The sequence below is a fragment of the Maricaulis virginensis genome (assembly GCF_027922185.1).
Classification (GTDB): Bacteria; Pseudomonadota; Alphaproteobacteria; order Caulobacterales; family Maricaulaceae; genus Maricaulis; species Maricaulis virginensis.
The window spans coordinates 1-56,172 of sequence record NZ_BSFE01000015.1 but is presented as its reverse complement, the minus strand read 5'-3'; the positions used below and the strand labels follow the sequence as shown (position 1 = coordinate 56,172).

General features: G+C 65.2%; 51 protein-coding genes (1 of these 51 only partly in view). 22 read left to right on the top strand and 29 right to left on the bottom strand.

Annotated features, from left to right (window positions below; genetic code table 11):
* From aat to aroQ, 4 genes are all read right to left on the bottom strand, one after another.
* Positions 1 to 252, bottom strand: partial view of a leucyl/phenylalanyl-tRNA--protein transferase gene (aat, locus tag PKE71_RS17170; RefSeq protein ID WP_271188242.1) — the start only. Its footprint begins 399 nt before the window's first position; only the first 252 of its 651 coding nucleotides appear in the window; the start codon lies at positions 250 to 252; the stop codon falls past the left edge of the window.
* Positions 253 to 336: 84 nt separating this feature from the next.
* Entirely contained in the window at positions 337 to 1,683 is a 1,347-nt protein-coding gene (gene accC / locus PKE71_RS17165; protein WP_271188241.1) for an acetyl-CoA carboxylase biotin carboxylase subunit, read from the bottom strand.
* A gap of 25 nt (positions 1,684 to 1,708) precedes the next feature.
* A complete protein-coding gene (gene accB, locus PKE71_RS17160) occupies positions 1,709 to 2,191 on the bottom strand; it encodes an acetyl-CoA carboxylase biotin carboxyl carrier protein (protein WP_271188240.1) in 483 nt (160 codons plus the stop codon).
* 23 nt (positions 2,192 to 2,214) lie between these two features.
* On the bottom strand, positions 2,215 to 2,658 hold the full coding sequence (gene aroQ, locus PKE71_RS17155; protein WP_271188239.1) for a type II 3-dehydroquinate dehydratase: 444 nt from the start codon (positions 2,656 to 2,658) through the stop codon (positions 2,215 to 2,217).
* Between the two features lie 76 nt (positions 2,659 to 2,734).
* Between aroQ and thiS the strand changes: the two genes are divergently transcribed.
* The 3 genes from thiS to PKE71_RS17140 all read left to right on the top strand — a co-directional run bounded on the left by thiS (position 2,735) and on the right by PKE71_RS17140 (position 4,218).
* Positions 2,735 to 2,935, top strand: a complete 201-nt coding sequence (gene thiS, locus PKE71_RS17150; protein ID WP_348515803.1) for a sulfur carrier protein ThiS — start codon at positions 2,735 to 2,737, stop codon at positions 2,933 to 2,935.
* Position 2,936: 1 nt separating this feature from the next.
* On the top strand, positions 2,937 to 3,737 hold the full coding sequence (locus PKE71_RS17145; protein ID WP_271188237.1) for a thiazole synthase: 801 nt from the start codon (positions 2,937 to 2,939) through the stop codon (positions 3,735 to 3,737).
* A 64-nt stretch (positions 3,738 to 3,801) separates the two neighbouring features.
* Positions 3,802 to 4,218, top strand: coding sequence for a VOC family protein (locus tag PKE71_RS17140; protein ID WP_271188236.1), 417 nt, complete (start codon positions 3,802 to 3,804; stop codon positions 4,216 to 4,218).
* A gap of 66 nt (positions 4,219 to 4,284) precedes the next feature.
* On the opposite strand, the gene PKE71_RS17135 is transcribed toward PKE71_RS17140, so the two are convergent.
* Both PKE71_RS17135 and PKE71_RS17130 read right to left on the bottom strand, forming a co-directional pair.
* On the bottom strand, positions 4,285 to 4,770 hold the full coding sequence (locus tag PKE71_RS17135; protein ID WP_271188235.1) for a hypothetical protein: 486 nt from the start codon (positions 4,768 to 4,770) through the stop codon (positions 4,285 to 4,287).
* A gap of 93 nt (positions 4,771 to 4,863) precedes the next feature.
* Positions 4,864 to 5,607, bottom strand: a complete 744-nt coding sequence (locus PKE71_RS17130) for a DsbA family protein (protein WP_271188234.1) — start codon at positions 5,605 to 5,607, stop codon at positions 4,864 to 4,866.
* A gap of 144 nt (positions 5,608 to 5,751) precedes the next feature.
* Here PKE71_RS17130 and PKE71_RS17125 point away from each other — a divergent pair, with 144 nt between their 5' ends.
* A complete protein-coding gene (locus PKE71_RS17125; RefSeq protein WP_271188233.1) occupies positions 5,752 to 6,327 on the top strand; it encodes a manganese efflux pump MntP in 576 nt (191 codons plus the stop codon).
* Here the strand turns inward: PKE71_RS17125 and PKE71_RS17120 are convergent.
* Together PKE71_RS17120 and PKE71_RS17115 are read right to left on the bottom strand one after the other, a co-directional pair.
* On the bottom strand, positions 6,324 to 6,635 hold the full coding sequence (locus tag PKE71_RS17120) for a cupin domain-containing protein (RefSeq protein ID WP_271188232.1): 312 nt from the start codon (positions 6,633 to 6,635) through the stop codon (positions 6,324 to 6,326). The genes PKE71_RS17125 and PKE71_RS17120 overlap by 4 nt on opposite strands.
* Positions 6,635 to 7,096 carry a RidA family protein gene (locus tag PKE71_RS17115; protein ID WP_271188231.1) on the bottom strand — a complete coding sequence of 154 codons (462 nt, stop codon included), beginning with the start codon at positions 7,094 to 7,096 and terminating at the stop codon, positions 6,635 to 6,637. The genes PKE71_RS17120 and PKE71_RS17115 overlap by 1 nt, the downstream gene beginning before the upstream one ends.
* A gap of 102 nt (positions 7,097 to 7,198) precedes the next feature.
* On the opposite strand from PKE71_RS17115, the gene PKE71_RS17110 reads away from it, so the two are divergent.
* On the top strand, positions 7,199 to 8,065 hold the full coding sequence (locus tag PKE71_RS17110) for an alpha/beta hydrolase family protein (RefSeq protein ID WP_271188230.1): 867 nt from the start codon (positions 7,199 to 7,201) through the stop codon (positions 8,063 to 8,065).
* Between the two features lie 6 nt (positions 8,066 to 8,071).
* Here PKE71_RS17110 and PKE71_RS17105 read toward each other — a convergent pair whose 3' ends face one another.
* Both PKE71_RS17105 and PKE71_RS17100 read right to left on the bottom strand, forming a co-directional pair.
* A complete protein-coding gene (locus PKE71_RS17105) occupies positions 8,072 to 9,355 on the bottom strand; it encodes a DNA polymerase IV (protein ID WP_271188229.1) in 1,284 nt (427 codons plus the stop codon).
* The gene (locus PKE71_RS17100) at positions 9,352 to 10,245 is read right to left on the bottom strand and encodes an ROK family protein (protein WP_271188228.1); all 894 of its coding nucleotides are present in this window, start codon (positions 10,243 to 10,245) and stop codon (positions 9,352 to 9,354) included. The genes PKE71_RS17105 and PKE71_RS17100 overlap by 4 nt, the downstream gene beginning before the upstream one ends.
* A gap of 181 nt (positions 10,246 to 10,426) precedes the next feature.
* Here PKE71_RS17100 and PKE71_RS17095 point away from each other — a divergent pair, with 181 nt between their 5' ends.
* Positions 10,427 to 10,804, top strand: coding sequence for a response regulator (locus tag PKE71_RS17095; RefSeq protein ID WP_373878830.1), 378 nt, complete (start codon positions 10,427 to 10,429; stop codon positions 10,802 to 10,804).
* A 31-nt stretch (positions 10,805 to 10,835) separates the two neighbouring features.
* Positions 10,836 to 12,194 (top strand): PleD family two-component system response regulator, encoded by a 1,359-nt coding sequence (locus PKE71_RS17090; protein ID WP_271188227.1) that lies wholly within the window; start codon positions 10,836 to 10,838, stop codon positions 12,192 to 12,194.
* A gap of 117 nt (positions 12,195 to 12,311) precedes the next feature.
* On the opposite strand, the gene rpmG is transcribed toward PKE71_RS17090, so the two are convergent.
* Together rpmG and PKE71_RS17080 are read right to left on the bottom strand one after the other, a co-directional pair.
* Positions 12,312 to 12,479: a 50S ribosomal protein L33 gene (gene rpmG / locus PKE71_RS17085; protein ID WP_271188226.1), complete on the bottom strand. Its 168-nt coding sequence runs from the start codon at positions 12,477 to 12,479 to the stop codon at positions 12,312 to 12,314.
* Positions 12,480 to 12,589: 110 nt separating this feature from the next.
* Entirely contained in the window at positions 12,590 to 13,771 is a 1,182-nt protein-coding gene (locus PKE71_RS17080) for an MFS transporter (RefSeq protein ID WP_271188225.1), read from the bottom strand.
* A gap of 102 nt (positions 13,772 to 13,873) precedes the next feature.
* Between PKE71_RS17080 and PKE71_RS17075 the strand changes: the two genes are divergently transcribed.
* Positions 13,874 to 15,034 (top strand): hypothetical protein, encoded by a 1,161-nt coding sequence (locus PKE71_RS17075; RefSeq protein ID WP_271188224.1) that lies wholly within the window; start codon positions 13,874 to 13,876, stop codon positions 15,032 to 15,034.
* A 203-nt stretch (positions 15,035 to 15,237) separates the two neighbouring features.
* Here the strand turns inward: PKE71_RS17075 and PKE71_RS17070 are convergent, their stop codons facing one another.
* From PKE71_RS17070 to PKE71_RS17055, 4 genes are all read right to left on the bottom strand, one after another.
* Complete coding sequence (locus tag PKE71_RS17070; protein WP_271188223.1) at positions 15,238 to 15,918, bottom strand: NUDIX hydrolase; 681 nt, start codon at positions 15,916 to 15,918, stop codon at positions 15,238 to 15,240.
* Positions 15,915 to 18,185 (bottom strand): ribonuclease R, encoded by a 2,271-nt coding sequence (gene rnr / locus PKE71_RS17065; RefSeq protein ID WP_271188222.1) that lies wholly within the window; start codon positions 18,183 to 18,185, stop codon positions 15,915 to 15,917. The genes PKE71_RS17070 and rnr overlap by 4 nt, the downstream gene beginning before the upstream one ends.
* A 5-nt stretch (positions 18,186 to 18,190) precedes the next feature.
* Positions 18,191 to 20,815 (bottom strand): type I DNA topoisomerase, encoded by a 2,625-nt coding sequence (gene topA, locus PKE71_RS17060; protein ID WP_271188221.1) that lies wholly within the window; start codon positions 20,813 to 20,815, stop codon positions 18,191 to 18,193.
* Positions 20,816 to 20,953: 138 nt separating this feature from the next.
* Entirely contained in the window at positions 20,954 to 22,255 is a 1,302-nt protein-coding gene (locus tag PKE71_RS17055; RefSeq protein WP_271188220.1) for a D-alanyl-D-alanine carboxypeptidase, read from the bottom strand.
* 159 nt (positions 22,256 to 22,414) lie between these two features.
* Here PKE71_RS17055 and PKE71_RS17050 point away from each other — a divergent pair, with 159 nt between their 5' ends.
* The 3 genes from PKE71_RS17050 (at position 22,415) to clpA (ending at position 26,133) form a co-directional block, all read left to right on the top strand.
* Positions 22,415 to 23,083 (top strand): phasin family protein, encoded by a 669-nt coding sequence (locus PKE71_RS17050; RefSeq protein ID WP_271188219.1) that lies wholly within the window; start codon positions 22,415 to 22,417, stop codon positions 23,081 to 23,083.
* A gap of 409 nt (positions 23,084 to 23,492) precedes the next feature.
* A complete protein-coding gene (gene clpS / locus PKE71_RS17045; RefSeq protein ID WP_271188218.1) occupies positions 23,493 to 23,822 on the top strand; it encodes an ATP-dependent Clp protease adapter ClpS in 330 nt (109 codons plus the stop codon).
* Positions 23,823 to 23,826: 4 nt separating this feature from the next.
* Complete coding sequence (gene clpA, locus PKE71_RS17040) at positions 23,827 to 26,133, top strand: ATP-dependent Clp protease ATP-binding subunit ClpA (protein ID WP_271188217.1); 2,307 nt, start codon at positions 23,827 to 23,829, stop codon at positions 26,131 to 26,133.
* A gap of 60 nt (positions 26,134 to 26,193) precedes the next feature.
* On the opposite strand, the gene PKE71_RS17035 is transcribed toward clpA, so the two are convergent.
* The gene (locus PKE71_RS17035) at positions 26,194 to 27,273 is read right to left on the bottom strand and encodes a helix-turn-helix domain-containing protein (RefSeq protein ID WP_271188216.1); all 1,080 of its coding nucleotides are present in this window, start codon (positions 27,271 to 27,273) and stop codon (positions 26,194 to 26,196) included.
* A gap of 182 nt (positions 27,274 to 27,455) precedes the next feature.
* On the opposite strand from PKE71_RS17035, the gene PKE71_RS17030 reads away from it, so the two are divergent.
* The 5 genes from PKE71_RS17030 to PKE71_RS17010 all read left to right on the top strand — a co-directional run bounded on the left by PKE71_RS17030 (position 27,456) and on the right by PKE71_RS17010 (position 32,301).
* Positions 27,456 to 28,280 (top strand): DUF2306 domain-containing protein, encoded by an 825-nt coding sequence (locus PKE71_RS17030; RefSeq protein ID WP_271188215.1) that lies wholly within the window; start codon positions 27,456 to 27,458, stop codon positions 28,278 to 28,280.
* A 100-nt stretch (positions 28,281 to 28,380) separates the two neighbouring features.
* Positions 28,381 to 29,619 carry a PDZ domain-containing protein gene (locus PKE71_RS17025; protein ID WP_271188214.1) on the top strand — a complete coding sequence of 413 codons (1,239 nt, stop codon included), beginning with the start codon at positions 28,381 to 28,383 and terminating at the stop codon, positions 29,617 to 29,619.
* A gap of 45 nt (positions 29,620 to 29,664) precedes the next feature.
* The gene (recQ, locus tag PKE71_RS17020; protein WP_271188213.1) at positions 29,665 to 31,461 is read left to right on the top strand and encodes a DNA helicase RecQ; all 1,797 of its coding nucleotides are present in this window, start codon (positions 29,665 to 29,667) and stop codon (positions 31,459 to 31,461) included.
* 97 nt (positions 31,462 to 31,558) lie between these two features.
* On the top strand, positions 31,559 to 31,972 hold the full coding sequence (locus PKE71_RS17015; protein ID WP_271188212.1) for a hypothetical protein: 414 nt from the start codon (positions 31,559 to 31,561) through the stop codon (positions 31,970 to 31,972).
* Positions 31,973 to 32,079: 107 nt separating this feature from the next.
* Entirely contained in the window at positions 32,080 to 32,301 is a 222-nt protein-coding gene (locus PKE71_RS17010) for a hypothetical protein (RefSeq protein WP_271188211.1), read from the top strand.
* Here the strand turns inward: PKE71_RS17010 and PKE71_RS17005 are convergent.
* From PKE71_RS17005 to PKE71_RS16990, 4 genes are all read right to left on the bottom strand, one after another.
* Positions 32,298 to 32,735: an HIT family protein gene (locus PKE71_RS17005; protein ID WP_271188210.1), complete on the bottom strand. Its 438-nt coding sequence runs from the start codon at positions 32,733 to 32,735 to the stop codon at positions 32,298 to 32,300. The two genes, PKE71_RS17010 and PKE71_RS17005, sit on opposite strands and share 4 nt — an antisense overlap.
* A 123-nt stretch (positions 32,736 to 32,858) precedes the next feature.
* Positions 32,859 to 34,037, bottom strand: coding sequence for a GNAT family N-acetyltransferase (locus PKE71_RS17000; protein ID WP_271188209.1), 1,179 nt, complete (start codon positions 34,035 to 34,037; stop codon positions 32,859 to 32,861).
* A gap of 14 nt (positions 34,038 to 34,051) precedes the next feature.
* Positions 34,052 to 35,422 carry a M48 family metalloprotease gene (locus PKE71_RS16995; RefSeq protein ID WP_271188208.1) on the bottom strand — a complete coding sequence of 457 codons (1,371 nt, stop codon included), beginning with the start codon at positions 35,420 to 35,422 and terminating at the stop codon, positions 34,052 to 34,054.
* A 180-nt stretch (positions 35,423 to 35,602) separates the two neighbouring features.
* Complete coding sequence (locus PKE71_RS16990; protein ID WP_271188207.1) at positions 35,603 to 38,254, bottom strand: Rne/Rng family ribonuclease; 2,652 nt, start codon at positions 38,252 to 38,254, stop codon at positions 35,603 to 35,605.
* Between the two features lie 488 nt (positions 38,255 to 38,742).
* On the opposite strand from PKE71_RS16990, the gene PKE71_RS16985 reads away from it, so the two are divergent.
* From PKE71_RS16985 to PKE71_RS16970, 4 genes are all read left to right on the top strand, one after another.
* On the top strand, positions 38,743 to 39,957 hold the full coding sequence (locus tag PKE71_RS16985) for an N-acetylmuramoyl-L-alanine amidase (RefSeq protein WP_271188206.1): 1,215 nt from the start codon (positions 38,743 to 38,745) through the stop codon (positions 39,955 to 39,957).
* 107 nt (positions 39,958 to 40,064) lie between these two features.
* Positions 40,065 to 42,572, top strand: coding sequence for a penicillin-binding protein 1A (locus PKE71_RS16980; RefSeq protein WP_271188205.1), 2,508 nt, complete (start codon positions 40,065 to 40,067; stop codon positions 42,570 to 42,572).
* A gap of 74 nt (positions 42,573 to 42,646) precedes the next feature.
* Positions 42,647 to 43,778, top strand: a protein-coding gene (gene prfB, locus PKE71_RS16975; protein ID WP_271188204.1) for a peptide chain release factor 2 whose coding sequence is annotated in 2 segments (ribosomal slippage) — positions 42,647 to 42,715 and positions 42,717 to 43,778 — 1,131 coding nt in all. Because the reading frame shifts where the segments join, the coding sequence is not laid out codon by codon here.
* Positions 43,779 to 43,801: 23 nt separating this feature from the next.
* Positions 43,802 to 44,206 carry a SirB2 family protein gene (locus PKE71_RS16970; RefSeq protein ID WP_271188203.1) on the top strand — a complete coding sequence of 135 codons (405 nt, stop codon included), beginning with the start codon at positions 43,802 to 43,804 and terminating at the stop codon, positions 44,204 to 44,206.
* Here the strand turns inward: PKE71_RS16970 and PKE71_RS16965 are convergent.
* From PKE71_RS16965 to bcp, 7 genes are all read right to left on the bottom strand, one after another.
* The gene (locus PKE71_RS16965; RefSeq protein WP_271188202.1) at positions 44,203 to 44,511 is read right to left on the bottom strand and encodes a winged helix-turn-helix domain-containing protein; all 309 of its coding nucleotides are present in this window, start codon (positions 44,509 to 44,511) and stop codon (positions 44,203 to 44,205) included. The genes PKE71_RS16970 and PKE71_RS16965 overlap by 4 nt on opposite strands.
* Before the next feature lie 10 nt (positions 44,512 to 44,521).
* Positions 44,522 to 45,148, bottom strand: a complete 627-nt coding sequence (locus PKE71_RS16960) for a hypothetical protein (RefSeq protein ID WP_271188201.1) — start codon at positions 45,146 to 45,148, stop codon at positions 44,522 to 44,524.
* Between the two features lie 66 nt (positions 45,149 to 45,214).
* A complete protein-coding gene (locus PKE71_RS16955) occupies positions 45,215 to 46,435 on the bottom strand; it encodes an acyltransferase family protein (protein ID WP_271188200.1) in 1,221 nt (406 codons plus the stop codon).
* Positions 46,436 to 46,607: 172 nt separating this feature from the next.
* Complete coding sequence (locus tag PKE71_RS16950) at positions 46,608 to 47,069, bottom strand: bactofilin family protein (protein ID WP_271188199.1); 462 nt, start codon at positions 47,067 to 47,069, stop codon at positions 46,608 to 46,610.
* A gap of 58 nt (positions 47,070 to 47,127) precedes the next feature.
* A complete protein-coding gene (locus PKE71_RS16945; RefSeq protein ID WP_271188198.1) occupies positions 47,128 to 48,378 on the bottom strand; it encodes a peptidoglycan DD-metalloendopeptidase family protein in 1,251 nt (416 codons plus the stop codon).
* A 103-nt stretch (positions 48,379 to 48,481) separates the two neighbouring features.
* The gene (locus PKE71_RS16940) at positions 48,482 to 49,291 is read right to left on the bottom strand and encodes a ferritin-like domain-containing protein (RefSeq protein ID WP_271188197.1); all 810 of its coding nucleotides are present in this window, start codon (positions 49,289 to 49,291) and stop codon (positions 48,482 to 48,484) included.
* Positions 49,291 to 49,761 carry a thioredoxin-dependent thiol peroxidase gene (bcp, locus tag PKE71_RS16935; RefSeq protein ID WP_271188196.1) on the bottom strand — a complete coding sequence of 157 codons (471 nt, stop codon included), beginning with the start codon at positions 49,759 to 49,761 and terminating at the stop codon, positions 49,291 to 49,293. The genes PKE71_RS16940 and bcp overlap by 1 nt, the downstream gene beginning before the upstream one ends.
* A gap of 102 nt (positions 49,762 to 49,863) precedes the next feature.
* Between bcp and PKE71_RS16930 the strand changes: the two genes are divergently transcribed.
* Entirely contained in the window at positions 49,864 to 53,304 is a 3,441-nt protein-coding gene (locus tag PKE71_RS16930; protein WP_271188195.1) for a DUF3971 domain-containing protein, read from the top strand.
* A 169-nt stretch (positions 53,305 to 53,473) separates the two neighbouring features.
* Here the strand turns inward: PKE71_RS16930 and tyrS are convergent, their stop codons facing one another.
* Positions 53,474 to 54,718: a tyrosine--tRNA ligase gene (gene tyrS / locus PKE71_RS16925; protein WP_271188194.1), complete on the bottom strand. Its 1,245-nt coding sequence runs from the start codon at positions 54,716 to 54,718 to the stop codon at positions 53,474 to 53,476.
* A gap of 62 nt (positions 54,719 to 54,780) precedes the next feature.
* On the opposite strand from tyrS, the gene PKE71_RS16920 reads away from it, so the two are divergent.
* On the top strand, positions 54,781 to 55,884 hold the full coding sequence (locus PKE71_RS16920) for an anhydro-N-acetylmuramic acid kinase (protein WP_271188193.1): 1,104 nt from the start codon (positions 54,781 to 54,783) through the stop codon (positions 55,882 to 55,884).
* Positions 55,885 to 56,172 lie beyond the last annotated feature (288 nt).

Genomic DNA, 56,172 nt, shown 5'->3' with positions numbered 1-56,172 from the left:
TTCCTCGCGGCCCGGCGCCGGCTCGGCGCATCCGGCCACAACGGCCTCGAAGGCGGTGTCAAAACGGATATCGAATGTATCCTGGCGCACCGCCTTGCGCAGGGTGCGCGGGATGTGGAACCCCTCCAGCGGCAGCACGCCGCGCTCGTCCGGATCGAGCAGGTAGATCCGTGGATCATCGCGTCCCTCGGCCATGGGGAACACGCCGCGGGCATAGCATTCGATCAGATCTTCCGCGCCGAAACCGCGCATCGGGCTACCGCTCCCAACGCGTAACCGCAAAGACAGGAACGGTCACGCAATCGTTCAAGATGCGGGGCCGCGAGGCCCCGGCGGCTAGCCGTTACGCCTGGCCAGCCACTCCTCGAGCCAGCGGATGTGGTAGTCCCCGTTCACGAAATCCGGTTCCTCGAGCAGGTCGAGGAAGATCGGGATCGTTGTCTCCACTCCGCCGACCACCATTTCCTCCAGCGCACGGCGCAGGCGCAACAGGGTCTCGGTGCGCGTACGGCCGTGAACGATCAGCTTGCCGATCAGGCTGTCATAGTAAGGCGGGATGGAATAGCCCGCATACAGGGCGGAATCGAGGCGGACGCCGAGGCCGCCCGGTGCGTGGAATTCGGTGACCATGCCCGGCGAGGGCGCGAAGGTCTTGGGGTTTTCCGCATTGATGCGGCATTCGATCGCCCAGCCTTCGAAGGTGATATCGTCCTGGGTGATACCCAGCGGGGCACCGTCGGCGACGCGGATCTGTTCGCGCACCAGATCGATGCCGGTGATCATCTCGGTGACCGGGTGTTCCACCTGCAGGCGGGTATTCATCTCGATGAAGTAGAACTCGCCGTTTTCCCACAGGAATTCGATCGTGCCGACACCGCGATAGCCGATGGCTTCGATGGCCTTGCGGACGGTCTCGCCGATCTGGGCGCGTTCCTCGGCGCTGAGGGCCGGTGAGGGGGCTTCCTCGAGAATTTTCTGGTGACGGCGCTGCAGCGAACAGTCGCGCTCGCCCAGATGGACGACATTGCCGTGCGTGTCGGCCAGCACCTGGATCTCGATATGGCGCGGCTGGCCGAGATATTTTTCCAGATAGACCGTGCCGTCGCCAAAGGCGGCCGAGGCTTCCGCGGAGGCGGTCTCCATGGCTTCCTTCAGCTTGTCGGCGCTCTCGGCGACCTTCATGCCGCGGCCACCGCCGCCCGATGCAGCCTTGATCAGCACCGGATAGCCGATCTCTGCGGCAATCGGCTGGGCCTCCTCATAGGTCGCAACGCCGCCTTCCGAACCGGGGACGACCGGAATACCGGCTTCCATCACGGCCTTCTTGGCGGTGATCTTGTCGCCCATCATGCGGATGTGCTCGGCGGTCGGACCGATGAAGGCCAGGCCGTGCGCCTCGACGATCTCGGCGAAGCGGGCGTTTTCCGACAGGAAGCCATAGCCCGGGTGGATCGCCTGGGCGCCTGTCACTTCAGCCGCCGTGATGATGGCGGGAATGTTGAGATATGACTTGCCGGCCGGCGGCGGGCCGATGCACACGCTCTCGTCCGCCAGGCGGACATGCATAGCGTTGGCGTCGGCCTCGGAGTGAACGGCCACCGTGCGGATGCCCATTTCGCGGCAGGCGCGATGGACACGAAGGGCAATCTCGCCGCGATTGGCGATCAGGATCTTTTCGAACATGTCGGCGCTCGCGTCGGTTTGGGCGTCAGGAGAGGACGAAGAGAGCTTCGCCGTATTCCACCGGCTGCCCGTCCTCGACCAGGATGTCCGTAATCGTGCCGGACTTTTCGGCGGTGATCGGATTGAAGGTCTTCATCGCCTCGACCAGCAGGATGGTATCGCCCTTTTTCACCTGGTCGCCGACGCGCACGAAGAGCGCCGCGTCCGGATTTGGCTTGAGATACACCGTTCCGACCATCGGCGATTTCACCGTGCCGGCCTTCTCGGCGGCTTCCGCTGCTGCCGGCGCGGCGCCCGGAGCTGCTGCGGCCTGAGCCGGGGCGGGGGCAGCTGCCGGAACGGAGACGGTCTGAACGGCCGGCGCCGCGGTCAGCTGGCGGGCAATCCGCAGACGCAGATCGTCATGCTCGACTTCGATCTCGGACAGTTCCGTCTCGCGCAGGATATCCGCGAGTTCGCGGACCAGCTGGGGGTCGATCGGGGAGCGGGAACGGGAATCAGAACTCATGATGAAAAAGCCTTTGGTTCCGTCTATTGCGTTTCGATGCATCCGGCGGCGGCAGTGATACCGAGCAGGTAGCTGTTCAGCCCCAGCCCTGTAATCGAGCCCCGCGCGGCGGATGCGATGTAGGAGTGATGTCGGAAAGCTTCGCGTGCCGCTGTCTGACTCAAATGAACTTCGATGACCGGAGGTTCTATAGCGCGAACGGCGTCATGCAAAGCGACCGATGTATGCGTATAGGCACCGGGGTTAAAGACAATAGCAGACGCGTTGACGTTTGCGTCATGCAGCCAGTCGATCAGTTCGCCTTCATGATTGGACTGGCGAAACACGATGGAAAACCCCAAATCTCGGGCGTGGGCGGTACAGGCCTGTTCGATGTCGGCAAGCGACATGGAGCCGTAGACCTCGGGCTCGCGGGTGCCGAGAAGATTGAGATTCGGTCCGTTGAGGATGTGAATGGGTTTGCTCATGGCCTTGCCTTGAAGCCTCAAGGAGAATTACGAGGTGAGTGACGTCAGGACTCACGAAAGGTCAAGCGAAGCCGTGCTGCAGCTAACAGTCAATGGCGAAAGCCGGTCGATTGCCGAGGGGGCCCATGTGGCGGACCTGGTGAGCGACCTGAATCTGGACGGACGCAAGATTGCCGTGGAGCGGAATCTGGAGATTGTTCCGCGGTCGCAATATGCCGGGACGGCGCTGCAGGACGGCGACCGGATCGAGATTGTCGCATTTGTTGGAGGTGGATGAGATGGATGATGCCGTAACCCCGAACGCCGCGGAGGACACGCCGCTGGTGGTTGCCGGCCGCACCTTCACCTCGCGCCTCATCATCGGCACGGGCAAGTACGGGACCTACGCCCAGAACGCCGAGGCGCTGAAGGCCTCCGGCGCCGAGATGATCACCGTCGCCGTGCGCCGGGTGAACCTGTCCAATCCGGACGAGCCGCGCCTGGTCGATTTTATCTCGCCCGACGATTATACCTATCTGCCCAATACCGCCGGCTGCTTTACTGGCGAGGACGCGATCCGCACGCTGCGCCTGGCGCGCGAGGCGGGCGGCTGGAATCTGGTGAAGCTGGAAGTCCTGTCCGACCCCAAACACCTCTATCCCGACATGGCCGAGACGCTGCGCGCGGCGGAAATGCTGATCAAGGACGGGTTCGAGGTGATGGTCTACTGCTCCGACGATCCGGTCTACGCCAGGAAGCTGGAAGAGATCGGCTGCTGCGCCATCATGCCGCTGGGCGCGCCGATCGGCTCGGGCCTGGGCATCCAGAACCCGGTCAATATCCGCCTGATCGTCGAACAGACAAAAGTTCCGGTGATTGTCGATGCCGGTGTCGGTACGGCGTCCGATGCTGCCGTGGCGATGGAGCTGGGCTGTGACGGTGTGCTGATGAACACGGCGATTGCCGAGGCGAAGGATCCGGTCCGGATGGCGCGTGCCATGCGTCACGCCGTGATTGCCGGCCGCGAGGCCTATCTCGCCGGCCGCATGCCGAAGAAGCGTTATGCCGATCCGTCCAGCCCGCTTTCCGGTCTGATCTGATTCATTTCACTCTTGCGATGTTCCGTTTTTGTTCTATTCTGGTTTCCCAGCAGGGAGAACCGGGATGGACCAGCGTGTCTCGCTTATCACCCTCGGCGTCGCCGATACCGCGCGCTCGCGGGCTTTCTATGAAAAACTGGGCTGGAAGGCAGCCTTCGAGAATGAGGAAGTTGTCTTCTTCCAGCTGAACGGCATCGTGCTGGGCCTGTTCCGGCGCGACAGTTTCGATCTCGACATGAAACGCGACAATGACGGGACGGGCCGGATCGCCCTCGCCTACAATGTCCGCGACCGGTCCGAGGTCGATCCGGCGCTCGACCGGGCGGTGTCGGCCGGGGGCAGCCTGCTGAAGCGGGCCGAGGAGGCCCCCTGGGGTGGATATTCCGGCTATTTCGCCGATCCGGACGGACACGCCTGGGAAGTCGCGCACAATCCGGCCTGGACAATCAGTGCGGCCGGCCATGTCGAGATGAGTGCCTGACCGCTTGTCCGGCTCGCGTTGGCGGGCATCAGGTCAGAAGGGGAGATCCGGCAAGCCCGGCGGTTCTCACCTGCGTTCATTGCAGGGGATCATCCGGTCGCCATGCCGGGGCTCGTCGATCCGGCGGCGCTCTCCCGTCGCATCGTCGACAAAAAGCCGGTGGTTATAGGTGCGCAGGGCGGTCGTCCGTCCCGGACCGCCCCGGATCGCAAGACGCATCTCCTGGCGTCCGGTCTCGCCGCTGCCGTCCGGTGCCGGGCCGTGCAGGATCCACAGCATGTCGGTCCAGGCCCCGCTGCCGGACGTCAGCCCGTTGGAGTAGAGGCCGCGGCGCTCGTCCAGGCGCAGATACCCGGCAATCTCGCCCTGGCTGTAGATCGTGATCCGGTCGCCGGCGATGTACCAGACATCCGTGCGGTCCTTGCAGCCCGTCCCGTTGCCCCAGCCCCAATCGCCGTCCTGCTGCACGTATTCGCGCAGCTCTCCCGGCATCTTGCCGCAGGCGGCCGGCAGGATGGCAAGACAGGCCATGGGGATAAGAACGTACCGCATCGCGTCTCCGGGTCCGGTTCCGCCATTGTCTAGCTGAACCGGACCGGACGCGGGCATCCCCTGTTCCGGGGACGCGAAGGCGGCGTGCAGGGACTACTCGGCGAGTGCCCGCTGCAGGGCCTGGTCAAGCGCCAGCTCGTTGGCGCCGGATACGATCGTGCCGTCGACGATGAAGAAGGGCGTGCCCGTCACGCCCAGCACCTGGCCGAGCGAGCGGACCTGGCTGATGTGTTCCATGATGGCCGGGCTCTCCATCGCCTCGCGCATGCGCTCGACATCCACACCCGACACGCGGGCAAGCTGGTTGATGCGCTCGCTCGGCAGCGGGCCGGAGGAGGAGACCATCGCATTGTGGAAGGCCTCGTAGATGTCCGTCCCCTGCTGCAGGGCAGCGATCGCGGCGCGCGAGGCTTCCAGGGAATCCTCGCCCAGGATCGGGTATTCCTTGATGATGAACTGGATGCGGTCGCCATGCTCTTCGCGAACGTCCTCGACCCAGTCATTGGCGACCCGGCAATAGGAGCATTTGTAGTCCATGAATTCGACGATCACGATATCGGCGCCGTCGGGGCCGAGGCGCGGGTCGCGCGGATCGTTGTAGATCGCCTCGGACTGGGCTTCGACAGCATCATAGGCCGCCTGCATCTCGCGGGCGCGGGCCCGGCGCTGCAGCTCGATCAGGGCTTCTTCGATGATTTCGGGGTTTTCGAGAATGTAGTCGCGCACGATGTCGCGCACTTCCTCGCGCTGCGTTTCGGACAGTTGGGCGCTGGCATCGCCTTGCTGGCAACCCATCAGGAGAATGGCGGCGGCGAGAATTCCCGCAAAACGTGTCATGATCGGACCCCTTGAAACCGGTAGCGCCGCACATCTAGCCGGTCTTGCCCCGCGCGGCGAGGTTTTCCGGTGTAAAATCATTGTGTGGGGCTTCGAAGCGCACCAGCCGCTTGCGAGCACACACGGTCACGCCTATGCGGGGGCATGATCTCCGTTCTGACACTCCCGCTCACCAGTCTGTCCCTGTCGACCGACGCCTTTGCCGCCGCCCTGGCGCGCGGCGCATCGGACCCGGCCGCACGGACCTTGAGGGCTATCCGTGTCGGTGCGGTCTTCGGTCTGGCTGAAGGCTTGATGTGCCTGGCCGGCTGGCTGCTGGCGCGGATCGCGGCGCACTGGATAACCGCTGTCGATCACTGGGTCGCCTTGATTCTGCTGGCAGGGATCGGCGGGCTGATGATCCGCAACGGCCTGCGAGGCGAGGATGAGGCTGACGCCGACACGCCGCCCGCGGTATCGACCGGTCTTCTGGCGACGGTCGTGACTGCGCTGGGGACCAGCATCGACGCCGCCGCCGTCGGGATCGCCCTTGCTCTGGCGGGCGGCCCGGCCTGGTCAGCCCTGGCGATCGGGTTGACCTCCTTCGCCATGGCGAGCCTGGGCTACCGGATCGGTCCCAAGGTCGCCGAGCGGCTGGGCGGCTTCGCCGAGATCGCCGGCGGGGCGGTGCTGATCGGGATCGGTGTCTCGATCTTCGTCAGCCACATCACCGGCGGCTAATCGCTGTCGATATCCTCGACGACCAGAATGCGCGCTTCGCCGAGAGGATGAGCGACATGCTCCTCGCCATCACCGATGGCCAGCGCGTCGCCGGCCTCCAGCAGCATGGATTTCTCGACGCCGGCCTCGCGGTATTTCATCTCGACCCGGCCATCGAGCACCACGAAGACCTCGTCGCCGGTATTGCGGTGCCAGCGATAGGGCTGGTCGGTCCAGTGCAGGCTGACCCCGGTGGATCCGAACAGGGCGAGGCGCTCGGCGCCCCAGGCCCGTTCGGCGGTGAAGTCCCGTGCGCGGATGCGTTTCATCAGGCGATCTCGAAAACCGCGTCGACCTCGACGGCGGCACCCAGCGGCAGGACCGGGCAGGAAACGGCAGAGCGGGCATGCCGGCCCTTGTCGCCGAACACATCGACCATGAGGTCGGAACAGCCATTCACCACTTTGGGAATGTCGGTGAAGGACGGGGCTGCGGCCACGAAACCGCCAAGACGGACAACCCGTTTCACGCGCTCCAGATCGCCCTCGCAGGCGGCTTTCATCTGGGCAATGAGATTGATGCCGCACAGCCGCGCCGCGGCCTGTCCGGCCTCCAGGTCCATGTCGCCACCCAGCGTGCCGGCGACCAGGCCGTCCGGGCCGATGGAGACCTGGCCGGACAGGAAGACCTGATTGCCGGTGCGCACGAAGGGGACATAATTGGCGACCGGGGCAACCGGTTCGGGCAGGGAAATGCCGAGCTCGGCAAGACGGGCTTCGATGGCGGACATGGGGCACTCCTTGGCTCGATATGCCGACAACTTAGTGACGTATCGGCCCCATGCAATCTGTCTGCTTGACTTGACGCGAACGTCATCGGGCACAGTTCGCACATGACAATGATGATCCGTGAAGACGAAATCCGATTCGATGCCCGCGACGGCTATTCCCTGTCGGGCCGGATCATTACGCCCGAACGGCCGCGGGCGGCGGTTCTGGTCTCCTCGGGGACCGGCTTTCCCAAGGGCTTCTACCGCCGGATCGCCCTGGCCGGTGCCGAACGGGGCTATGCCTGCCTGCTCTATGATTATCGCGGCATTGCGGGGTCGGCACCGGCGCGGATGCGCGGATACAAGGCCGATATCGTCGACTGGGGCCGGCTGGACTTTCCCGCCGCGCTCGACCGGGCTGAGGCCCTGGCGCCCGGCAAGCCGCTCTTCACGCTGGGCCATTCGGTGGGCGGGCATCTCGTCGGCCTGGCCGACAACGCCGCGAAAGCACGCGCCCATGCCTTCATCTGCGTCGGGTCGGGGCATTGGGGCCGGCATCTGGCCTATTACCGGCCGCAGGTTCTGTTCTTCTGGTTCGCCTATGGCCCGGCCTGCCTGGCTCTTAAAGGATATGTCCCGCCTGGCGGAATGTGGGGCGGCACGGCCCTGCCGCGGGATGTGTTCCTGCAATGGCGGCGCTGGGCATCCAGACCCGGTTATCTGGGCGATGATTTCGAAGCGATCGGGGACCACTCTTTCGGCGCGGTCGAGGCCCCGATCCGCTCCTACCAGTTCACCGACGATCCGATTGCGACAGCAGGTGCTGCACAGGACATTCTGGACCTCTATTCCGCGGCTTCCACCGAACTTGTCACCCTTGCCCCGAAGGACATCGGCGCCGGGCGTGTCGGGCATTCCGGGGCTTTCCGGCGGGGTGCCGAGGGGCTGTGGCCGATGCCGTACGACTGGTTCGATACGATGGCGGATTGACGGGTTCTAGCGCTCGCGTTTCGGCTTGGCGCGGAAGGCGATTCCCTTGACGACGGCATCGCCGCCGAATTTCGCCCTGGCCTTGTCGATCGCGCGTTCGGCCGTTGCGCGGCGGATGGCATTGGGATCCAGAAGGTCGCCGCTGTCGGCGACGGCCGGCTGGAGGCCGGAAAAGCCGATACCGATCAGCCGGTAACGCGTGCCGTCAATCTCCGGTGCCAGCAATTCCTTCCCCACCCGGAACAGCGTGTCCGCCAGCTGGCTGGGTTCGGACAGGGTGCGCCGCCGTGTCCGGGTCTTGAAACTGGACGTCTTCAGTTTCAGCGTCACGACCGATCCGGAAATCGCCTGCGCCTTCATCTGGTCCGAAACGCGGACGCACAGCCGCCAGAGCTGTTTTTCCAGCGTCTCACGGTCGTCATGATCGGCATTGAAGGTGGTCTCGCTGGACACGCTCTTGCGGTCGCGGTCCGGCTTGACCCGGCGCGTGTCCTCGCCGCGGGCGAGGCGCGCCAGGTGGAAACCCATCTCGCCATAGCGCCGCGCCATGTCCTTGTCGCCATGCCGGCTGATATCGGCAAGCGTGCGGATGCCGTCGCGTTCCAGCCTGGCGGCAAAGGCCGGGCCGACACCATAGATCGCCCGGACCGGCTGTTTTTCCAGGAAAGCCTGGGCATCGCCTTCGCCGATCACGGCGAAGCCGTGCGGCTTGTCCAGATCGGACGCGGTCTTGGCGAGGAATTTGTTGAAGGACAGGCCGACAGAGACGGTGATGCCCACCGTCTCGCGGATACGGCGCTGCAGGCGCAGTAGGGTGAGGGCCGGCGGCGCGCCGTGCAGCCGTGTCGTGCCCGTCAGGTCGAGGAAGGCTTCATCGATCGACAGCGGCTCGACCAGGGGCGTGACGTCCTGCATCATCTCGCGGATGCGCCGTCCCTCGGCGGCATACTTTGCGTGCTCGGGCTTGATCACAACGGCGTCCGGACAGGCTTTCAGCGCCTTGAACATTGGCATGGCCGAGTGCACACCATAGAGCCGCGCGACATAGCAACAGGTCGAGACAACGCCGCGCTGGCCGCCGCCGACAATGACCGGCAATTCTTCCAGCGCCGGATTGTCGCGCTTCTCGATGGCGGCAAAGAAGGCGTCGCAATCGATGTGGGCGATCGACAGCGTGTCGATCTCGCGATGCCGCAGCAGCTTGTGCGAACCACAGGCCGGGCAGGCATCGCGGGTACCTTCCGGCAGGGGCGCCAGACAGGCGCGGCAATAGCCCGGATCGCCGCTCATCGCGGCTCGGCGGGCCAAAGCCAGGCCGCACCCCTCACGCCGGAACTGTCGCCATGGAGATGGCGGACGACGCGCGTTTCCAGCACGTCCGAGAAGATATGGGCGGACAGGCGGTCCTGCACCGTCTCTGCGAGGCCGTCGACATTCGAGACGCCGCCGCCCAGGACGATCACATGCGGGTCGATCAGGTTGACGACATTGGCGAGTGCGCGGGCCAGCCGGTCGGCATGGCGGGCCATGCTGTCCCGGCAGGCTGGGTCAGGCGAGCGGGCGATCTCGAGCGCGGTCAGCGTGGTACCCGTGCGGCGGGCATGGTCCTGCGCAATGCCGGGGCCGGACAGCCAGGTTTCCAGGCAGCCGGTCTGCCCGCACCAGCATTGCGGGCCGGGATACTCGTCCGGCCGCGGCCAGGGAAGGGGATTGTGACCCCACTCGCCGGCGATCCGCTGGGCGCCGTCGAGCAGCCTGCCGTCGATCACGATGCCGCCGCCCGTACCGGTGCCCAGGATGACACCGAACACGATGCCGGCGCCGGCTGCGGCACCGTCGCGGGCTTCGGACAGGGCGAAACAGTCGGCGTCATTGGCGAGGCGGACCGGGCGGTCGAGACGGGCTTCCAGGTCGCTGCCGAGGGCACGGCCGTTGAGCCATTGCGAGTTGGCGTTGCGGATATGGCCCGTCTTCGGGCTGAGGGAGCCGGGGTGACCAACCCCCACCTTAGCGGGCCCATAATCACTCTCCAGGTGCGCAATAAGAGCAACAATCGTGTCCAGTAGTGCGCCATAATTGCCCGGTGTCGGACGCCGCTCGCGCGCCAGGATATCGCCGGCGGCATTCATGGCGGCGGCCTCGATCTTCGTGCCGCCCAGGTCGATCCCGATTCGTATCATGCCGCGCACCACCCGTGGACAAGACCGGTCTTCAAATCCGCCATTTTGTTCTTATCTTGTTCCGAAAGGGACGAAAAGTACCCGTTGACTCATGGTTGGTTAAGGAAGATCGGGTTTGATGCAGGCGGGGTTAAACACGCACGGTACAAACAGTGCATCAAACGGGAAGCGCGTCGCCGACATGCTGCAGGTCATGCCCAAGAAGGTCCTGATCGTCGAGGATAACGAGCTCAACATGAAGCTCTTCAACGATCTGTTGGAGGCCCATGGCTACGAGACCTTGCAGACCAAGGACGGTTTCAAGGCGCTTGAGCTGGCGCGCGAACACACCCCCGACCTGATTCTCATGGACATCCAGCTGCCGGAAGTGTCCGGCCTCGAAGTCACCAAGTGGCTGAAGGATGACGAGACCCTGTCGGCGATCCCGATTGTGGCCGTGACGGCGTTTGCCATGAAGGGCGATGAGGAGCGGATCCGGGAGGGCGGCTGCGAGGCCTATCTGTCCAAGCCGATCACCGTGACCACCTTCATCGAGACGGTCCGGCAGTTTCTGGACTAGGGACAGGCGTCAGCGTTAGGGGCGAACAGGTATGAGTGCGCGTATCCTCGTCGTTGACGACCAGGCCGCCAATGTCCGCCTGCTCGAAGCCCGCCTTCAGGCCGAATATTTCGACGTCTGCACCGCCACCAATGGTTACGAGGCCATCGAGGCGGCCCGTCTCGAACAGCCCGATCTGATCCTGCTCGATGTGATGATGCCCGGCATGGACGGGTACGAGACCTGCGAGCGGCTCAAGGCGGACAATTCCACGCGGCACATCCCGGTTGTCATGGTCACAGCGCTGGACCAGCGCGAGGACCGTATCCGCGGGCTCGAGGCCGGGGCCGATGATTTCCTGACCAAGCCGATCGACGATGTCGCGCTGTTCGCCCGGGTGCGCAGCCTGCTGCGGCTGAAGGCCGTGCTCGACGAGCTGCGCTATCGCGAGGCCAGTTCGGCCATCGCCGAGCTGCAGGCCGACTTCGCCGACGATCTCGCCGAGATCTCCACCGCCATCATCGTCAGCGCCGACCCGCGGGCCGGGGCCCGCTATGCCTCGGCGCTGCCGGAACAGGTGCGCGCCCAGGTGGTCACCGATCCGGTCGAGGCGCTGGCCGGGATGCGCAAGGGGACCGATCTTCTGATCGTCGATCTCACCCATCCCGAATTCGACGGCTTGCGCCTGTGTGCGCGGGTGCGTTCGGACGCGGCGACGCGGCCGCTGCCGATCCTGACGGTCGTCAGTCCGGACGATACGGCCCAGGCCGTGCGGGCGCTCGATCTGGGTGTGAACGACATCATCCACCGGCCGGTCGATGCGGGCGAGCTGAATGCGCGCGTGCGCACCCAGCTGCGCCGCAAGCGCTATGCCGACCGGCTGCGCAGCCAGCTCGACCAGAGCCTGGAAATGGCGGTGACCGACCCGCTGACCGGACTGCACAATCGCCGCTACATCAATTCGCGCCTGCGCCAGGCGCTGGCGAGCGCCGACAATGGCGGTGCGCCGGTTTCGGTGCTGATCGCCGATATCGATCACTTCAAGTCGATCAATGATCTCTACGGCCACGAAGCCGGCGACACCGTGCTGCGCGGGTTTGCCGATCGTGTCCAGAAGGCGATGCGGGCGCTCGACCTGGCCTCGCGCTATGGCGGCGAGGAATTCCTGGTGCTGATGCCGGCGGCCGGCCTGGCCGAAGCGCGGATCGCCGCCGAGCGTCTGCGCAGCGTGGTCGCGGACGCGCCCTTCCTGCTCGAGGACGGCACGGATATCGCGGTGACGGTGAGCGTCGGCCTGGCCCAGGCGCTGCCGGGCGAGGGCGTCGAAGCGGTGCTGCGCCGGGCCGACCAGGCGCTCTATACGGCCAAGAATGAGGGCCGCAACCAGGTCCAGGTCGCCAGCGCCGCCTGACGGCTCACGGCTCACAGGCAGCAGATGCAAATAGAACGGCCCCGCCGGATTGCTCCGGCGGGGCCGTTCTGTGTCTGTCGTCGCAAGATGCGTTCGGAAAAGCGTCGGGCGCCTGTCCTACTTGATCTTGGCTTCCTTGAATTCGACGTGCTTGCGCGCGACCGGGTCGTACTTCTTCAGCACGAGCTTCTCGGTCATCGTGCGGGCATTCTTCTTGGTCACGTAGAAGTAACCCGTACCGGCCGTCGAGTTCAGGCGGATCTTGATGGTTGTCGGCTTCGCCATGGCTCTAAATCCTGTCTGCAGTCCCGGATGTCACGTGCGCCACGGCGCATGCCGTCGCGGGAGCGCGCGAACATACGCATGGGCGCGCCAGTGTCAACTGTTCTCGGCGGTCAATCGGTCTGTGCTGTCAGGCGTCTGAAGCCGAAGACCAGCACATAGGCCGCCGACACGGCGGAGAGTGTCCATAACAGCCCCCAGGGACCGATCGTGTCCATGGCGCTGCCGGCAACCGGCGGACCGGCAAAACTGCCCAGCCCGTAAGCGAAGATGAAGCCGGCATTGGCTGCCGCCACGGCACCGCCGGCAAAGCGTTCGCCCAGCAGGGAGAGGCCGACCGAGTAGAGCCCGCTGGCGACGCCGGCCTGGATGAAGAGGAGGGGCAGGAGGGCCGGTGTGAAACCGCCGGCCAGCCCGATCCCCACCGGTACGAATGTTGTCGTCACGGCGATCCAGAACAGGGTGGCGCGCCGGTCGGTCCGGTCGGCGATCCAGCCCAGCGGGATCTGGAAGCTCAGCGCGCCCATGGCGACGGCGAACACCATCATGCCGATCGTGGCATGGGTGAGGTCGATCCGCTCGCCATAGACCGGCAGCAGCGAGAAGAGCAGCGTCTCCAGCGCCCCGAAGGCCAGGCCCGCCAGGATGGCGGCGGGAGCCGAGCGGGCCGCGCCCAGCATCGCCTTGAGCGAGGAGCCGTCGCGGTCGGGCGCCACGGCCTGGGGACCGCGCAGCAGGGCCACGGGCAGGGTGCCCAGAAGGAAGATGGCGGAGGCGACGTAGAAGGGCAGGTCGCCGGTCGGATCGAGCACCGAGAACAGAAGGCCGCCAATGCCGAAACCGCCCGCCAGCGCCGTGCCGTAGACACCCAGCATGAAGGCGCGCCTTGCCGGCGTGACCACCTGGTTGATCCAGCTTTCGGAAATCACGAAGACAACGGTGATATTGCAGCCGCTCAGGAAGCGCAGCGCGAACCAGATCGCCACCACCGGGAAAGCCGGAAAGAGCGCGAACAGGGCTGCCGCGACAACAAGATTGCCGATCAGCATGTAGCGCGGCGGCGCCAGCGTCATCAGGCGCGGCACCAGCGGCGCCATCACCAGGGTCGACAGGGCCGCGGCCGCGCCATTGAGACCGACCAGCACGCCGGACCCGGTCATGTATTCCAGGCGTAGCGAGATCAGCGGCATGGACAGCCCGAACACGATCCCGCACACGCCGGCACAGCAGATGGCGGCAATCAGGGCGCGCGTATTGCCCCGGCGCAGATCGGTGAGTTCGGCAGCGGCAGTCATGCCGCAGCTATAGCCAAAGCGCCGCGATGCGTCTCGTTTCGGGGCCAGCTTGGCGGATTCCGTAGGTGCGGACTCTGCTCATTTCTCAGTATGTGCCATACGATGGCGTGGAAATATCACGCCTTCAGCCACTTTATTTGGCTCCGTTTCTTTGTGGATACCATGCCAATTAATTCCGAACGAACAGAACGACACATCGTGTTGACCGCGAGTCAAGCGGACATGGTGCGTGGGGCTACAAGCCCTGGTCACGTATTAGAGCCCGTAGACATGCTTGACGGGCGACACATCTTGCCAGTCGGAGTTCTTAAGGACCCTGCGCATACGACCCATCACTTACTTCTTTCAAGTCTTCCGCAGGAAGACATTCCTGTTTCAAAGATCCTTGCGATAATCGCCCCTCCGGAGCCTTTGATTGAAGAGCAGGCTCCACAGCCACTGCGTGGCGCGCCGTCTGAACGAAAAAAAGATGACCCTCTATTGGGCCCAAAGCTGAAACTTGAATGGGCGAAACGCCACATCAACGAATTGAAGATCACTATCAGGGAGTTTTTTGAAAGTGAGCCTTATGAGCTCGTTCACGAGGTGGACTCTCAAACAGGCGAGAATGTTTATCGCTTGCGCGTCCACAAAAGCGTTCCGGTCGAGTTAAGCGCGATTCTCGGGGATGCCGTTCACAACCTGCGAGCCGCGCTCGATCAGCTTGTCTGCACCTTGATACGGCACAACAGCAATTTCCCCAAAGGCATGCAAGGTTTCCCTATCGCCACGAGCGGAGAGGGCTATGAGAGTTTTGTTCGCAAAAGAATAGCCGGCGTCAGCACGAAGGTTGAACGACTCATATTTCGGCTGAAGCCGTACCGGGGAGGAAATCGCCGTCTTTGGCTCCTCCACCAATTAGATATTCTCGATAAGCATGATGGCATCCTTCCGGTAAGTGCCGCGCATGCCGTGACGTTGATACGCTATACCATGCCCGGGATGTTCGTCGGGCCAGATGGGACATTTAGACTTGGTGGTGGCGGTCGTCCTTTCCGTACTGATTGGGGCATACCCGACAAGGCCCAAATCATCATGCCGTTGACCGATAACGTGGAATTCTATCGCTCTCCATCTGGCCTTCAAGAAGAGGTCAGAGCAAACATTTCTATAACCTTCGATCAATCGGAGATTGTCCAAGGTAGTCCTGTGGTCGAAACTTTGGATGATTTTGCGCATTTTATCGAGAAATTGATCGGTGTCGTTGAACGAAAAGTACTTTGATGGAATGCACCTAAGCTCCGAATTAGATTCAAGTCTTTTACAAGACTGTCGCCAGTGTGAAGTCTTGGGAGTGATTGTTGTGATGCTTCCAGTTGAAGGAAGGGCTGAAAAAATCTTATGAGAACTCACATCTAGAGCGCAGTCGCCAAAATCCACAAACAAATATGGGCGGCCGCGGCAGCGGCCAACCAACAAGCGGCCAGCTAAAGCGGTTCGACCCACATCCTGCCGCGGCGGTCGCGGATGTGGCGGGGTGGTTCGGGGCGGGGCGGTTGTACGCGGACCAGCTCGTCCAGCACGAAATGCGTCACGCTGGGCAGGTCGAGATCGCGGGCCTCGGCGAGCGGCACCCATTGCACGTCTTCCAGTTCCGAACTGGGCGTGGGCGGCCGGTCGCCATGCAAGGCGGCGGCGTCGGCCGTGAAGAACCAGGTGTCGAAGCGGCGGGTGCGCCCCGGCGGCGTGATGGCGCGGGTGATCAGGGAGAGAGGCGCCAGGTCCGGCACCACGCCGTGCCGGCGGAAGGGCGCCCAGTTGGCATGACGCGAGCGGCAGGCCCCTTCGCGGGCGATCAGCAGGCCGGTCTCCTCGGCGGTTTCCCGCACGGCAGCGGCAGCGGCCGCGCGCGCCCGGCGTTCGGGCAAAAAGCGCTGCATGATGTCCATCACGCCGCGGTCGAGATCGCGGGCGAAGGGCGCCGTACCGTCGGCGCGGTCGACCCGGCCGCCAGGGAAGACGTATTTGTTGGGCATGAAGACATGGCGCGAGGAGCGGCGCCCCATCAGCACTTCGGTGCGCGCGCCGCGGCCGCGCGTGAGGATGAGGGAAGCGGCCAGGCGTGGCCGCATTGGCGGAACATCGCTGCGCCGGCGTTCGTCGCTCATTTGCGCTTGCCCTTGCGGCCCTGTTTCCAGGGACGGCCGGAACGGCGCCCGCCGGGCGGGCCGCCATGCTGGCGGCGCCGGCCCTTGGGCACAGGGCCCTTCTCGGCCGGGGTGAGGATGTCCAGCAGCAGGCCGCCGGTGACCGGCTGGGCCTCTTCGATCCGCACCGTGACCGGCATGCCCAGGCGATAGCGGCTGCCGGTCTGCAGACCGACCAGGGCGTGGGCGGCCTCGTCATGCTCGAAGCGCTCTTCGCCGAGCCGGCTGATCGGTACCAGACCGTCGGCACCGGTCTCGCTGAGGCGCACGAAGGCACCGAAACGGGTCACGCCGGTAATCCGGCCGTCGAATTCGCCGCCGACCTTGTCGGCCAGATAGAGCGCGATGAATCGGTCGACCGCATCGCGTTCGGCCGCCATGGCGCGGCGTTCCGAATGGGTGATCTCCTCGGCGATCACGGTCAGGCGCGAGCGCTCCTCGTCGGTCTGGCCGTCCGGACCCAGATTGAGGGCGCGGATCAGGGCGCGGTGGACGGTGAGGTCGGCATAGCGCCGGATCGGCGAGGTGAAGTGGGCATAGCGGTCGAGATTGAGACCGAAATGGCCCTGGTTCTCTGTGTCGTACACCGCCTGCGACTGGCTGCGCAGCACGACCTCGTTGATCGTCTCGTAGTGTTCGGAGGACTTGGCCTGGGCGAGCAGCGTGTTGAAGCGCCCCGTGACGACGCGCTCGCCGCGGGTCCATTTCAGGCCCACCGTCGGCAGGAAGCCGGCGAGATTGTCGATCTTCTCTTTCGAGGGTTCCTCGTGGACGCGGTAGATCAGCGGCGTGCGCTTGTCTTCCAGGCTTTCGGCCGCGCAGACATTGGCCTGGATCATGAACTCCTCGATCAGCTTGTGGGCATCGAAGCGTTCGCGGGTCTCCACGCCGGCGACCTTGCCGTCCGGCCCGATCCGGACCCGGCGTTCCGGCGCGTCGATCTCCAGCGGTTCGCGGCGCTGGCGCGCTTCGCGGACCGAGAAATAGGCGCCCCAGAGCGGTTTCAGGACGTCCTCCAGCAGCGGGCCGGCCTTCTCGCCGCCCTTGCCGTCGATCGCATCCTGGGCCTCCTGATAGGCCAGTTTGGCGGCGGACTTCATCCAGCCGCGCAGGAAGCGGTGGGCGCGCTTGTTACCGTGCTTGTCGAACGTCATGCGCACGGCCAGGCAGGGCCGTTCCTCGTTCTCGCGCAGCGAGCACAGATCGTTGGACAGGCGCTCCGGCAGCATCGGCACGACGCGGTCGGGCAGATAGACCGAATTGCCGCGCTTGAAGGCGCCGCGGTCGAGCGCGCCGCCCGGCGTGACATAGGCGGCCACATCGGCAATCGCGACGATGACCTGCCAGCCGCCGGCATTCTTCGGATCCGCGTCCGGTGCCGCCCAGACCGCATCGTCATGGTCCCTGGCGTCTTCCGGGTCGATCGTGATCAGGGGCAGGTTCCGGATATCCTCGCGGCCGGCCATCGTGGCCGGCTTGACCGTGTCGGCCTCGCGCTGTTCGGCTTCGGAGAAGCCCTGGGGCACGCCGTGGGAATAGAGCGCGATCAGGCTGCCGGCGCCGGGCGCGCCGGCATCGCCGACGACTTCCACGATCTGCGCCGTCTTGAGGCCGTGGCGGCGTTCCTTGACCAGCTGGCACAGGACGAGATCGCCATCATTGGCCTTCTCGGCCTCGCCGCGGGCCGGCACGAGTTCATGGCGCGAGCGGCGGTCGACAGGCAGGAGGCGCATCGGTCCGGATTTCGGCTTGCGCAGCACGCACAGAAGCTTGTGGGCGCTCTGGCCCAGGCGCTTGATCAGGCGGGCTTCATAGCCGCCCTCATTGTCCGGTGTCAGGCGCACCAGCGCCTTGTCGCCGATGCCCAGCGCCGGCTCGCCCTTGCCGCCGGCCCCTTCGCCGGGGGCCAGGCGGATCGGCGGGGCGTCGCGATCGGGACGCACCGGTTCGGCCAGCAGCTCGCCATCATTGTCGCGATCGGTGATCTCGACCACGGTGACCGAGGGCAGGGCGCCGGCCAGGGCATAGGTCTTCGAGGCGGTGCGCTTGATGGCGCCATCCGCTTCCAGCGCCGCCAGCGCGTCCTTCAGATCGCGCTTGGCGTCGGTGCCCTTCAGCTTGAGCGCTCGCGCGATCTCGCGCTTGCCGAACGCGCCTTCGCCCAGCTTGATGGCTTCGATCACCGCCTCGCGCAGGGAGCCGGCTTGGTTATGCGTGTCGCCGGCCATCCGCTCTACTCCGCCTTGGTCTTCTTGGTGGCGGTTTTCTTGGCGGCCGGCTTCTTGGCTGCGGCTGTCGTCTTTTTCGCTGGCGCCTTCTTTTTCGCCGGCGCCTTCTTGGCTGCGGCCTTTTTGGCGGGCGCTTTCTTCTTGCCGCCCTTGGCAGCTTTTTCCTCGACCAGCTTGATGGCCGCTTCCAGCGTCACATCGTCCGGCTCGGTGCCCTTGGGCAGGGTGGCGTTGATCTTCTCGTATTTCACATACGGGCCATAGCGGCCGGACATGATCTTGATCGGCTTGCCGTCATGCTCGCCCAGATCCTTCAGCGCCGTGGCCGAGGCGCCGCGGCGGCCGCCATTGGCCCGCTTGTCGGCGATCACCGAGACGGCGCGGTTGAGACCGATCTCGAAGACTTCGTCGACGGTGGGCAGATTGGCATAGGTCTTGTCGTGATGGACATAGGGACCGTAGCGGCCGATGGCGGCCGTGATCGGCTGGCCGTCATCGGGGTGTTCGCCCACCGTGCGCGGCAGATCGATCAGCTTGATCGCCTGGTCCGGGGTCAGCTCCTTGGGATCCCAGCCCTTGGGGATGGAGGCGCGCTTGGGTTTGTCCTCGCCCTCGATCTCCATCTCCAGATAAATGCCGAAACGCCCGTCCTTCATGACGACCGGCTTGCCGGTTTCCGGGTGGATGCAGATCTCGCCATCGCCCTCGATCGCGGGTTCGGCATCCTGTTCGCCCATCTGGCGGGTGAATTTGCAGTCCGGATAGTTCGAACAGCCCAGGAAGGCGCCGAACTTGCCCAGGCGCAGCGACAGCGTGCCCTCGCCGCAGGAGGGGCAGAGGCGTGGATCGCTGCCGTCTTCCTTTTCCGGGAAGATGTGCGGGGCCAGCGCCTCGTTCAGCGCATCCAGCACGGCGCCGATGCGCAGATCGCCGATATCGTCGACGGCGGCCCGGAACTCGGTCCAGAAATCGCGCAGCAGCTGCTTCCAGTCGAGCTCGCCGGCGGACACCTTGTCCAGCTGGGTCTCCAGCGCGGCGGTGAAATCATATTCCACATAGCGCTTGAAGAAATTCTCCAGGAAGGCGGTGACCACGCGGCCCTTGTCGAGCGGGTGGAAACGGTTCTTGTCCATGCGGACATAGTCGCGGTCGCGCAGCACCTGCAGCGTCGAGGCATAGGTCGACGGCCGGCCGATGCCCAGCTCTTCCATCCGCTTGACCAGCGAGGCTTCGGTGAAGCGCGGCGGCGGCTGGGTGAAGTGCTGGTCGGCATAAGTCCTGGCGACATCGGCCGCCGAACCCTGCTGGACTTTCGGCAGGCGGTTCTCGCCTTCGTCTTCCTCGTCGTCACGGCCTTCCTGGTAGAGCGTCAGAAAGCCGTCGAACATCAGCACCGATCCGACCGCGCGCAGGCCGGTCTTTTCGTCGGCGCTGGTGATGTCGATCGTGGTGCGCTCGAAGCGGGCGCTTTCCATCTGGCTGGCCACGGCGCGGCGCCAGATCAGCTGGTAGAGGCGCGCCATGTCCTGGTCGAGACTGAGGCTCTCGGGCAGGCGGGCAAAGGAGGTCGGGCGGATCGCCTCGTGCGCCTCCTGGGCGTTCTTGGCCTTGGTGGCATACATGCGCGGCGAGGCCGGCACGTAGAGCGAGCCATGCTCCTTGCCGATGACGTCGCGCGCCTGGCTGATCGCCTCGGGCACCATGGAGACGCCGTCGGTCCGCATATAGGTGATCAGACCGGTCGTCTCGCCGCCGATATTCACGCCCTCATAGAGCTTCTGGGCGGTCTGCATGGTGCGGGTCGCCGAGAAGCCCAGCTTGCGCGCGGCTTCCTGCTGCAGCGTCGAGGTGGTGAAGGGCGGCGGCGGATTTCGCCTGGCCGGTTTGGCCTCGACGCCGGTGATCGACAGGCTGGCCGCCTTGATCGCCTCGACGGCGGCATTGGCGCTGGCGCGGTCCTTGATGGACAGCTTCTGCAGCTTCTTGCCGTCCAGCGTCACCAGTTTGGCGCGGAAGGGATCGGACCCGGCCGTCACATCGGCATCGATGGTCCAGTATTCCTCGGCGCGGAATTTCTCGATGTCCAGCTCGCGGTCGCAGATCAGGCGCAGGGCGACCGACTGCACACGGCCGGCCGAGCGCGAGCCCGGCAGTTTGCGCCACAGCACAGGCGACAGGGTGAAGCCGACCAGATAGTCCAGCGCGCGGCGGGCGAGGTAGGCGTTGACCAGTTCCATGTCGACGGCGCGCGGATGGCGCATCGCCTCCTGGACGGCCTGTTTGGTGATGGCGTTGAAGGCCACGCGCTCGATCGTGACATCCTTCAGCACGCGGCGCTTCTGCAGCGCTTCCAGAAGGTGCCAGGAAATGGCCTCGCCTTCGCGATCGGGGTCGGTGGCGAGGATCAGGCGGTCGGCCTCTTTCAGGGCGTCGGCGATCGCCTTGACGCGCTTGGCGGACTGGGTGTCGACCTCCCAGGCCATGGCAAAATCCTCGTCCGGCTTCACCGATCCGTCCTTGGCCGGCAGGTCGCGCACATGACCGAAACTCGCCAGAACCGTGTAGTCCGAGCCGAGGTATTTGTTGATTGTTTTGGCTTTGGCCGGGGATTCTACGACGACGACATTCATCGGCATTTGCGTCCAGACATGAGGCTGTGGGCCGCCGGGCGGCAGCCAAGGCGCGCGAAAGTGTTCGGTCCGGCAGGTTGTGTCAACCGACGCAAAGATTCCAGCCCGCCGCACAGGACGGGCGTTGAAAGGGCAGGGTCAGCGGCCCGGAGCGACCGTGAAACAGGCCTGGCTGCGGGCGGAGAGATCGTTGCAGGCGCGGCGCGCCTCGGTCTCGGTCAGGGCCTCGAAACGCGCGCGCCACAGGCGGTCGCCGGCAACATCGACGGCGCGGGCCGCCGGCTGGGCGGCATTGAGCGCCAGGGAGAAGCCGGTGACGCGCTGCAATTGCTGGTGGGCGGCATCGGCGGAATTATAGGCACCGACCTGGACCGACCAGGCGCCGCGCAGAAGATCCGGCTCGGCCGTCGCCGGGCGGGCGGGCGCGGCCTGCTGCGTCACGGGCGCCTGCAGCTCGTCCTCATCGGCCAGCACGACCTGGACCGGCGGGGCCGTCTGGCCGGAACCGACGTCCGTCGGCGCGGCAAGATGAAGCGCGGCGACATCGATGGCGATCAGCTCCTGCTGACGCATCGGCGAGATGCGCGGCGAGGAGAGGGCGGCGAACAGGCGGGTATCCTCGCGCTGCTCCAGGGTGGCAAAGGCGGCCTCGATCAGCTCTTCGGCATGGGCATCGCGGGAGGCGGCGCTGGGCCCGCCCATGACGACGGCGACGAGGCGGTGCTCGCCGCGCTCGGCCGACACGACGACGTTGAAGCCGGAGGCGCGGATATAGCCGGTCTTGAGACCGTCAACGCCCGCGACGCGGCCGACCAGCGTGTTGTGATTGCGGTAGGTGCGGCCGTTCCAGCGGAAGCTCTCGGTGTTGAAATACTCGAAATAGTCCGGGAAATCGCGGTGCAGGGCGACAGCCAGGCGGGCCATGTCGCGGGCGGTGGTGGTCTGGCGCCGGTCGGGCAGGCCGGAAGCATTGCGGAAGGTCGTGTTCTCCAGGCCCAGCTCGCGCGCGGTCTGCGTCATCATCTCGGCAAACCGGCTCTCGCCGCCGCCCAGGCGCTCGCCGACGGCAACGGCGACGTCATTGGCGCTTTTCACCACGAGCGCGCCGATCGCGTCTTCCACACTGATCGTGTCGCCGGCCGTGAAGCCGAGCCGGGAGGGCACGGCATTGGCGGCATTGGCCGAGACGCGGATCTGGTCGTTCAGCCCGATCTCGCCCTGTTCGATGGCGTCGAACAGCATGTAGAGCGTCATCATCTTGGTCAGCGAGGCGGGATATCGCGCGGCTTCCGAGCGGCGTGAATGCAGCACGACGCCTGAGTTTTCATCGACCACGAAGGCGGCATAGCGCGACGTGTCGGCATGGGCGTTGTCCGGCGTGGCCAGCAGCAGGGCGGCCAGGGCCAGGAGGCTCAGGAGAAGGCGGCGTGCGGTAACCATGGCCCGCACTGTCTCGCAAGGCCGTTTCCAGCTGGTTAAGCCCGTCTCATCAGGAATTACGACACTTTTGTGCGGTGCACAAAAATCGCTTGACGACGACCGGTGCGCCGACTATGTTTGCTGCGACTGCGAAGAGCGGTTGCAACACAAGTTTGAACCATGACCGACGACAAGATCCAGACGACCGGCACCAAAGCTTCCGCTGTTCAAGCGGACGCCCCGGCTGCGCCCAAGGCAGCGCCGGAGACGGTGAAACCGGTCAAGGCGTCTTCCAAGGCGGCTCCGGCGAAAGCCGCAGCGCCGGAGAAGACGGTCGGCAAGCCGGCGGCGCCGAAATCCAAGCCCGCCAAGGTCAAGAAAGCTGCCAAGCCGGCGCCCCAGGCTGCAGCCCGCACGAAAGCGAGCAATCCCATGAACCAGACCATCGAAAGCATGACCACCGCGAGCAATGAAGCGCTCAAGGAAGGTTTCGAGAAGACCCTGAAGTCCGTCACCGAAGCGAGCAATTTCCACAAGGAAACCGTCGACGCGATGATCGCGTCCGCCACGGTCGCCGGCAAGGGCTTCGAGACCGCGAACACGAACGCCGTGACCTACGCCAAATCCTTCATGGAAGACAGCGTCACCGCGACGAAGGCGTTCGCCTCGGCGAAGTCGGTCCAGGAGATCTTCGAGATCCAGTCCCAGTTCACCAAGACGGCGATGGACAACTACCTCGCCGAGCTGAACAAGACGACCGACCTGTTCTCGGACGTTTTCAAGGACACGCTGAAGCCGCTCAACGCACGCGTCTCGGCCGCCGTGGAACTCGCGCAAGCACAGCGCTGACACTCCGGCGAATCAAGTTTTCCTCCCCGACTGGGCCCGGTGATCTTCACCGGGCCCATTTTTTTCGGGTCATCCCGCCTGTGGATAGATCGGCTGAAAAGCCGTTATTCTTGGGGCGGAACGCCAGCCATGGCTTGCGTCTACGGGTTCTCGCCCTGTAGCCTCGACCCCGGTTTTCCGGGTGCCGGAGGCCTGTCCTCCCCGACCGGGCCTGATATCGAACCGGTGGTTCCCCTGTAAATTGAGGGGCCTTCTTCTTATGTCCTCGCGGACGAAACGGGAAGAAAGAAATTGGCCGCCGTGCTATCTTTTCGCCCGGTACGCGGTCCCGGCCGCGTCGAGCGTCCTGTGCCACCGGCCCCCCGAACTGCATTCGGGGCCGCGATGAATAACCGAGTACGATTAAAATATGACCGAACGAAATCATGAAGATGCGGGCGAAGAAGAGGGCACTGGCCTTGCCACGAAGACGCGTCCGGCGACCAAGAAACCTTCGCTTTACCGTGTTCTCTTACTAAATGACGACTACACGCCGATGGAATTCGTGGTCGAGGTTCTCGTCCGGATATTCCGAAAATCGCCCGAGGATGCAGCGAGAATCATGCTGCATGTACATCAGAACGGGGTCGGTATGTGCGGCGTGTACACGTACGAGGTTGCCGAAACCAAGGTAGCCCAGGTCATGGACGCCGCACGGCGGGCCCAACACCCGCTCCAGTGCACAATGGAAAAGGAATAGAGTGGTGCCCTCATTCTCTTCAGATCTCGAAGACAGCCTGCACCGCGCTCTGGGCTACGCCAATGAGCGTGGGCACGAATTTGCCACCCTGGAGCACCTTCTCCTCGCGCTCGTGGACGATCAGGACGCCAGCGCCGTGATGAAGGCGTGCGATGTCGATCTGGATGAGCTTCGCGCCACCCTGACCGAATATGTCGACAGCGAATTGTCCGAACTGGTCGTCGATGATGACGAGGACGCCAAGCCGACGGCTGGCTTCCAGCGCGTGATCCAGCGCGCCGTCATCCACGTCCAGAATGCCGGACGCGAGGAAGTGACAGGCGCAAACGTGCTGGTGGCCCTGTTTGCCGAACGCGAGAGCCACGCGGCCTATTTCCTCGCCGAGCGCGACATGACGCGCTACGACGCGGTGAACTTCATCTCCCACGGCATCGGCCGCAAGCCGGGCACGTCCGAAGAGCGCGCCGTGCGTGGCACCGAAGAGGCCGAGGAACCCCAGAAGGACGGCGACGCGCTGACCGCCTATTGCGTCAATCTCAATGACAAGGCGCGCAAGGGCGGGGTGGATCCGCTGATCGGCCGCGATGCCGAGGTGGAGCGCTGCATCCAGGTCCTGGTCCGCCGCCGCAAGAACAATCCGCTGCTCGTCGGCGATCCCGGCGTCGGCAAGACGGCCATCGCCGAAGGCATTGCCCGCAAGATCGTCGAGAACGCCGTTCCCGACGTGCTGGCCGGTGCAACGATCTACTCGCTCGACATGGGCTCGCTCTTGGCGGGTACCCGCTATCGCGGCGATTTCGAGGAGCGCGTGAAGCAGGTCGTCAAGGAACTCGAGGACAAGGACAATGCCGTCCTGTTCATCGACGAGATCCACACCGTGATCGGTGCGGGCGCGACCTCCGGCGGCGCCATGGACGCCTCCAACCTGCTGAAGCCGGCGCTTCAGTCGGGCGGTCTGCGCTGCATGGGCTCGACGACCTACAAGGAATACCGTCAGCACTTCGAGAAGGACCGGGCCCTGGCGCGGCGCTTCCAGAAGATCGACGTGTCCGAACCGTCCGTGCCCGACGCCATCAAGATCCTGCAGGGCCTGAAGTCCTATTTCGAGGACTTCCACGATGTGCGCTTCACCAATGAGGCGCTGAAATCGGCCGTGGAACTGTCCTCGCGCTACATGGGCGACCGCAAACTGCCGGACAAGGCGATCGACGTGATCGACGAGGCCGGTGCCCAGATGCGCCTGCAGCCCGTGTCCAAGCGCAAGAAGACGATCGGTGTGAAGGAAGTCGAAGCCGTGGTCGCGACCATGGCCCGCATCCCGCCGAAGACGGTGTCCAAGGATGACGAGCAGTCGCTGAAGAATCTGGAGACCGATCTGAGCCATGTCGTGTTCGGCCAGGACGCGGCGATCGAGAAGCTGGCAACGGCGATCAAGCTGTCCCGCGCCGGCCTGCGCGAGCCCAACAAGCCGATCGGCTGCTACCTCTTCTCCGGCCCCACGGGCGTCGGCAAGACCGAGGTGACCAAGCAGCTGGCCGACATCATGGGTGTCGAGCTGCACCGGTTCGACATGTCCGAATACATGGAGCGTCACGCTGTTTCGCGGCTGATCGGCGCGCCTCCGGGCTATGTCGGTTTCGACCAGGGCGGTCTCCTGACCGATGCCGTCGACCAGCATCCGCATTCCGTGCTGCTGCTCGACGAGATCGAGAAGGCGCACCCGGACCTGTTCAACATCCTCCTGCAGGTGATGGATAACGGCACGCTGACCGACTCGAACGGCAAGAAGGTGGACTTCCGCAATGTCATCCTGGTGATGACCACGAATGCGGGCGCCGCCGATGCGCAAAAAGAGTCGATCGGTTTCAATGCCGCCAAGAAGACGGACGAGGCCGATGCCGCGGTGGAACGCCTGTTCACCCCGGAATTCCGCAACCGTCTCGATGCCGTCATTCCGTTCGAACCGCTGTCCAGCGACACGATCGGCCGCGTCGTCGAGAAGTTCGTCCTGCAGCTGGAAGCCCAGCTGATCGATCGCGGCGTGACCTTCGAACTGACGCCGGAAGCGACGGCCTGGCTGTCCGAGCGCGGCTATGACAGCCGCTTCGGTGCCCGTCCGCTGGCCCGGGTCATCCAGGAGCACATCAAGAAGCCGCTGGCCGACCAGATCCTGTTCGGCGAGCTGAAAAAAGGCGGTCTGGTGAAGGTTGATATCGATCCGGCCGACAAGGACCGGCTCGACTTCCATATCACGCCGGGCGACCGGCTGCTGCCGCGCAACGCCAAGAAGAGCAAGAAGGAAGAGGTCTGACCCCTCTCCATCGCTGACACGGAAACGGCGCCCCGCGGGGCGCCGTTTTTCGTTCGGGGTCTATTCTGCTGCCAGCCGGGTGAGAGCGCTGCGGCCGGCGGCCCTGAAGGCGCGGGGCGTCTGACCGGTCATCTCCTTGAAGGCCCGGTTGAAGGGGCCGATCGAGGCGAAACCGCTGTCGAGGGCGATTTCCAGGATCGACAGGTCCGCGCTGTCAGGTGCGTGCAATTGTGTCATGGCGTGCTCGATCCGGTAGCGATTGACCAGGCGGTTGAAGTTCGGCTCGCCCAGCCCCGCCGTGATGGCCCGGCTGATCCGGTAGTCCGGTTCGCGCAGCCTGCGGGCGAGGCCGGCAACTTTCAGCTCCGGGTCGAGATAGAGGCGCTCGGACGTCAGCGCATCCCGGATCCGGCGGCCCAGGGCGCGATCGTCGGCGCTGGCCGGACCGGCCGCGCGGGCCGGTGCTTCCGCCGTGAGCGGATGCGTGGCGCGATAGCGGATGGCGACGCTCATCACGATCAGGATCGCCAGTGCGCAGGCGGCCTGGATGCCGGCCATCAGTTCGGCAGACAGGGGTGCGCTGCCATGGTCCAGCAGCATCACACAGGTCGACACGCACAGACCGAAGGTCGACAGGTAGAGCAGGCGCATGCGGCGCTCGTTTCTGGCCAGTCCGCCGGACCAGCCGCGCAGCCCCTCCCAGAAGGCGAGCATCAGCACGGTCGAGCTCAACAGGGTCTGGAACCCGTCCAGCCCGTCGGCCATGGCCGGGAAATAGATGCTTTTGACGATATCCGGCATGACGGGACTGAGAACGGCCTGGTCGATCACGGTCGGTGCGAAAATGCCTGCCACGAGCAGCAGCTCGACGGGACCGATGATCGTACGGGTTCTGAACAGGGCCCGGGCAACCAGCCAGAACACGCTGCACGTACCGCACCCGGCAATAATGAACAGCGGTGCGGCCGGACCGAGCGCGTCGCCGAACACCTCGCGGACCATCACCGCCGTCAGCCCGGTGCAGAAGACCGCCCAGGTCAGGTGCAGGGTCGAGCGCTTCGGCATGGCGGCGATGGCGATGATCCAGGTCAGGGCGAGACCGGCAACAGCCAGATTTATGATGCCCGCGACTTCCAGCATGTCCCGACTCCCGCCCGTCCGCGTCGCTGCAAGCATGCGGCGTGCCAGGGGCGCCGGTCAAACCTGCACAAGCAAAGCGACAGTGTAGCCGATTTCCAAATCGGCAAGACAAGCGGCATCGCGCCGCCCTCAATCCCGCATGACGGGGCGCCAGCAGCGCCCGAGTTCACAGGGGATTTGTCATGTCCGAAACCGTTGCGCCCGTTGTGCGCCTGCCATCCATTCCGTTCGCCCAGCGCCTGTTGAAGGGCTCCGGCGCGCTCTGGTTCCTGGCCGTCATCGCCGGTCAGTGGCTGTTCGTCTACTACATTCTGGCCGCCTACATGCCTCCGACCCTGTCGGGGGCGTGGGAGCGCTGGGACGAGATCGGCCTCATTCACGGCTTCATCGAGGGCGATCTGCCGGGCAATCTGGGCTTTATCAGCCATGTCCTGCTGGCAGCGGTGATCACGCTGGGCGGCACGCTGCAGCTCATCCCGCAACTGCGCCAGCGTGTGCCTGCCCTCCATCGCTGGATGGGGCGGACTTTCCTCGCCGTCAGCGTCTTCATGGCGGTGGGCGGTATCGTCCTGATCTGGGGGCGGGGCACCCGCCTCAACGACGTGACGGGCCTGGCCACGACGATCGACGGCATCCTGATCCTGGTCGCGGCCGCCTTTGCGCTGCACTTCATCCGCCGCCGCCAGATCGACCGGCACCGGCGCTGGGCGATGCGGCTGTTCATCTTCGTCAGCGGCGTCTGGTATCTGCGGGTCGGTTACATGGCCTGGGGTATCACCACCGGCGGGGCCGGTATCGGCGAACGCATGAACGGTCCGACGGACTACGCACTGGCCTATGCCTGCTTTCTTTTGCCCTGGGCGGTCCTGGAACTCTATCTGCGCGCCTGCGACAGCCGCGCCGTTGCCGCAAAACTGGGTATGGCCGGCGTGATGCTGGCCGCGGCGGGCCTGACCGCGCTGGGCGTGTTCGGTGCCTGGATGGTGATCTGGAGCCCGCACGTCTGAGGGGAGGGACGCGAGCGCTGCGGATACCGCAGCGAACCGGCGTGCAGGATGTAAACTCGCGATATCGGGCCGATTCCGGCCGTTGTCTGTGGTGTCCGTCATGCGTGTCCTGTCCGCCCTGTTTCTCTCACTCGCCGTGCCTTGCAGCGCCCTGGCGCAGACCGCTGACGGTCTGCAGGCTGATGCGGCGGCCATGCTGGACCTGGTCGCGCACAACTACGCCTATCCGGAACGCGTGCCGGAGGGATGGGCGGATCATCACGCCGGCCTTCGCGATGCAATCGGGCAGATCGAGACCCGGGGCGAGCTGCTCGGCTTTGCCGAAACGGCGCTGCACCGGCTGTGCGATCATCACGCGATCACCGGCCCGTCCTCGCCGGATTCCGCCGCGCTGGTGCCCAGCTTCGCCGATCTGTGGGTGGAGGAGACGGACGGCAATTTCCGCATCACCCAGGTCCGGCGCGGCAGTCCGGCTGCGGCCGCCGGCCTGTTGCCCGGCGACGATCTCGTCGCAATCGGCGGCGTTTCAACCGGCGATGCCGTGACGGCCTTCTGGGGAACGGAACCGCCTCGTGGCGATGCCTGTCCGGGCTATGCGGCGCGGGTGCTGGCTGCCGGACCGCGGCAGGGGCTGCGCCATCTGACAGTTCAACGTGACGATCAGGCCATCACGGTCGAGGTCGACGGTCTCTACACCCGTGGGATCGAGCGGCCGGACGGTCCCCTGGCGGTCCGGGATATCGCGCCACAGCTGCGTCATATCGTCTTCAATGACAGCCTGGGCGATGCCGCAGCGATTGCGGCATTCGACGCTGCCGTGTCGGACGCGCCGGCGGGTACGCGCTTCATCATCGATCTGCGCGAGACGCCGTCAGGCGGAAATACCAGTGTGGGGCGTGCAGTCCTGGGACATTTCACCGGCGCCGTCGCGCCTTACCAGCGGCATGTCCTGCCCGTCGAGGCCCGGGAAACCGGAGTGCCCCGCTCCTGGATCGAGGAAGTTTCGCCGCGCCAGCCTGTTTTCGCCGGGGAGCGGCGGGCAGTCGTTCTCGTCGGACGCTGGACCGGAAGCATGGGCGAGGGGATGGCGGTCGGGTTCGACGCGCTGGGCGTGGACGTGATGGGTTCGCCCATGGCGGGCCTGCTGGGGGCGATCGGCGATTACCGGCTCGAGGAGACCGGCTGGATTTTCAAACTGCCCTTCGAACGCCTGTCGCATGTGGACGGAACGCCGCGCGAGGCCTTTGTGCCGCCCCTGCGCATCGAGCCCGGTTTTACAGGCGATGCCGATGACGATCCCGCGCTGGCCGCGGCTGTGGACTGGCTGAGCCAAGGCTGACCCGCTGGCTTGACGGATGCGGGCAGGTCGGGAGGGATGCCCCGCATGTCCGATCCGCGCTCCATCCTGCAATCCGTCTTCGGCTTCGACGCTTTCCGGCCCGGCCAGGCCGGTATTGTCGACCATATCCTCGACGGCACGCCCACCCTGTGCGTCATGCCGACCGGGGCGGGCAAGTCGCTGTGCTACCAGGTGCCGGCCCTGCTGCTGGACGGTCCGACCATCGTGGTGTCGCCGCTCACGGCGCTGATGGACGATCAGGTCGCCGCGCTGAAGGCGAACGGCGTGGCGGCGGCCGCGATCCATTCCGGCCGCATGCGCGAGGACAATGTCGAGGACTGGCGGCGCTTCCAGGCCGGCGAGATCAAGCTGCTCTACCTGTCGCCCGAGCGCCTGATGACCGGACGCATGCTGGCAGCGCTGGAGCCCGTCGCGCCGGCGCTCTTCGTGGTCGACGAGGCGCACTGTATCTCCAAGTGGGGCGCCAGTTTCCGGCCGGAATACGAACAGCTCGCCGCCCTGCGGACCCGCTTCCCCGGCGCCCGGCTGGCGGCCTTCACGGCAACGGCGGATGCGGCCACTCGGGAGGATATCGCCGCCAAACTGTTCGGCGGGGGCGGGGAGATCGTGGTGCACGGTTTCGACCGGCCCAACCTCTTCCTGGGTGTCGAGCCGAAGGCGAAGGCCAGGGCGCAATTGCTGGACTATCTGAAGGACCGGCGCGACGTGTCCGGCATCGTCTATTGCCTGTCGCGCAAGGACACCGAGGCGATCGCCGAGGTGCTGGTCGCCGAAGGCTATCGCGCCTTGCCCTATCATGCCGGCCTGGACGCGGCCGTGCGGCGCGAGAACCAGGAAATCTTCATGGCGGAGAGTGCCGTGGTGATGGTGGCGACCATCGCTTTCGGTATGGGGATCGACAAGCCGGATATCCGCTATGTCGTTCACCTCGCCATGCCGGGCTCGATGGAGGCCTATTATCAGGAAATCGGCCGCGCGGGCCGGGACGGGCGGCCGGCCGAGGCGATGATGTTCTTCGGCCTGTCGGACGCGCGCATGCGGCGGCAATTCATCGACCAGGACGGCGAGGACGATGCTCACAAGCGGCGCGAGCACAAGCGTCTGGATGCGCTCCTGGCCTATTGCGAGGCGACGCGCTGCCGGCGGCTGGCGCTGCTGGCCTATTTCGGCGAGACGGGCGGCAAGCCGTGCGGAAACTGCGATGTCTGTGTCGATCCGCCCCAGCTCGTCGACGGCACGCGCGAGGCGCAGATCCTGATGTCGGCCATCGTGCGGACCGGACAGCGTTTCGGTGCGGCCCATGTCATCGATGTGGTGCGCGGGGCCGATACCGAAAAGATCCGCGAGCGCGGCCATGACCAGCTGCCGACCTGGGGCGTTGGCGCCGACCGGCCCAAACCCTTCTGGCAGGGCCTGGTGCGGCAATGCCTGGCAGGCGGTTTTCTCGAACTCGATATCGAGGGCTTCGGGGCGCTGAAGCTGACGCCGTCCGGCGATGCGGTGCTGAAAGGGCGCGAGCGTCTGGAAATCCGCGAGATCACCCTCTCCCGGCAGGAAAAGCGGCGCCAGAAGATGACGGCGCTGCCCGATGACGCGGATATCGATACCGGCCTGCTGGCCGAGCTGAAAGGCCTGCGCAAGACGCTCGCCGCCGAGCGCAATGTGCCGGCCTATGTCGTGTTCGCCGATGCCACCCTGATCGAGATGTGCCGTCTGAAACCGGCAACGATCGACGATCTTGGCCTGGTGAAGGGCGTGGGGCCGAAGAAGCTGGGCGAGTACGGCGCGGCCTTTCTGGACGTGATCGCCGGGCGCAGCTGAGGGTTTAATTGCAGCCAGGCGCTCCCTTTGCGAGGTATGTGCGGGTGACAGCCCCGCCATTTCATGGCCTCAATCACGCTCACGCCGAGGAATGGACATGCACCGGTCTGGCCTGCCCTATCTTGCCCTTGTGAGCCTGGTCGCCGTTCAGGTGATCTATGCGGGCTACTGGGCGCTGCACGATATCTCGGCCCGGCTGGGCCTGTGGGCGGATACCGATGCGGCGCGGACCTTCGTGTCATCGCTGACCGTCACCCAGGAAGTCCTGTTCTTCTCCCACGTGATCATGAATGCCGTGGTGCTGGTTCTGGTGTGGAAACAGCGCTGGTGGGCCCTGCCGGCCTTCATCCTGTCCTTCGTGCTCGACCGGGCGGAATGGGTGATGATGACCGGCAATGTCGTGTTCTCGAACATGGTCGCGGTCGATTCCTGGACGTTGTTTTCCTTCACGCTGCAAGGCATGATCATTGCCTTGCTCGTGATCCTCGTATTCGAGGGCCGGTTGCGCTGAACGCGCCCGCAGGAAATTGCGCGTGACGACGGACACGCTACCTGAAAAAAGATGCGCATATTCTATGCGGTGTCCCGCTCGTTCTCCCCGGCCTTCAGGACACGACCATGCCACCTGTCACAAAGCGTACCCTTTCCGTCGATCTGCCTGACGCACTCGTGCGCCGGGCCGCCCGCCACCTCGGCCCGCACGGGTTCAGCGCCATTCTGGAGCAGGCCTTGCTGCTGTGGCTGGAGGAGCGCGAGGCGATGCAGGCACAGACACAGGCGCCTGACGTATCGAACGCAGCCTATGGCCAGACCGGACCCGCTTCGCGCGAGATCGTCTAGCGCATCTCGATCGCCGCGGCGATCTTCGCGGCCTGTGCCTTCAACTCGTCCATATCCGCCTGGCCGCTGCCATGCGCGCCCAGGGCCACACCGTCCATGCGCGGAATGATGTGGAAGTGGACGTGAAAAATGGTCTGCCCGGCCGGCGCACCATTGAACTGGGTGATCACGATCCCGTCCGGCTCGAGGGCTGACTTCACCGCATTGGCGATCCGCTTGACCCTCACGATCGTCGCCTGCAGGGCCCCGTCCGTCATTTCCAGTGCATTGCGCACCGGCTCGCGCGGCACGACGAGCGTATGCCCCGGGGCTTGCGGGAAAATGTCCATGAACGAGATCACGTGCTCGTCCTCATAGACCTTCACGCACGGCATCTCGCCCTTCAGGATTTTCGCGAAGATATTTTCGGGATCGTAGGCGCCTTCCAGGCTCATGCCCTGTCTCCTTGGTGTGGTTCGAAAAGGTCTGCCATATCGTCAGGGAGAATGATGATGACGGCTTCGTGCGCAGGTTGAAAGTGGTGCACTTCGGTAAATGTCCGTCAGACACGATCTTTGTCAGTTCTCGCGCCTGAACGGGCTCTCCGCATCCTGCAATGCGATATCCGTCTCCACGGCGGCGCGTTCGCGAACGAGAAAATCGGCAACCGCGTCGCGGAAGCCTTCATTCTCGATATGGTGTGCCGAATAGACCGGGCGGGGCCGGTAGCCGCGTGCCAGCTTGTGTTCGCCCTGGGCCCCGGCTTCAACACGGTCGAGACCGCGCGCGATCGCGATATCGATGGCCTGGTGGTAGCACAGCTCGAAATGCAGGAAGGGATGGTCGTCCAGACGTCCCCAGTAGCGGCCATAGAGGGCGTTCGAACCGGCAAGGTTCAGCGCGCTGGCGATATAGCGCCCCTCCTTCCTGGCCATCACCAGGATCACCCGGTCGGCCATGCGCCGGTGCAGCAGGTCGAAAAAGGCGCGGTTGAGGTAGGGATAACCCCATTTGCGCGACCCGGTTTCCTGGTAACAGGCGAAGAAGACGTCCCAGTGTGCCGGCTGCAGCGCGCCGCCGGAGAGATGTTCGATCTCGATACCGGCCTGGGCCTCGCGCCGCTCCTTGCGCAGGGCCTTGCGCTTGCGCGAGGAAAGGTCGGCGAGAAAGGCGTCATAATCGGCATAGCCGCGATTGGACCAGATGTACTGGCGGTCGAGGCGCTGCAGCAGACCGTAGCCTGCCAGCTCGGTCCATTCGGCCTGCGCCGGAAAATTCACATGCCAGCCGGACAGGCCCCATTGCTGCACGGTCTGGATGGCGGCGGCCGCCAGCGCGCGGCGGATACCGGCCTCGCCGGACAGGATCCGCCGCCCGGTCACCGGCGAAAAGGGCACGGCGGTCAGCAGTTTGGGGAAATATTGTCCGCCGGCGCGTTCATAGGCGTCGGCCCAGCCATGATCGAAGACGTATTCGCCCATGGAATGGGTTTTCAGGTAAAGCGGCAAGGCCCCGCGCAGCCGCCCCGATGCGTCTTCGACAATGAGGTGGCGCGGCAGCCAGCCGGCTTCTTCGCCGACACAGCCGCTGGCTTCGAGCGCTTCAAGGAAGTCCCAGCTGATGAACGGGTCGTATTCCGAGCCGGGCGGATTCGCCACGGCGTCCCAGGCGGCCGGTTCGATCCCGGACAGCCCGGTGACCGAACGCAGGGTCAGCTCCGGCGAGGACCGGTCGTCATCGGCGGGAGGCGGTGTCACAGCCCGGCAGTCCGTCAGTTCATCCGCTGACGTTCACGGCGTCGCATTTCGCGCAGATCGTCCTCGGTCGGTTGCGAAACGGCCTGGATTTCCGTGGCGCGGAACCAGGAGGTGGTTCCCTGGTCGAGGCCTTCGCGGGCCCGCATGGCGAACTGGTAGGCCCGCATCCGGTCGCCGACGGCAAAGGCCTGTTCCGCGACGGCCAGCTGGGCGAGGGCGGTATCGCCATTGCGGTCGTGCAGGATGGAGAGCTGGTACCAGGCGAAGGCGTTGTCCGGCTCGATGTCGAGCGCAACGCGCAGGTGCTGGGCCGCCTCTTCGCGATAATCCGGATTCTCGGTCGCGATCATGGCAATCGCCAGATTGACCCGCAGCAGCGGCGCGGTCGGCTCAAGCTCGACCGAACGCCGGTGCGGCGCGATCGCCTCTTCGGGATGGCCGCTCTCGAACAGCATCTGGCCGTGAAGCTCGTGGAAATAGGGATTGTCCGGTTCCTCCGCGAGCAGGCTCTCGATCTCCTCGACCGCGCGCTCCAGGCGGGCATCATGATAATAGGCCACGGCCCGGGCATAGCGCGCTGGCAGCGAAGTATCGCTCTCCGGATAGCGGAAAAAGACGTATTCCGGCTCTACAAGAAAGCCATAGATCTTGGCCTGGATGCGGCGCAGTTCGGCAATGTCTTCCGGGGAGTCCGGCTGGCCGGAATAGGGCGACGCCGCCACGCCGCGGCGCAGCGACTGGATCCGGTCCGATGACAGCGGGTGCGAGCGGAAATAGGGGAAGCGCCGGGCCTGGGACATTACTTCCTGATAGCGGAAGCGCTCGAAAAAGCCGACAAGGCCTTCCGGATTCTCGCCGGCCGCTTCCAGGAACTGAAGCGCGGCCTGGTCGGCGCTGGCTTCCTGAGCGCGGGAGTAGGTGAGGAAGGACAGGGCGCCGAATTGCTGGCTCGAGGCCATCAGCGCACCGGCAGCGCCGCCTTCGCCGGCCAGTGCGGCCAGTACGCCCAGGCCGAGGCTGACGAACATGGGGGCCCGTGCAGCGGACATGGCGTCGCCGGAGCGCGCCAGGTGGGCGCCGGTGATGTGGCCGGTTTCGTGAGCGATGACGCCCTTGAGCTGGTTGGGCGTATCGGCTTCCACGATCATGCCGGTGTGCATGAAGATGTTCTGGCCGCCCGTCACGAATGCGTTGATCTCCGGATCGGCGACCAGATAGAAATCGACATCATTGGGATTGAGGCCGGCAGCCTCGATGATCGGGTCGGCATATCCGCGCATGATATGCTCGATCTCGGTGTCGCGGATCAGCGACTGTGCCCAGCCTGCCGATTGGGCGGTCACGGCAAGACTGACAGCTGCGGCGATGGTTTTCAGGACGGACATCCTGCCTCCACTACTCGGCCCCCGCCTTTTCATGCCTGCATGATAGCAGCGCCATCCCCATGCGCTACCCGGTGATTTAGGCGCGCCGGCCCGCTGTGCAAGCCCGCGTGCAAGCCGCGGTGCCACGAAGGCAACCGGCCCGGCCTCGCTGTGCGCGCGAGAGTCCGGGCCGGTCTGCGATCAGTTGCCGAACAGGCCGGTCCGGTTCCACCAGCCGCGGCGCTTGGGCTTGTCGTCAGCCTTGGAGTCGGCCTTGCCGCCCGCATCGGCAGCGGCCGGTTCAGGCCGGGCTTCCGGTTCCGGGCTCGGTTCCTCAGCCGGCTCCGAAGCCGGTTCTTCGGTCGCGGTGTCCTCGGCCGGAGCCTCGGCCTCGGTTGCCGGCGCGGTTTCCGGTTCGGCTTTCTTGCGGCGCGGCGCCCGGCGTTTCGGCTTGGGCTTCTCCTCCGCCACCGGCTCTGCAGCCGGTTCGGCGGGCGCTTCAGCCTGGGCTTCTTCGGCCGGTGCAGCCTCGGCGTCGGCCGGCTTCTTGCGCGGCCGGCGGGTCCGGCGCTTGGGCTTTTCCTCCTCGGCAGCCGGTGCTTCGGCGGCTTCCTGCGCCTCGGCCTGGACGGCTTCCGCGGCAGGGGCCGCCTCGGCGGCGGCATCGGTCTCGTCCGTCTTCTTGCGGCGGGTCCGGCGCTTCGGCTTGGGTTTTTCTTCCGCAGCCGGTTCCTCGACGGTCCCGGCGTCGGCAACCGGCTCGGCCACGGCTCCGGCCTCCTCGGCCGGCGCGTCTTCGATCACCTCGCGGGCTTCGCCCTCGATGACGTCGCTGTCAGCGGTCTGCTCGTCGTTCTGCCCCTCGGCAGTGCGGCGGCGGCCACGGCCACCCCGGCGGCCGCGGCGGCGGCGCTTGCGGGGCTGATCGTCACCGTCTTCGGTGCCGTCTTCGTCAGAACCGGTATCGGCCGCTTCGGTGGCATCGCCATCCTCGACCTTGATCACATCCATCGCGCTGGACGTGTCCTCGCCGGAACCCGGCTTGCGGCGGCGCCGGCGGCGGCGCCGGCGGCTGGAAGCTTCGCGGCTCTCCTCGGCCTCGTCCTCGATTTCCACCGGATCGGGGATATCGATCTCCTCGATCGACTCGACGGAGAGCGGTGCGACGGGCAGTTCGTCGCCCGGTTCGCGGCTTTCCAGCGCCTCGATCGTGAATTCCGGCGCCATGATCGTGTCGTCTGCGGCCACGGCGATGCGAATGGCGAAGCGCTGCTCGATCGCCAGCAGGTGATCGCGCTTGTCGTTGAGAATGTAGATCGCAACGGCAGTCGGCAGCGAGATGCGCACGCGCTTTGCCTTGCCGCGCGTGGCCTCGCGCTCCAGGCCGCGCAGGGCGACGAGGGCGCTCGACTCGGTGGAGCGCAGATGGCCGGAACCGCGGCAGGTCGGGCAGGGGACGGTCGAGCCTTCGAGCAGGCTGGTCCGCCGCCGCTGGCGCGAGATTTCCATCAGGCCGAACTGCGAGATGCGGCCGACCTGCAGGCGGGCCCGGTCGCGCTTGAGCACGTCCTTCATCTTCTTTTCGACGGCCCGGTTATTCTTGTTCTCATCCATGTCGATGAAATCGATCACGATGAGACCGGCCAGGTCGCGCAGACGCATCTGGCGGGCCGCTTCGGCAGCGGCCTCCATATTGGTCTTCAGCGCCGTCGCCTCGATATTCCGCTCACGCGTGGAGCGGCCCGAATTGACGTCGATGGAAACCAGGGCCTCGGTCGGGTTGATGACGATATAGCCACCGGATTTGAGCGGCGCGATCGGCGAGTAGATCGCTTCCAGCTGTGCCTCGACCTGGTGCTGCAGGAAGAGCGGCACGGTCTCCTTGTAGTGCTGCACCTTCTTGGCATGCGACGGCATCAGCATCCGCATGAAGGCCTTGGCCTCCTTGTAGGCCTCCTCGCCCTCGACCAGTACGCTGTCGATCTCCTTGTCGTAGAGATCGCGGATGGCCCGCTTGACCAGATTGCCTTCCTCATAGATCAGCGCCGGCGCGACGGACTTCAGCGTCAGCTCGCGGATATTCTCCCACAGGCGGACGAGATAGTCGGCATCGCGCTTGATCTCGGTCTTGGTGCGGCTGGCGCCGGCGGTGCGGATGATCAGGCCGACACCCTTGGGCAGGTCGAGCTCGTTCACCACGGATTTCAGGCGCTTGCGGTCGGCCGCGTTGGAGATCTTGCGGGAAATGCCGCCGCCGCGCGGCGTGTTCGGCATCAGCACGCAATAGCGCCCGGCCAGCGACAGATAGGTCGTCAGCGCCGCGCCCTTGTTGCCGCGCTCTTCCTTGGCAACCTGGACCAGCAGGATCTGGCGGCGCTTGATGACTTCCTGGATCTTGTACTTGCGGAACATCTGCCGGCGGCGGCGGGCCGCCTGGGCATCGTCCACATCGTCTTCGGAATCGTCGCCGATGGTTTCCGGCGCTTCCGGAGCGTCCTCGCCATCCTCGGCGTCGTCGGAAGCTGCGGCTTCCTCGACATGCGGTTCCTCGTCCTCCTCGCGCGCGGCGGAGGCTTCTTCCTCGGCGAGGGCGACACGATCCTCATAGGGGATCTGGTAGTAGTCGGGATGGATTTCGTTGAAGGCCAGGAAGCCGTGGCGATTGCCGCCATACTCGACGAAAGCCGCCTGCAGCGACGGCTCTACGCGCGTGACCTTTGCGAGATAGATGTTGCCGCGAATGGGCCGGCGGGCTTCCGCCTCGAAATCGAAATCCTCAACTTTGGAACCGTCTACGACAACGACGCGGGTCTCTTCGCGATGACCTGCGTCGATCAGCATTTTCTTGGACATTAAAAGTCTCTCCTGCGCACGCCTGCAGGACGGACCGTTCCGGTGGAACGGTGGAAATCGCCGGCGGCGGCGGGGGTGTGATGGACGGGGGGCTGCCTGTCGTCGTCGATCTCGAAAACACTGGCGATCGACGTTGCATCAGGCGCTCCTCGCGCATCGGCAGTTACCATGTGCGCCTCCCGGCCTGCTGTGAGGGCGTCGGGCGCGGCGGTCGGGGCTCCGGCCTTCTGGAGGTCCGGAACGGCGATAGTGATTCCGGCGGCCCTGCAGGCTTGGCCGGTCTTGCCCGGCGGCCCGATCCGCGAACAAAAACGCGAGGTCGCCAAGGCGTTGGCAACATGCAACATTCCAAACGCGAAGAAAAGTGTTTGTCGCCGTCCCGTGATTGCAGGAAATTTCTTCGGGGGGCATCAACGAAACGTCAAGCTCCGCGCCCTAGTCTGGCAAAAAAGCCGTTTGGGAATCACGGTAGCGAAGATGGTGTGGAAATGCGGATTCGTTTGTTTGTATCGGCCATTGCGGGCTTTCTGAGTTTCGTGGGCGCAAGCCTTGCGGACCAGGAAATCCGTGACGTGCGCTTCGGCGTCGACGGCGAACGCACCCGCGTCGTGATCGAAACGGCTGAACCTGCCGATTTTCGCGCCTTCACCCTGGACGGGTTTTCCGACCGTCTCGTCGTCGACATGCCCGACATGCGCTGGTCCGTGTCCGGACTGACGACGGGCGAGGGGATGGGGCACGGCCTCGTCGATACCTTCCGCTTTTTCAACAACTCCACGTCCAGCTCGCGCGTCGTGTTCGAACTGGAGCACCCCGCCGTCATCGTTGACCAGTTCGCGCTCGATCCGAGCGATCCCGGTGGCAATCACCGCCTGGTGATCGATGTCGAGCGTGTTACGGCGGAAACCTTCGAGTCGTCCTCCGGCTTTTCCCACACCCGGGCGGAAAGCCTCGATTCCCTGATCGCGGAGCGCGTCGAGGCGGTCTACGTGCCGCCGGAACGCGAGCGCCGTGTCATCGTGGTCGATGCGGGGCATGGCGGCAGCGATCCCGGCTCCATCGGCCGGTCGGGTACGCATGAGAGCGATGTCACCCTGGAAGCTGCGCGCGAGCTGCGCCGCCAGCTTGAGGCGACAGGACGCTACGAGGTCTTCATGACCCGCGAGCGCGATGTTTACCCGTCCTGGGGCGAGCGCGTCGCCGTGATGGCGGATGTCCGCGCGGACCTGTTCATTTCGCTGCACGCGGATTCCTCGGGCAATTCCGGGGTTCGCGGCGCGGCGGTCTACACGCTCAACGACACGGCCGAGAACCGGGCCCGCCAGCGCGCCCGCCAGGATGCCGATCACACGATGCAGGTCGATGTGAACAACATCCTGGTGGAACTGGAACTGCGCGAGAAGCGCAACCAGTCCTCGGCCTTTGCCGAAGTCCTGCTGCAGCATCTCGGCTCGGCCGGGCCGCTGCTGGCCAACCCGCACCGCCAGGCGAATCTCTTTGTCCTTCTGGATCCGCGCGTGCCGGCCGTCCTGCTGGAAATGGGCTTCCTGACCAATGCGACGGACGAGAGCAATCTCACCTCGGCCAGTGCCCGGCGAACGCAGATGTCGGCGGTGGTTCGCGGCATCGACAGCTATTTTGCCCAGCGCGGCGACGACGTGCAGTTCGCCGGCAGTGACACGGTTGCTACCCGGACGCGGTAACCCTCTATGATCGCGGACCGCAGGCGGCCATAATGCGGCCGTGGTTTTGGGTATCGTGCCGACCGTCACGATGAGGGCTGCATGTCGAGCAGCGGCCAGAGGGCGTAATGAAGATTTTTACTCTGCGTAACCTGATGCGCACCGCTTTGTGGGGCGGCATCGCCGCTGTCGTGCTGGGCGTCATCGCCTTCGTGGCTGCGGCTGTCTATGTGGTGCGCGTCACCGACGACCTGCCGAATCACGAGCAGCTGGCCGAATACCAGCCGCCCATCATGAGCCGGGTGCATGCCGGCGATGGCCTGCTGATCGCCGAATATGCGCGCGAGCATCGCGTTTTCGTGCCGATCGACAATATCCCGCAGAATGTCGTTCACGCCTTCATTTCCGCGGAAGACAAGAATTTCTACGAGCATGGCGGTCTCGACCTGCGCGGCATCATCCGCGCGGCGATCTCCAATATCGGCAATGTTCTGAACGGACGCCGCCTCGAGGGCGCTTCGACCATCACCCAGCAGGTCGCCAAGAACTTCCTCCTGTCCTCGGAACAGCGCATCGAGCGCAAGGTGCGCGAGATGATCCTGTCGCGCCGGATCGAGCGCGCCTTCACCAAGGACCAGATCATCGAGCTCTATCTCAACGAGATCTATCTCGGAAACCGCGCCTATGGCGTGGCAGCGGCGGCGCTGAACTATTTCGGCAAGTCGCTGGACGAGCTGGAACTGCACGAGATCGCCTACCTGGCGGCCCTGCCCAAGGGGCCCTCGAACTATCACCCCGAACGCAATCGCGAGGCCGCGATCGCCCGCCGCAACTGGGTGATCGAGCGGATGGCCGAGAATGGTTATGTCTCGGAAGAGGCCGCACGCGAGGCCCAGGCCCAGCCGCTGGAAACCGTCGACCGCCTGTCCGGTGCGACCTATACGGCGGCCGAGTATTTCGTCGAGAATGTCCGCCGCGAAGTCTTTTCCATGTATGGCGAGGACGAGCTTTATGATGGCGGCCTGTCGATCCGCACGACGCTGGACACCTCGATGCAGCTGGCTGCGCGGCGTGCCCTGCGCGACGGGCTGGAAGCCTATGACCGCCGCCACGGCTATCGCGGCCCGCTCGCCACGATCGAAACCGGCGACGGCTGGGTCGAGCGCCTGTCCGAAGTCGAGATCCCCGGCGATCTCGATGAGGGCTGGATGCCGGCCACGGTGCTGGAAACCACGGCCGATACGGCCCGGATCGGTTTCCTGAACGGTGAAGAAGGCGAAATCCCGATGTCGGCCCTGGAATGGGCCCGGGAAACCCTGCCGGACGGCCTGCTCGGTGCCGCGGTCAATCGCCCGTCCGATGTGCTGGGCGAGGGCGATGTGGTCCTTGTCGCCTCGATTGCCGACCAGGAAGGTTATTCCGAAGGCCAGTACGGGCTGCGCCAGGTGCCGATGATCAATGGCGGTATTCTGGCCATGGATCCGCACACCGGCCGCGTTCTGGCGATGGTGGGCGGGTATTCCTTCCAGCACAGCCAGTTCAACCGCGCCACCCAGGCACGCCGCCAGCCCGGCTCGTCCTTCAAACCCTTCGTCTATGCTGCGGCGCTGGACAATGGCTATACGCCGGCCAGCCTGATCCTGGATGCGCCCTTCATCGCGACCGGCGGTCCGGACGAGCGCTTCTACATGCCGTCCAACTATTCGGAACGCTATTACGGCATGTCTACGCTGCGCCTCGGCCTCGAGCTGTCGCGGAATGTGATGACCGTGCGCCTGGCCCAGGAAATGGGCATGGAGCCGATCGCCGAGTACGGCGAACGCTTCGGCATTTATGACGATCTCGAGCCCGTCCTCGCCATGGCGCTGGGTGCCGGCGAGACCACACTCTACCGGCTGGTCTCGGCCTATGCGACGCTGGTCAATGGCGGCCGCCGCGTCGAACCGACCATCATCGACCGGGTGCAGGACCGCACGGGCTCAACGATCTTTGCCCACGAAGTCCTGCCCTGCGACACCTGCGACGTCTCCGAATGGTCGCCGGAGCTGCACGAGCCGCAATTTCCGGAGACGCGCGAGGAAGTCGTCGATCCGGTGACGGCCTATCAGGTCGTTCACATGCTGGAAGGCGCCGTCGAACGCGGAACGGGCACGGCCCTGCGGCCGCTGGGCCGTCCGCTGGGCGGCAAGACCGGCACGACCAATGATTTCCGCGATGCCTGGTTTGTCGGCTTCGGGCCGGACCTTGTGGTCGGTGTCTATGTCGGTTTCGACACGCCCTACCAGCTGGGCAATAGCGAAGCGGGTGGGCGTGTTGCCGCGCCGATCGCCCGCGACTTTCTTGAGGTCGCGCTGGAGAATTATCCGGTTGCGCCTTTCCGTGTGCCCGAGGGCGTGCGCCTTGTACCGATCGACCGCACCAACGGTACGCCCGGTGCTCTGGGCCAGTCCGGTGTGATCCTGGAAGCCTTCCGTCCCGGAACGGAACCGTCGCGCACCTCCGAGGACGAGGAAAGCGGGCTCTCCTTTGCCCGTGACAGCGTCAGCGACGACCCGCTCGCCCTGCTGCTCTCGCAGCAGACGCAGCAGGAGGAGGAAGAGGATCCGGAAGACGACGAGCTGGGCGGTCTGTACTGACCGTCTTGTCTCGCGTGCCGTGCCCCTCTATCCCGGCAGACACACCCGTTTGAATCAGCCAGATCCTTGCCATCATGCGACCTGAAATCCAGAGCCTTTCCGACGAAATCCAGCAGGCAGTGGGCCTGCTGAGGAGGCGTCTTTGACTGGGATACTGCCCAGAAGCGCCTCGACGAGCTGAACGCGAAATCCGAAGCCCCGGACTTCTGGAACGATCCCCAGAAGGCCCAGCTTCTGATGCGCGAGCGCAATCGCCTGGAATCGGCGATCGAGACCGTTGTCGAAGCCGAGCGCGAGCTGTCCGACGCGATCGAGATCATCGAACTTGCCGAAATGGAAGACGATGCGGACATGGTCGAAGAGGCGGTGTCCGGCCTGAAACAGCTGGCCGAACGCATGCGCCGCGCCCAGCTGGAGACGCTGCTCTCCGGCGAAGCCGACGGCAATGACGCCTTCCTGGAAATCCACTCCGGCGCCGGCGGTACGGAGAGCCAGGACTGGACCGCCATGCTGGCGCGGATGTATTCGCGCTGGGCGAATGCCCATGGCTACAAGGTCGAGACGATGGAAGAACAGGCCGGCGAAGAGGCGGGCCTGAAGTCCACGACGCTGCTGGTGAAGGGCGAAAATGCCTATGGCTGGCTGAAAACAGAAAGCGGTGTGCACCGGCTGGTGCGGATTTCGCCCTTCGACAGTTCGGCGCGGCGTCACACTAGCTTCTCCTCGGTCGGCGTCTACCCGCAGATCGACGATGCGATCGAGGTCGAGATCGACGAATCCAAGGTGCGCACCGACACTTATCGCGCTTCCGGGGCCGGCGGCCAGCACGTCAACAAGACGGACAGTGCGGTGCGCCTGACCTATGACATGCCCGGCGAGGAAAAACCGATCGTCGTGCAGTGCCAGAACGACCGCTCCCAGCACAAGAACCGCTCCCAGGCCTGGGACATGCTGCGCGCGCGGGTCTATGAAGTCGAGCTGCAACGCCGCGAGGCTGCGGCCCAGGCCGAGGCCGACAGCAAGACCGAGATCGGCTGGGGCCACCAGATCCGCTCCTACGTCCTGCAGCCCTACCAGATGGTCAAGGATCTGCGGACGAATGTGGAAACGTCGAATACGTCCGGCGTGCTGGACGGCGATCTCGACGCGTTCATGGCGGCGGCCCTGGCCGCCCGGGTCGGTGGCGACGACGAGGCCGAGGGCTAGGGCGGCGAGCGGGGTTTGACGACATGGAGAGCTGGTACACCGCGCTGCGCCACATCCATATGACGACGATTGCGCTGAGCGGGATTTTCTTCCTGGTTCGCGCGATTGCCGTCAATCTGGCCGGTGCCGGCTGGCCCCGCCTGCGGCCCGTCCGCATGAGCAGCTATGCAATCGACACCGTATTGCTCGCCTCCGCGATCGCGCTGACCGTGGTGACCGGCCAGTACCCGTTCGCGGATGCCTGGCTGACGGTGAAGGTCGTGCTTCTCGTCGTTTACATCGCCCTGGGCATCATCGCCTTGCGGCCGGCGCGTCCGGCACCCGTGCGGCTGGTCGCGACCGCCGCCGCGGCGACTGTCTTCCTTTTCATCGTCACCGTCGCCCGGACCCATCATCCCATGGGCCTGTTTTCGGGGTTGCCGCTCTAGCCGTCGCCACCTCCGGATTGACCCAGCAGCCGGCCGATCGCCTCGATATAGGCGGCGAAAGCCTTGCGGCCGGCGGGTGTCATGCGGACCCGGGTCAGCGGCTTGCGGTTGAGGAAACTCTTGTCGATGGCGACATAGCCGGCGTCCTCAAGCTTGCGCAGGTGGATCGACAGATTGCCCTGCGTCGCATTGAGCACCGTCTTCAGTTCGGTGAAATCAGCCACATCCGTATTGGCCAGATGGGTCATCACGCCCAGCCGGATACGTCCGTGAATGATGTCGTCGATATCGTCGATACTGCTCACGGTTGCGCCGTCATGCCTTGGCTTGTGTCGGCCGCGCTGCCCGCATGAGCAGATAGCCCGGCAAGGACATCAGCAGCAGGAGTGCGAGACTGGTGATCAGCAAAAAGCGATTATTCACGCCGTTCACGGCCAGCAGGATGGCCGCGGCAAACCAGCCCAGCGAGACGGCGCCCTGCCACAGGCGGCGGCGCAGGCGGAAAGCGATGAACCAGGTGCCGCCGAACAGGGCAAAGACGACTTCGGCGTGCACCAGCCAGGGTTCGGCGCTGCCGGTGCGGTAGGACATCAGTCCGAAAATCACCACCAGGCACAGATTGATCAGGCCGGCGGCGATGAAGGCGGCTTCATAGGCCCGGCCGGAGAGGGTTTTCGGTCCCTTCGACCAGTCGCGCATGGTGACCGTGACGATCGTGCCCAGCACACCGGCGTTCGCGATCACCACGACAGCCAGGTCGGCGAGTCGGGGAAGGTCCACATGACCGCCAAAAGAGAGGTACTGGATGAAGGTCTGCACGGCATAGAGGCCGCCGCAGACGAAAAGGACCAGTCCCAGGGAATGGGAGGGCGTTTCATCGCCGGCCGCCAGACCGCGCATGAAAGCGAGGTCGGCACGGACATCAGCAAGCTTGTCGGTCATGATCTGTCTCTCGGGCAAGGGCCCGGACGGGCCTTCGCGGGTCACGTCCGGGCAGTATGGATCGATTCACGCGGAGGCCTTATCGGCAACTGGCAGGGCGGATGAGCGCTCGTCCGGCCTGGGCCGGCGGCCATTGAGCCAGAGGCCGAGCCATGTGTGGCGTACGCCGATCTGGTAGCTTGCCAGCAGCAGGATCATCGAGAACACGACGATCAAGGTCAGCTTGAGCACGCCGGGCAGGGCGACATCGGACAGGGCGACCTGCAGTGCCATCACCAGCGGCAGGTGCATGAGGTAGACCCAGTAGGACGCATCGGCGAGATAGCGCCAGGTGCGGCTGGCCCGGCTGAAGACATGCAGGGCGAGCCCGGTCAGGCCGAATGTCCAGGTCCAGATGCCCAGTGCATAGGCGGCGGAATAGATCAGCCGGTCCGTTCCCGGCTGTGCCGGCATCAGCAAGGGGGCGATACCGGTGATGGACAGGCACACAACCGTCAGGGCGACTGCTGCGGCGAGATTGACGTGCCAGCTGCGCTTCCAGGCCGACAGGACCTGTTCGCTGTTGCGGCGGACGGCCCAGCCGGCCGCAAACGCGGTGCCGTAGGCGATCAGGGCGCCATTGTTCGGAACCAGGCCGGTATCCGGCGTGGGAATGCCGAACCACTGCATCCAGAACGGGGCGGTGGCAAACCAGGCAAAGACGGGCAGGGCCAGAGCCACGGCGCCCAGCGGTGTTGTGGCCAGCACGCGTGTTGCCGCGTCGATCAGGCTGCCGGTGCGGTCCTTGCGGTCGAGGGCGCGCATCATGGCGGTCAGCGGCAGGCTGACGAGGTAGAATGCGGTCAGCAGGTAGAGAAACCACAAATGGGTCAGCGGGAAGGTGCCGATGGTGAGCGGCGGAGCCTCCTGGTCCGGCAGTTCGCCGCCATTGGCCTTTGCCACGCCCCACAGGAAGACGCTGGCGATGGCGATGAATATCGGCAGCCAGAGTGTAACGAGCGGCAGAAGGATCCGCTGTCCGCGGTCGAGCGCAAAGCGCGCAATGGCGCGGCGCTCCAGAACGAACCGGGCGAAATAGCCGGCGATCAGGAAGAACAGCACCATGCGGAACATGTGCGGGATGTAGAAGAGCAGAGAAAATTCGGTTGCGGCAGCGTTGTCCTGGATGATCCAGACCGGCGGGCCGGGAATGAAGGACATCGAGGCGTGCAGCACCACGCCGAGCAGGAGCGCGATGGCTCTGACGGCATCGAGTGCATGGAGGCGGTTCGCGGGTTTGCTGGACATGACGGTCTCCAATCAGGTTGATCGATATGTATCATCAACAAGTTTAAAAAACAAACATGTCTTTCAATGCGTGGCCAGTGCCGCCAAGACCGCCGCCAATTGTGCTGCAGGCAAGAAAAAAACCGGCGCCTGGAAGGGCGCCGGTTCTGTCGTTCTGTATCTGAAGCCGGGCCTAGAAGCCGGACTTCGATGCCGCAACCGGCGGCTCGAGCGAGTCGAGCGGGTCGGGCTTGCCCGGAGCCGGCGGCTTGCTGTCGGTCTTCGGTGCATCGACCTTCGGCTTTGCCGACTTCGTAGCGTCGCCGGTCTGTACCGGATCGGACGAGTGGCGGCAGTGTCCGTCGAAATAGGCACCGGCTTCCACGGAGAGCGTCGCGTGGACGATATCGCCCTCGATGCGTGCGGTCGAGGCGAGCTGGACCTGGCGGGCACGGACGCTGCCGGTCACCTTGCCGCGGATCACGACCGTCTCGGCAGAGACTTCGCCCGAGACGGAGGCGTCCTCGCCGATGATCAGGGATCCGGCGCGAACATCACCGTCGACCTGGCCGTCGAGCTGGATTTCGCCATCGGAAACAATCGACCCGGTCAGAACCAGATCGCTGGACAGAATGGACGGAGCTTTCGATTTCATGGCGGTCCTTTTCGGGGGAGGGGCAAACGACGCTCCGCTGTCGGAGGACGAGGTCTCTTTAGCCTTGTTGAACATACTGGCCGGCTCTCAACAAACGTTCCGGATCGATGGCCGATCCGTTATACCAAATTTCATAATGCAGATGGGTCGCGGTACTGCGTCCCGTGGACCCCATCCCCCCGATGAGTTGTCCGCGGTCAACCGTATCGCCCCGTCGCACTGCGATTTCGTGGAGATGGCCATAACGGGTCACAAAGCCGTAACCATGGTCGATCTCCACGGTGCGACCATAGCCCGAGCGCCAACCGGCGTAAATCACTTCGCCAGGGCCGGTCGCAATAATCGGCGCCCGGCGGTAGGCGGCAAAGTCGAGACCATAGTGCGAGGTGGGACGTCCGTTGAACGGATCGATCCGGACCCCGAAATCCGATGTGCGGCGATAGGTATCGCCTATGGGAATACCCAACGGGCCGGAGGTCACGAAATCCTCGAGTTCTTCTACTTCCAGCAGGCGTGCCGCGATGCGGTTGATGCGGGAGGAGAAGGCATCATCAAGCTCGAAATTCGGATTGGAACCGGCGGAAAAAAGATCGGTCTCCGAAATCGGATGGAAGGGACCGCCGCGTTCTTCGCCATCGCGCTGATCGGCAATCACGTCCTCTATGTCCAGCCCGGTCAGGCGCAGCACGGCGCGCAGGTTCTGCAGGCGGGCTTCGGTGGCGTCTTCCGCGCGGGCCAGCACCGCATCCTGTTCGCCCATGAGATAGGCGATCTGGTCTTCCGGCGCGTCGGAGGTGACGGATGCGACGGCGGCCATGGGGTCGCGCGCTTCACGCGGTGACGGGTCGGCAGGCGCCGCCGCCATCAGGACCCGGCCATCGTCGAGCGCGGGCGAGGGGGACATTTCCGTCCCGGTCAGCTGCTCGGCAAAGCTGACCAGCTGGCGCAGCGTCTCGTGACGCATCTGGAATTCGTAGGCGGTGCGATCGAATTCCTCCATGCGCGATTCCATGAAGGAGATGACGGTCGCCTCATTGGCCTGGGCCTCGGCGACCATGCGGTGATAGTAGATACGGTCGCGCTCGATCTCGGCATCCTTTGCCGCGATGGCGCGTCCGTGGAATGCGACGGAAACGGTAGAGAAACACAGCCACCCGGCCAGAGCTGTCGCCCCGAGGAGCGCGCCGATCTGGACGCCGGTGGAGATCGCGAAATAACGGACTTGCCCGTCACTCCGGTGATAGATCTGCCGATCCGGAAACCAGCGCTGAGCCGTTCCCCAAACAGCTTCTTTGACTCGTGATAACATGCGTTACGCCGCTTAGATTTGCCTGCCCCAAATTCCCTGCGCGAGCATGTGACACAAAAGCCCGCTGGATATCAATACACGCCAATGCAAGAGCTGCGCCGTCTCAGACGAGGGGACCATAAAAATCCGCCGGCAGATCGGCACGCATGCGCGCATCGGTATTGAAGGGAGGTTTGAGGCGCCCGCGGAAATATTTGGTTACCAGGGTCTGAAAATGTGACGCCGGTTCGTGACCGGATTTTTCGCATAAGTGTCTGAACCAGCGGGCGCCTGCGGCGACATGCCCCAGTTCTTCTTCATAAATGATCCGAAGAATTCCGGCGCTTTCCCGGTCACCGGCAGATGTGAGCCGCTCGATCATGCCCGGTGTCACGTCCAGTCCGCGCGCCTCGAGCACCATAGGCGCCACGGCGAGCCGCGCGTCGAGTGCGCCGGCCGTGGCCTGGGCCGAATCCCACAATCCGTCATGGGCGGGCAGGGCACCGTAATGGCTGCCCATGGCTTCAAGACGGTCAGCCACCATCTCGAAATGGCGGGCCTCGTCGTCGCCGACACCGATCCAGTCGGTGACGAATTCCGTTCGCCGGGCATCGTCCAGAGTCGAATCATGGGCAAAGCGGACGACCATGTCGAAGGCGAGGTCGATCGCGTTGAACTCGATATGGGCGATCGCGTGCATCAGGGCGCAGCGGCCGGCGAGCGTATTGAGCCGGCGGCGCGGAACCTTGCCGGGCGCCACGCAGGCCGGCTTTTCAGGCCGGGCCGGACGGTCAGGTGCCTCGACCGGCCCGCCAAGCGGCACGCTGCCGCCGGTCCAGGCCCCGGCGGCAGCCCGCGCAGCCGCCGCCTTGGCGCGCGGTTCCGCCGTTTCCAGAACCTGCAGGGCCAGGTGAAGAAGCGTCTCGCCGCTCATCAGGCGAGCTTGCGGGCCGCCTCGAGCACGACGTCGGCATGGCCCTTCACCTTCACCTTGCGCCAGATCTCGGCGATCTTGCCGTCCGGACCGATCAGGAAGGTGGCGCGTTCGATGCCCATGTATTCGCGGCCATAGAGCTTCTTGAGCACCCAGACGCCATAGGCTTCGCAGATCTCGCCGGCCTCGTCGGCGATCAGTGCCACTGAAAGGTCATGCTTGGCCTTGAACTTGTCATGCTTTTGCACGCTATCCTTGGATACCCCGATGACGACCGTGTTGGCGGCCTCGAAACCGGCCTGCGCACGGGTGAAGTCGATGGCTTCCGTGGTGCAGCCCGGCGTATCGTCTTTCGGGTAGAAATAGAGCACAACGGTCTTGCCGCGCAGATCGGCCAGGTCGATCTCGTTTCCGCCATCGGCGGGCAGTTTGAAAGTCGGAGCAAGGTCGCCGGTTTTGAGTTCGCTCATCATATCCCTCTTGCGCTTGTTGCCGTGGATGCGGGCTGATGAGTGTAAAATGCGCGTAGAATCCGGCGCGTCCAGTCTTCCCGCTGCGGTCGGGAGGCGCTGATGCTGCGCAAGTCCCTGCGCTGGAGCCTGATCTATCTGCTCGAGGCGGTCGCCGTGCTGCTGGCGCTGGCGATCTTCGGCATTGCCGCGATCCTGTGGCGTCTGTCCAGCGGTCCGGTTGAACTCGACTTCCTGCGCGAGGATGCCCAGCGCATGCTGGCGCAGGCCTTCGAGGGCGATGTCGTGGCGCTCGGCCGGTTGCAGGCCGGCTTCGATCCGCAGACGCGCGCCCTCATGCTGATGGCCGGCGATGTGACGGTTGCCGATGCGACCGGCGATGTGATCGCCCGGGCGCCGCGCATTGAGGCCGGTCTCGCGGTCGACGCACTGTTGCTCGGCCGGCTGGAGCCGGTCGCTCTGAACATCCAGGGCGGTTCGCTCTCGCTCGTCCGCCGGGCCGATGGCGCTGTCGGGGCCGGGCTGGGCAGTGCCGAGCGCGTCGCCGCCAATGCGCAGCTGCCCGAGCGGGGCGGCGATGAAAGTGCCAGCCTCTTCCAGCTCCTGGCCGACCCGCAGAACCCTGCCAGCCGCCTCAGCCGGTTGCAGCATGTGCGTATCGAAGAGGCCGCCGTGCGGATCGTCGATGCCCAGAGCGGCATCGCCTGGCTGGTGGATGATGCCGGTGTGCGCTTCGAGCGCGACGAAACGCGCATCCTGGCCGAGATCGAGGGCCAGTTCGCGACCCCCTCCGGTTTTGCACCGGTCGAGCTGCGCCTGCAGGCCGGTGCCGATCTGGAGACGCTGCTGTTCGAGGCGCGCTTCCAGCAATTGTCCCCTGCCGGTGTGCTGCCCGACAGCGGGCCTCTGGCGCCGCTGCGGGCGGTCGATGCTCCGGTCTATCTGGACTTTGTCGTCGATGCGACGCGCCAGGGCGGGATCCGCACCGCCTCCATCGTCCTGGATGTCGGCGATGGCGAGATCCTGACAGGCGGCGAAGCCCGACGGATCGCCGGTGCGCACCTCTCTGCCCGGTTCGACCCGGTCGAAAGCACGATGAGTATCCATGAAGGCTGGATCGAGTCGGATGTATTCTCGGCCCGCCTTGAGGGCGAGGTGACGGAAATCGGCGGTTATACCGGCGCCCTGCCGACGCGCGGCCGCTTCGATATCCGTGTCGGTGAAGGCTTCGTGGCGCTGGGCGATGTGTTCGAGCGCGATCCGTCATGGGAGGCGCTGATCGCCCAGGGCGAGATCCGGCTGGACGAGTATGCAGCGACGTTCGACCGGCTCGAACTGGCTGTCGACACGATCCGCGCCGAGCTGGCCGGCGAGGTGTCGCTGAGCCGGGCCGGGGATGGCCGCTTCCTTCCCAATCTGCGCCTGGCAGGGCCCATTGTGGGGGATGTGCAGCCCGAGACCGTACTGGCCTACTGGCCGGTAGAGCTGGCCGACAGCGCCCGCAGCTGGGTGCAGGAGCGCATTCTGGGCGGCCGCTTCTACAATGCGCGTTTCGATCTCGATCTGCGGGCCGGGGATATCGAAGCCGAGCAGATGGACAATGAGCGCATGACGCTCGGCTTCGATTTCGAGAACGCCTCTGTCCTCTACATCTCCACCATGACGCCGCTGGTCGAGGGCCGCGGACATGCCGTCCTGCGCGGCAATGCGTTCGAGGTCGCGATGGAAAGCGGCCGTATCGGCGATATCGAACTGGTCGACGGTTTTGTCGACATCCCGCGGCTCAACCCGAAAGGGGCGGTTGCCCGCTATGGCGGCGTGGCCCACGGTGATGCGTCCGATATCCTGGCCCTGATCGACGAGCCGCCGCTGCACCTGCCATCGGAATACGGGCTCGACCCGGCGCTGGTCGGCGGGCAGGGCGAGATGCGTTTCGAGATCCGCCGGGCCATGCTGACCGATGTGCCGGTCGAGGAAATCCCCTTCTTCATCGACGGCACTTTCTCCAATGTCAGCCTGAATGTCCCCGGCACGCCGATCGAACTGACCGGCGGCGAGATCGCGATATCCGCGCGCCAGGAGGGGCTGGAAGCCTCGGGCGATGCCCTGTTCGGCGAAACGCCGGTGCATATCGACTGGACCGAAACGTTCGGCCTGCCCGACGATGCGGCCTCGACCCGGATCGGCCTGTCGGCCGATGTCACGGCGGCGACGCTGGATGTGTTCAATATCCCGGTGCGGCGCTATTTCGACGGCCCCGTCCGTCTCACCGGCGAGGCGGTATCGGACGGTCTGGATTTCCGGTCAATCGATCTTCATGCCGATCTGGAACAGGCGCTGCTGGAAACGCCCGGCGGCGCGTGGAGCAAGGCGGCCGGCGTGCCCGGCGAGGCCGAGCTGCGCATCTCCGTGGACGAGACGGGCCGCTATTCCGTCGACGCGCTCGCCGTGCGCAGCGAGGGAATGGAAGTGACCGGCAGCCTCGTCATGGCGGCGGGAACCCGGCTGGAGCGCGTGGATCTCGACCGGCTCTTCATCGAGGGGTTGGCGGATATATCGGCCCGGCTGGTCGTGCCGGAAACCGCGGGTGCGCCGCTCGATCTGCAGCTCTCCGGCCAGTATGTCGATGTGTCCGATTTCGTGGCTCAGCTGACGTCGCTGGGTGAGGGCGGTGGGATGATGCCCCTGTCCGTGAATGCCGATATTGCGCGGCTCATCCTGTCGGAACGCTCGGTGCTGGACGATTTCAACCTGATCTGGCGCAGCGAAGCAGAGGGGATCCGTGCCTTCTCCGTTTCCGGCCAGACCATGGACGGCTCCTTCCAGGCTGCCTTTGGTGCCAGTGAACCCGGCGGAGCACGCGAATTCCGCCTGCAGGCGCCGAGTGTCGAACGGGTCGCCTCGCTGTTCGGGGTGGAATCCTATGCCCTGGGCGGACGTATGGCGATGCTGGGGTCTGCGCCGCCCCTGGGCACGGAAGGGCCCTTGTCGGCCCGGCTCGAAGTGACCGATCTGACGCTCGTCCGCGTGCCGATTCTCGCCCGGATTCTCGCCGCCGGCTCCTTCCAGGGGCTAGCGGCCCTGCTCAATGGCGAGGGGATCGTGTTCGACCGGATCGATGCCGATCTGCTCTACGAGGACGGCCTGATGACCATCGGCGATGCCCGTGCGGCGGGCAATGCGCTGGGCGTGACGGCCGCGGGAACAATCGATTTTGCATCCGAGCGGGCCGCGATCGACGGCAATCTCGCCCCGTCCTACGCGCTCAATTCCCTGTTCGGCGGGGTGCCGGTGATCGGCGATATTCTGGTCTCCCGGCCCGGCGAGGGCGTGATCGGCATCACCTATTCCGTCGAGGGGCCGTTCGACAGCCTCACCGTCTTTGCCAATCCGCTCTCGGCCCTGGCACCGGGCGTGCTGCGCCGGATTTTCGAAGGCACGGCCGCCGAACGCGCCGCCCGTGACCGGGCTCGTGACGCGGGTGTGGAGGAGGCCGCTCCCGAGCCGGAAGACACACCTGGAGAAACAGGGCCGGACGAATAGCGCAGCACAAGGCTTCCCCTGCGTGAGCGGGGGAAGTGGCCGAACCCGGCCCTTGGGCCGGGTGAGGTCGAAGGGGGTATGTCTGCGCGCTTCCGCGCTCTGCGCCGCTGCGCGCTGCCCCCTCAGTCCGCTAGCGCGGGCAGCTCCCCCGCAAGCGGGGCGAGCCCTCCTACGCCGGCTTGGCCAGGGCGTGGCGCTTCTTGCCGACCGACAGCTTGATCGCACCCTCGACAACCAGATCCGCCGTCGGCCGGGCAAAGGGGTCGGTCAGCGGGGCGTCATTCACCTTGGCGGCACCGGCCTTCATGTGGCGGCGTACCTCGCCGTTCGAACCGGCCAGGCCGGCCTCGACGAACAGGCCGACCAGCGTTACGGCCTCATCCGACATGTCGAAGGTGACGGTGGGCAGGGCATCGCCCGCGCCGCCGCCGGCAAAGGTCTGTCTTGCGGTCGCCTCGGCCTCGCGGGCGGCATCGGCCCCGTGCAGCAGCGTCGTCGCCTCATTGGCCAGGCGCACCTTGGCGTCGTTGATCTCGGCGCCTTCCAGCGCCTCCAGCCGGGCGATCTCGTCCAGCGGCAGGTCGGTGAACAGGCGCAGGAAACGGCCGACATCGGCGTCCTCGGTATTGCGCCAGAACTGCCAGTATTCGTACGGGCTGCGCATGTCGGCATTCAGCCAGACCGCGCCATCCATGGTCTTGCCCATCTTGGCGCCCGACGCCGTCGTGACCAGCGGCGTGGTAAAGCCGTAGACTTCCTTCTGGTCGACCCGGCGGCACAATTCCACGCCATTGACGATATTGCCCCACTGGTCGCCGCCGCCCAGCTGCAGCGTGCAGCCGGTGCGCCGGTTGAGTTCCAGGAAGTCGACCGCCTGCAGGAGCATGTAGTTGAATTCCAGGAAGGTCATCGGCTCTTCGCGCGACAGGCGCTGTTTCACCGACTCGAAGGTGAGCATGCGGTTGATGGTGAAATGCGTGCCGAAGCGGCGCAGGAATTCCAGATAGCCGAACTCGGCGAACCACTCGTTATTGTCCACGACAATCGCGTCGGTCGGACCGTCGCCGATCGACATCAGACGCGAGAAGGGCTGCAGAATGCTCGCCTTGTTGGCCGCGATCTGTTCGTCGTCCAGCATGGCGCGGACCTTGTCCTTGCCCGTCGGATCGCCGATCTTGGTCGTCGCACCGCCCATCAGGATGATCGGCTTGTGGCCGGCCTGCTGCATGCGCCGCAGCATCATGATCTGCACCAGCGAGCCGACATGCAGCGAGGACGCCGTGGCGTCGAATCCGATATAGCCCGTCACCACGCCTTCGCTGGCCGCCTTGTCGAGGCCTTCAAGGTCGGTGGACTGGAAGTGATAGCCGCGCTCGACGAGCACGCGCACGAGTTCGGACTTGTATTCGCTCATGATCGCTCTCCTGATAGAGCGCTTCTAGGTCGAGCTTTGCGCCGAGAAAAGAGGGGCCGCACATGAAACGCGTGATCGGACTGATGAGCGGCACCTCGCTGGACGGTATCGACGCCGCCCTGATCGAGACCGATGGCGTGCGCATCGCGGCCTTCGGGCCCGGCGAAACCGTGCCCTATACCCGCGAGGACCGGGCCATCCTGCAGGCCGCCGTGGATGCCGCGCTGGACTGGCAGTTCACCGGCCCCGCGCCGGATTTCCGCCGCGCCGAGGCCGTGCTGACCGACCGTCATGCCGAGGCCGCCGAGCGTGTCGCCGCTGCGGCCGGGCTGGATCTGGACGCCGTCGAACTGGTGGGATTTCACGGCCAGACCGTGCTGCATCGCGCGCCCTCGGGCGGCAGCAGCGGGCAGACGCTGCAGATCGGCGACGGAGCCAAGCTGGCCAGCCGGCTGGGCGTCGATGTCGTCCATGATTTCCGTACTGCCGACATGCTGGCCGGCGGGCAGGGCGCGCCCCTGGCACCGCTCTATCACCGCGCCCTGGCCGATCATGCGGGCCTGGATGGTGCGATTGCCGTCCTCAATCTGGGCGGTGTCGCGAATGTCACCTGGATGGCGCCCGGCCGCGATCCGGTCGCCTTCGACACGGGGCCGGCCAACGGGCTGATCGATGCCTGGTGTGCCCGCCATACCGGCGAGGCGTTCGACCGGGACGGGGCGCTGGCCGCGTCCGGCCGGGTGCACGAGGCGACGCTGGACGATCTGCTGCAGCATCCCTTCCTGGCGCTGGCGCCGCCCAAATCCCTCGACCGCTGGGACTTCACCCTCGAGCCCGTCCGCAATCTCGCCGCGCCCGACGGCGCCGCGACCCTGACCGCCTTCACCGCCCGCAGTGTCGCCGATGCCATCACACGCCTGGGCCGGCCGGATCGTCTCCTGGTCACCGGCGGCGGCCGGCTGAACCCGACCCTGATGCGGATGCTGGGCGAACATCTGGGCGTCGCGGCCGAACCGGTCGAGGCCGTCGGCTGGCGGGGCGACCTCCTGGAAGCCGAGGCCTTCGCCTGGCTGGCGGTGCGCGTCGAACGCGGCCTGCCCACCAGCCTCCCCTCAACCACCGGCGCCCGCCACGCGGTCTCCGGCGGTAGAATTTCGCGGGTGTAGGCAGAATTCTTCCCCACTTCTCTCCACTTCCCCCGCCCCCCGTGCCGGGGTCCGGCTGAGCCTGCATCTGAAACGCCGCCAGACCCCGGAATAAATCCGGGGAAAGCGGCTCGGTGCTCTTTCTTCCCCATTTCGTGGGGAAGTGGGCCCTCCATAGCCTTGGCGAAGGAGGGGTCGAAGGGGCCGGCGCGGAGCGCCGGGAGGCGGTGGAGCTTGTCGCTGACACATCGCCGCTGGCGCGGCGCCCCTCCGTCTCGCCGCCTTGCGGCGATCCACCTCCCCATAAAA

Excerpts from the sequence above, each read along its gene's own strand:
- PKE71_RS17010 (WP_271188211.1), top strand. The coding sequence starts at position 32,080 with ATGCCACCTGTCACAAAGCGTACCCTTTCCGTCGATCTGCCTGACGCA.
- PKE71_RS17035 (WP_271188216.1), bottom strand. The coding sequence starts at position 27,273 with ATGCTGGAAGTCGCGGGCATCATAAATCTGGCTGTTGCCGGTCTCGCC.
- PKE71_RS16990 (WP_271188207.1), bottom strand. The coding sequence starts at position 38,254 with ATGTCCAAGAAAATGCTGATCGACGCAGGTCATCGCGAAGAGACCCGC.
- PKE71_RS17120 (WP_271188232.1), bottom strand. The coding sequence starts at position 6,635 with ATGAAACGCATCCGCGCACGGGACTTCACCGCCGAACGGGCCTGGGGC.
- PKE71_RS16940 (WP_271188197.1), bottom strand. The coding sequence starts at position 49,291 with ATGAGCGGCGAGACGCTTCTTCACCTGGCCCTGCAGGTTCTGGAAACG.
- PKE71_RS16945 (WP_271188198.1), bottom strand. The coding sequence starts at position 48,378 with ATGTTATCACGAGTCAAAGAAGCTGTTTGGGGAACGGCTCAGCGCTGG.
- rpmG (WP_271188226.1), bottom strand. The coding sequence starts at position 12,479 with ATGGCGAAGCCGACAACCATCAAGATCCGCCTGAACTCGACGGCCGGT.
- clpS (WP_271188218.1), top strand. The coding sequence starts at position 23,493 with ATGACCGAACGAAATCATGAAGATGCGGGCGAAGAAGAGGGCACTGGC.
- PKE71_RS16920 (WP_271188193.1), top strand. The coding sequence starts at position 54,781 with ATGAAACGCGTGATCGGACTGATGAGCGGCACCTCGCTGGACGGTATC.
- PKE71_RS17080 (WP_271188225.1), bottom strand. The coding sequence starts at position 13,771 with ATGACTGCCGCTGCCGAACTCACCGATCTGCGCCGGGGCAATACGCGC.
- PKE71_RS17140 (WP_271188236.1), top strand. The coding sequence starts at position 3,802 with ATGGACCAGCGTGTCTCGCTTATCACCCTCGGCGTCGCCGATACCGCG.
- PKE71_RS17075 (WP_271188224.1), top strand. The coding sequence starts at position 13,874 with ATGGCGTGGAAATATCACGCCTTCAGCCACTTTATTTGGCTCCGTTTC.
- PKE71_RS16930 (WP_271188195.1), top strand. The coding sequence starts at position 49,864 with ATGCTGCGCAAGTCCCTGCGCTGGAGCCTGATCTATCTGCTCGAGGCG.
- accC (WP_271188241.1), bottom strand. The coding sequence starts at position 1,683 with ATGTTCGAAAAGATCCTGATCGCCAATCGCGGCGAGATTGCCCTTCGT.
- PKE71_RS16955 (WP_271188200.1), bottom strand. The coding sequence starts at position 46,435 with ATGTCCAGCAAACCCGCGAACCGCCTCCATGCACTCGATGCCGTCAGA.
- PKE71_RS17055 (WP_271188220.1), bottom strand. The coding sequence starts at position 22,255 with ATGGTTACCGCACGCCGCCTTCTCCTGAGCCTCCTGGCCCTGGCCGCC.
- recQ (WP_271188213.1), top strand. The coding sequence starts at position 29,665 with ATGTCCGATCCGCGCTCCATCCTGCAATCCGTCTTCGGCTTCGACGCT.
- PKE71_RS17050 (WP_271188219.1), top strand. The coding sequence starts at position 22,415 with ATGACCGACGACAAGATCCAGACGACCGGCACCAAAGCTTCCGCTGTT.
- PKE71_RS17125 (WP_271188233.1), top strand. The coding sequence starts at position 5,752 with ATGATCTCCGTTCTGACACTCCCGCTCACCAGTCTGTCCCTGTCGACC.
- topA (WP_271188221.1), bottom strand. The coding sequence starts at position 20,815 with ATGAATGTCGTCGTCGTAGAATCCCCGGCCAAAGCCAAAACAATCAAC.
- PKE71_RS17015 (WP_271188212.1), top strand. The coding sequence starts at position 31,559 with ATGCACCGGTCTGGCCTGCCCTATCTTGCCCTTGTGAGCCTGGTCGCC.
- bcp (WP_271188196.1), bottom strand. The coding sequence starts at position 49,761 with ATGAGCGAACTCAAAACCGGCGACCTTGCTCCGACTTTCAAACTGCCC.
- aroQ (WP_271188239.1), bottom strand. The coding sequence starts at position 2,658 with ATGAGCAAACCCATTCACATCCTCAACGGACCGAATCTCAATCTTCTC.
- PKE71_RS17095 (WP_373878830.1), top strand. The coding sequence starts at position 10,427 with ATGCTGCAGGTCATGCCCAAGAAGGTCCTGATCGTCGAGGATAACGAG.
- PKE71_RS17145 (WP_271188237.1), top strand. The coding sequence starts at position 2,937 with ATGGATGATGCCGTAACCCCGAACGCCGCGGAGGACACGCCGCTGGTG.
- accB (WP_271188240.1), bottom strand. The coding sequence starts at position 2,191 with ATGAGTTCTGATTCCCGTTCCCGCTCCCCGATCGACCCCCAGCTGGTC.
- PKE71_RS17005 (WP_271188210.1), bottom strand. The coding sequence starts at position 32,735 with ATGAGCCTGGAAGGCGCCTACGATCCCGAAAATATCTTCGCGAAAATC.
- PKE71_RS17030 (WP_271188215.1), top strand. The coding sequence starts at position 27,456 with ATGTCCGAAACCGTTGCGCCCGTTGTGCGCCTGCCATCCATTCCGTTC.
- PKE71_RS16950 (WP_271188199.1), bottom strand. The coding sequence starts at position 47,069 with ATGAAATCGAAAGCTCCGTCCATTCTGTCCAGCGATCTGGTTCTGACC.
- rnr (WP_271188222.1), bottom strand. The coding sequence starts at position 18,185 with ATGGCCGGCGACACGCATAACCAAGCCGGCTCCCTGCGCGAGGCGGTG.
- PKE71_RS16995 (WP_271188208.1), bottom strand. The coding sequence starts at position 35,422 with ATGTCCGTCCTGAAAACCATCGCCGCAGCTGTCAGTCTTGCCGTGACC.
- PKE71_RS17130 (WP_271188234.1), bottom strand. The coding sequence starts at position 5,607 with ATGACACGTTTTGCGGGAATTCTCGCCGCCGCCATTCTCCTGATGGGT.
- PKE71_RS17025 (WP_271188214.1), top strand. The coding sequence starts at position 28,381 with ATGCGTGTCCTGTCCGCCCTGTTTCTCTCACTCGCCGTGCCTTGCAGC.
- PKE71_RS17090 (WP_271188227.1), top strand. The coding sequence starts at position 10,836 with ATGAGTGCGCGTATCCTCGTCGTTGACGACCAGGCCGCCAATGTCCGC.
- PKE71_RS16985 (WP_271188206.1), top strand. The coding sequence starts at position 38,743 with ATGCGGATTCGTTTGTTTGTATCGGCCATTGCGGGCTTTCTGAGTTTC.
- PKE71_RS17100 (WP_271188228.1), bottom strand. The coding sequence starts at position 10,245 with ATGATACGAATCGGGATCGACCTGGGCGGCACGAAGATCGAGGCCGCC.
- PKE71_RS17110 (WP_271188230.1), top strand. The coding sequence starts at position 7,199 with ATGACAATGATGATCCGTGAAGACGAAATCCGATTCGATGCCCGCGAC.
- PKE71_RS17135 (WP_271188235.1), bottom strand. The coding sequence starts at position 4,770 with ATGCGGTACGTTCTTATCCCCATGGCCTGTCTTGCCATCCTGCCGGCC.
- PKE71_RS16960 (WP_271188201.1), bottom strand. The coding sequence starts at position 45,148 with ATGACCGACAAGCTTGCTGATGTCCGTGCCGACCTCGCTTTCATGCGC.
- PKE71_RS17105 (WP_271188229.1), bottom strand. The coding sequence starts at position 9,355 with ATGAGCGGCGATCCGGGCTATTGCCGCGCCTGTCTGGCGCCCCTGCCG.
- PKE71_RS16970 (WP_271188203.1), top strand. The coding sequence starts at position 43,802 with ATGGAGAGCTGGTACACCGCGCTGCGCCACATCCATATGACGACGATT.
- PKE71_RS16980 (WP_271188205.1), top strand. The coding sequence starts at position 40,065 with ATGAAGATTTTTACTCTGCGTAACCTGATGCGCACCGCTTTGTGGGGC.
- tyrS (WP_271188194.1), bottom strand. The coding sequence starts at position 54,718 with ATGAGCGAATACAAGTCCGAACTCGTGCGCGTGCTCGTCGAGCGCGGC.
- PKE71_RS17070 (WP_271188223.1), bottom strand. The coding sequence starts at position 15,918 with ATGAGCGACGAACGCCGGCGCAGCGATGTTCCGCCAATGCGGCCACGC.
- PKE71_RS17115 (WP_271188231.1), bottom strand. The coding sequence starts at position 7,096 with ATGTCCGCCATCGAAGCCCGTCTTGCCGAGCTCGGCATTTCCCTGCCC.